This window comes from Mesorhizobium sp. M1399 (genome assembly GCF_040317735.1).
Taxonomy (GTDB): Bacteria; Pseudomonadota; Alphaproteobacteria; order Rhizobiales; family Rhizobiaceae; genus Mesorhizobium.
This window is the reverse complement of sequence record NZ_JAMYKZ010000003.1, coordinates 281,565-339,235: the sequence shown is the minus strand read 5'-3', so window position 1 is coordinate 339,235 and position 57,671 is coordinate 281,565. Positions and strand designations below refer to the sequence as shown.

The window sequence follows — 57,671 nt, the reverse complement described above, 5'->3', positions numbered from 1 at the left end:
GCTCGACCGCCGTCCGGCGCAACTGTCCGGCGGCCAGCGCCAGCGCGTCGCCATCGGCCGCGCGCTGGTGAAGAATGTCGACGTGTTCCTGTTCGACGAGCCGTTGTCCAACCTCGACGCCAAGCTGCGCACCGAGATGCGTCTGGAGATCAAGAAGCTCCACCACGACCTCAAGAAGACGGTCGTCTACGTTACCCATGACCAGGTCGAAGCGATGACTATGGCGACGCGGATCGCTGTAATGGACGGCGGCGTCATCCAGCAGATCGGCACGCCGGACGAGATCTACGAGCGGCCGGCCAACCTCTTCGTCGCTCGTTTTGTCGGCTCGCAGCCGATGAACGTCTTCGAGACGACGATCGATCTCACCGGCAACCGCGTCGTCGCGACCCACCGGTCGACCGGCGTCGAGATGGACCTGTCCGACTATTCCTTCATCAGGCAGCCGGCCACGGGCATGAAGGTGCTGGTCGGCTTGCGGCCGGAGCATTTCTCGATCGGCAGGCCGAATGGCGGCAAACCGGCCGCCATCTTCGACCTGCCGCTGCGCTACAGCGAAAAGACCGGTAGCGACGGTACCGCCTTCTTGGCGGCCGCCGACGAGCTGCTGGCTGTGCATGTAGACCATTCGCAGATCGGCGCGCTGCGGGACGGCGCCAGCGTCAGAGCGATCTTTCCGGCCGACCGGTTCAATCTTTTCGACGCCGAAACTCGGAGTCGGATTTAACATCAATAGGGAGGAAACGATGTCCAGAAGACTGACGTCCAAGAGACTGCTGGGCGCATTTGGACTGGCGCTGGCGATCGGCGCCGCGCCGTTCGCCAGCGCCGCCGCCACCGAGCTCAAACTGTTCCATACATGGTCGAATGAGAGCGAGATCGGCGCGCTCAACGCGATCGTCAAGGCGTTCGAAGCGAAAGGTAATAAGATTACCGAGATGGCCGTGCCGCACGAGCAGGCCGGCTCCAGCCCGCTGGTCAGCCTGATCGTCGCCGGCACACCACCCAATTTGTTCATCAACTCCGAGCCTGGCCTTTATCGCGATCTGACCAAACGCGGACTGGGCGAGCCGCTCGACGCCTATTTCGACAAGATCGGGGCGACGCCGAATTTTCCCGAAACGGTTTTGAAGTCAATCAAGGTCGACGGCGAGATCCGCAAAATCCCGACCGGCGTCCATATCGACGGGATGATCTACTACAACAAGAAGGTCGCCGCCGAGGCCGGCGTCGACCCGACCAAATGGGCCTCGCTCGACGATATGTTCGCCGACATGAAAAAGGTCCAGCAGGCCGGCTTCACCTTCATCGGAGTGGGCGGCAACACGTTTCAGGCCGGCTATCTCTTTCATGCCCTGGTCGCTGCCGTCGCCGGCCCGGACATATACAACCGCTTCTATGGTGAAACGCCTGACAAGACTGTGTTCGACGAGAAAGGCCTGCGCGACGCGATCGACATGTTCCGCAAGATCACCAGCCAGGCCGACGCGGGCTGGGTGAACCGGCAATGGAACGAGACGACCAGCACGGTCATTTCGGGCAAGACGCTCATGCAGATCCATGGCGACTGGATGAAGGGTCAGTGGAAGGCCAACAAGAAGGTGCTCGGCGAGGATTTCGGCTGCATCAACATTCCCGGCACCAAGGCGCTATCGGTGACGGTGGATGCGTTCGGCATCCTCGGCGGCCAGCCCGATGACGTGCTCAAGGCAGAGCTCGACTTCGCCGGTACCGTCGTCGACCCCAAGATCAACGCCGAGTTCGCTTCCATCAAGGGATCGAGCCCGGTGCGCCTGGACGTTCCGACCGACAAGCTCGACGCCTGCAACCAGCTCGTCCTCGACTCGCTGAAAAAGCCCGGCTTCAGCGTCCAGAATCCTTTCAACATATCCGACACCGACTGGCTGAACTCGGTGTGGAATACGATGTACACATTCCAGGGCGACCCCGACATGACGGTCGACGACGTCATCGGGGATTTCCGCAGCGAATACGCGGCGGTCTTCCCGTAATATTGGTTGAGTCCGCGCCGCCCACCTGCCTCGCGAGTTCGTCGAAGGACGATACCCTCTCCCGTGAACGGGGAGAGGTTGATCGATCATTTGGCCAACTCAACGCGCCGCCACTAACCCACGGGAAAACATTTTGCGCAACAGACGGCGGGGGCAACTCCTGCATCCATTGACAGTCGTCATGCTCGGCTGGAGAATGAAGAAGGTCAACGGCGATAGCCATGCGGGAAGGCAATGGTCCAACCGCCAGATACCGGACACCGTCCTGGCAGCGTCGTCGCGGTCATCGTCATTTGTTTGATCATCGTCGCTTTGTTCTTCATAGGCTTCAGATACTCAAGGCCAGGCCAAGGTACCCTCGTTATTCCTGGCGGTACGCTGCAGCAACCGTGAATCCGACCCCTTGGCGCTGATGCGGAGCCGTTCTCGGGCTACCAAAAGTGCCCCGGCGGGACTGGGGACGACAGCAAGAACCGTCCGGCGCTTCGCGGCCGGTCTTTTGCATCCCGCCGCGGCCTTCCTTTCCCACCTAAACAACCAAGCCTGGCCGGTGTGAGGTCGACATACTGGGAGACGACGAGCCCCATCCACCAGGCACTAGACGGCCCTGATCAGCCGGAGCAGAGAAAGCGCCTCGAAAAAGGTCCCCTTGCGAAAGGCGAGATAGGTCGGCTCTTCGACACCGTGGAACCGGCGCTTGAAGGCCGCCTGCCCCTGCAGGTTGAAGCGGGTGCGATTGACCCACGGCGATTCATAGGCGCGCTGGAAAGCGCACCGCCAGAAATCGCTTTCGACAAACCCGCTGGGTCCGATTTCGACCAGCGGCGACAGGCCGAGGGTAACGACGGAAACACCTTCGTTGCGAAAGCGGTCGACCGCAAATTTGGTCAGGCCGATCTCGGCATGCGCCGAGGCATCGATGTGCTTGCGCTTGAACGAGGTGGTGTAGCCGATGACCTTGCCGTCACTGAACAGCGGATCGAAATCCAGCAAGGCCACGAGCTCTCCATCCGGACCGTGCAGGACGAAGCGGCGCATGTCGATGCCAAGGTGATCGGCAAAGGGCCTGTTGAGAAACCTCATCTCCCAGCGCTTGACGATGCGGTCTGCCCGCCAGTTCTGGGAGAGCCTGGCAATCTCGTCGAGGAAGACGGTCCCGTTGTCCTCCGCAAAGGAAAACCCCTTCCTCAAGAGCCAACGTTCGGAATAGCGCACTGTCTCATTGCGCCTTCCGGAAAAGTCGTGGCCGGGCAGGACAAGCCTGGTGTCGACGCCAAGGCGGTTGACCTGATAGCCAAGCCCGGCAAGCACGCGCGCCGTCTGTTCGCCGATCTGCACGAACCACGGGCTGCCTGCAACCTCGACGAAACGTTTGATATAGTCGCGCCGATCGGCCGGGGCAGCCATTGGATCACCGAGCGCGAAATGATGTCGCGTTTTGCTGCCGTAAGCGATGTAGCCCTGGGCATCGCCGAAGTAATGAAGCCCCTTCTGCACGGCGGCCGAATAGGCAAGGGAAAAATCACCATGGCGACGGACCAGCGCCAGGCGCTCGACATGGTTCAGCTGCAGCCGCGGTATTTTAGGCCCGCGGTTTTCCAAAAAACGATCGAGGCGTCTTCGCAATGACGGCATGGTCGACTTTCGCGTGCCGGCTAGGCCGATGAAAGAGCTGACGGACCCCAGACCGATCATATTGCCGCGAGCTGATCCTTACCTGGTGCGGCATCTTATCCGGCCGGAACCGCCAGATTTAGGCACAATCCGCCCCCGGTCCCGCCCCAAGGCGGCACCACGCATTGTTGTCGACGCCCAGCGTCTGACGGCTGGTTGCTGCGCTCTTCGCGACACGAAATCGATTCCACTTCGGAAGCGCTCACCTGCCAAACACGATGGCGCTTATCGAACTGCGCTCTGAGAAGATTGTGCTTGATCTGAAGCCAGGAATTCGTCGCGTTCTGCTATCCACAAATCGGCATAGTCGACATTCTGCCACTCGGCAAACCACGGGCCGCCGCTCGTATAGTGGACCGCCTTAGGTGTGCCGACAGCAGGCTTTTCGTTCCAGCCTTCGAGCCAATTCCACTCTACCGGCAATGAGCCCAGATCTTCGTCGGCAACCCACTGCATTCGGTGAAGATAGGCGCCACTTTCCTGGTTCACGACCTCTGGCGTGAGCGATTTGACCGAGGGATGCGCGCAATTGAACAGCATCAACGACGACCAGTTTTTCCGAGGATAGGATGTCTGGACCACGCCATCCATCTTGGTCGTGGCCTTCGGCGTATAGTCATGCTGGACGCAATAGACCGCCTTGTCCGAGTCCGTATATTTCAGCAGGCCTGCGACGTCACCGAGCCACAGGAAATCGCAATCGCAAAACAGGGCCCAACCCGTGTAGCCGGCGAGAAAGGGCGTCAGAAAGCGCGTGTAGGTGAACTCCGTTGAGGCGAGCGGGTCTTTTTCCCGCCAGTACAGCCCGCGGCTACGCATCTCGTCCTGCTTGATCGGAATGACGGAGACAGGCGCCGACGCATGTTTGAGCAGCGAGTGGCGCGCGACGTCGTACGCGATCGGCTCACGGCTGTCCCATCCGATAAATACCCTAAACGCATCAGTCATATTCACTACCCTGGCTTTCGATTTTAACGGTCGTACACTAACTAGTTGGCGATGGCTCGGCAACAATGGCGGTCGCGCAAGCCGGTTTCTCACAGATTTGTCCTGGCCTCGGTCTTGCTGGTTCGGGTGGAATTGGCCTCGCTCCCCAATGCCACACGCGCCCATTTCTGATAGGTGTAGCTGGCGGAATAAGCGGCAACCATCGCCCCAGTGGAACCGTCCAGAAATCCCAGCCGGAAAACATAGCTGCGCATATAAGCCCAGACAGAGCGCAAAACCGCCTTGCCTATCGAGCTTTTTTTGCCCTCGGCAAGCAGCCGCGCGGCGGACGCTTCGGCGTACCGGCCAATCTTGTCGTGGGCATCCGCCAGGTCGGCGATGGAGTCGTGCTCGATCGGCTGGGACAATCGCCCGACCTTCCCGTTCACCACTACTTTCTCGTGCACGGTATCGTCGCTGAAGCGCCCGGAGCGGCGACGAAATAGCCTGAGCACCAGATCGGGTGACCAGCCGCCATGGCGGACAATATGCCCGCAAAAGCGCGATCTTCTCGGTATTTCGAAGCCGTCATAGCCTTTTGGGTCGGCGATTGCGGCTCTGATTTCCGCACCGAGCGGCGCCTCCACCCACTCATCGGCATCCAGCGAAAGGATCCAATCCCCCGTTGCCGCGGCAAGCGCACGGTTTTTTTGCGCGCCGAAACCGGGCCAATCAAGGGTCATCAAAACCTTGACTCCGAGATCACCGGCAATGTCCCTGGTTCTGTCGCTGCTGTCATTGTCTAGAACGACGATTTCGTCGGCAAAATCCACCGAACGAAGGCAGCGCGCGATGGACGCCTCCTCATTGCGGGTGATGATAACGACCGAGAGCACCGGCACGGTCAGAAGGTTCCGGCATCAAAGCTGCCGCTGTCATTCGAATGTATCTGCAGCATCGGCTCCCGGCCTGTTAGCGCACTGAGGGTACTAACCTAATCCAACAAAGTCGAAAATCATTTCAGATCAAGGCTTTCATACAGCGCCATCATTCGCTTTATCATGACGTTGAAATCATAATGCTCGGCCGCCGCTCTCACCCGGGTCGCGGTCTCACATCGTGACGACAACTGCAGCGCGTGCGCGAGCCCTGCAGCGAGGTCGCTTTCGCTGGCCGCGTCGCAAACAAGCGTCGGCTCGAACCGCTCGACAAGCTCGCGCGCTCCGCAGCCGGTGCTTACCACAGCGGGCAAGCCGCTGGCCATGGCCTCGATCACCACTGTGCCGAAAGGATCATAGATGGAAGGCAGCACGGCAATATCGGCCGCGCCGTACCACGGCAACATGTCCTTTTGCGGCCCCAGCATCTTGAGCCTTGCGCCGAGACCCAGCCTGTCACCAGTCTGCCTGAAGGCGTTGGCGCGCGAATCGTGGCCGACGACCCACAATTCCGGCTCGCCATCGAGCCTGGCGACAGCCCTCATCAGTGCAAGAAGCCCCTTTCGCGCAAAGCCCGAGCCGACAAACAGGACGACCGACCTGTTATCGTCGACGTCGAGCCGCGCGCGGACCGCGGTCCGATGCTGTTGGCGCAGTTGCGGATTGAAGCGGTGGAGGTCCACGCCGTTGGGGATATGGTGCACATTTTCCGCCGGATAATCGTAGTGACGGACAATGTCGTCTGCGACCATTTTCGAAATCGCAATGACAGCTTTGAGCCGTGGGCTGGCATAGGTTGCGCGCTCGAGGCGCAGCGTCTGGCGGTGAAAAGGGCTCAGCGCCATTGCCGCCCTGCCAAGCCGCGTCTGGAAACGCCGCCGCTCGGCAAGATAGGCGGCATGAACGCCCTCCCCGGCCCGGAAGACATCGCAGCACGGGAGGCGATCGTTGCTCTGCACCAGCGCCCGTGGCATCTCGGCGATCTTGCGGCAGGCGGCTTGAGCAAAGGACGTCGCCCGCAGCGAACGCGGAAAGCGGCGGCCGGCGCAATGGATGAACTCTATCCCTTCATTACGCGGCCAGTCGCCGGAGAGCACGGCCACCGGCCGCTGACGCGCCGCAAACGCGGCCATGATGTTTTCCAGCATGATCTCGCCTCCACCGAAAGGCGCATAACGCTGGCGCACGAACAGGATCGGCACTGTCGGTTCGGCTTGGACCTGCCGATCATGCTGAGACAGAGCCATTTGACCTCGCTACGCCGTGAAGATTTGCACATGATCGACTGGAGTGTCGTTTTCCTGAGGTAGACTGTGCGCCGCCGAGCAGAAGCCGCGCATTGCCGTCAGTAGCCGAAAGCCTCAAAATCCTCGGCATAGAGGCTAGAGACGATCCCGCGCGATCTCTTATCATAGTAATCGTCGGCCTTGCTCGTCGCATCCGTTCGGCTTTGGCTGCGGTGGATGGTGTTGCTGATTTGCCTGCCGCCACTGATCCGATCCCACACCTTTTGGAAGTCCTCGGCGAAATTTTCGACACGACCGATAAAATCAAACTCGGACGTGGGCATGACAAGCGACGATGTCTGCGGAGCCCAATGGAGGTCCGCATACAGCCAGCCATCTTCCAGGAGATCACAAAATTCACAGAAAGTCGGGATATTGCCGCGCTTACCGATGTTTTTCTTTCCCGTCGCGACCTTATCCAAATAGGCCGACAGCACGCGGCTGTAGGGATTCCGCACAAACGTGAACGCGAACACGTTCGAAATCGAATCAACCTGATCGACGGTCAATTGCGACGGACGCAACAGGGTGTCGCTCTGCAGCAATTGTTTCTTCGCGCCGGCGAGCTGGAAGTTTTCGCGAAATTTGAGCTGGGCCAAGTTTATTGTGACCGTAGAGTTGGCCGACTTCGCAATGCGATTGTAGAAAAATCCGTGATCGGGATCAAACAATCCTTGCCGATCGGCGGTCAGTATCGTCAATTTGCCGCCATACGGGTATCGCTTGTAAAACGGAGAAGCCGGTATGGTCCTTTTGGCGACCGTTCGGCCAACCTTTGTTTTGATTTTCCGAAATCGTTTCAGCACATTCGAGCTCGATCCGTGAGTGGTTTCGTCCCCCGTTTACCGTGCCCACCGCGGCGTATAGCGTAAGTCTGTCGACGCTGCCAAGTTAGAGATTGAATGTAAAAAATTTGGCGGAACATTTGCGTTGTCTAACGCCTTCCCACCCCCGGAAAAACATCGCAGCACAAAAGGCGATCATTGTCCTGCACCAGGGCCGGAAGCGTTGGTCGTGCTGTGACAAGCCCGTGCGACGCGCGATGCCTCTATCCACCTCAATTGAGCTTTCGAACTTGGCGGGAGTTTCTTCGCAGTCTATTAAGCGCCGTAAGCCAGCCTTGGATAGGGCAATGCGGTAAAGACAGTCTGCCTGCTTACAGGCCTATGCCACGACAGGTAGACTGATTTCAAGGCGAGGGTTTTTGCCGATGACGACCAGCCATGTTTCGCCCGATAATGTCGTGCCGGGCAAACGCCAGCTCGGCGCATTCCGTCGCCTCGAGCGCTCGTTGCGGCCACGGCTGCAAAACCTTCGCGACGTAGTCAGGGAGCCGTTTCTTGCCTGGGCGCATCCGGAAGCCCTCGCCTTCTACCGCAGGGCCGTGGCAACCGCATACCTGCCGGACGACCTGATCGACGTGGTCCCGCAACTCAAGATCCTGTACCTGGCAACGCCGAAGGCGGCCAGCAGCCGCATTCGAAGCAACCTTGCAGCCATGATCGGCAACGACACCGTGTCGGGGTGGCGCAGCGACCAGAACTGGAAGGTCCACAACCGAAAGGCGTCACGGTTGCAGGCGCCTCGCCATGGCATCGTGCAGTTCCACCGCATGGCGACAAGTGCTGAAGCCTTGCGATTTACCTTCGTTCGCAATCCCTATATCAGGCTGTTGTCGTGCTGGGCCGACCAATATCGCGACCGTCCCCTTGTGCCTGGCTATGGCAGGGTCGAGGTCTATCTGGCTCATCGCGAACGGGCCGATCCGGCGCTGCCTGTGGGCGCTGACAAGAGCCTGTCCTTTGCAGATTTCGTCGCCTTTGCCTGCACGACGTCCACATGGCGCATCGACAAGCACTGGCAGAGGCAAAGCGACATTGTCGAAGTTCCAGGAGTTACGTTCGACCTCATCGGCAAGACCGAGACTTTCGCAAAGGATTTCGAACGGGTTCTCGATCATGTCGGTGCAGGCGACGATATGCGGCGCGCGGCGATGCCGCCCCTGCACACCTCCTCGCGTCGCAGGCTTGCCGACTACTTCACGCCAGAACTGGCGGATTCCATCTATCGCGCGTATGAGCGCGACTTCGATCAGTTTGGCTATCCGCGCGCGCTTCCGGAGTGAAAATATCGGGCGTATCGCTCAAAGATACCCGAAAGCCTGCATCAGGGGTTTCCCACGGCCCTCGGTAAGTTCCGTCAATTCCTGCTGACCAAGATCGGTCTTCCACCGTCCGCGTCCATCATAGATCGGCTGATTGACCTGCTGGTTGCGGAGCGCAGTATGCTGCTTCTCAACTTCGACTTCGGCCGGCTTGAACCATTGCTGCGGCTTCCTGTGATAGTCGAGCAGGTCCGGGCTGAAGGGCAGGTTGAGAAAGCCGCAGATGCGCTCAACGATCTTGGCCGGATCCTCGACCAGATCCTCGTAGCGATAGATCAGTACATCAGGCTGTCCTTGTTCGGCGAGAACGAGCGCATTGTCGCCGATCCAGCGGTCGAGCGCCTCTGTTGGATCGCCAAGACGCTTGGCCAATGACGCCACGACGTCGCGCCCGTCCCGCACCGGCATCACGAAACGCGCCCCGGGCACGAGGCGGCGAATACGGCCGACGCGACGGATATGCCGCGGCGTTTTTTCAAGCAGCAAGGTCTTTCCGGCACCGCGCGCCGCGCGCTTCAGCTTCCAATAGCGAAACATCGCCAGCGGCGTCCATTTGAAGAAGACATTGGTTTCCTGGAACGGCAGGTAGACGTCGGGATGGGCTGCGAGGATCGTCGCGATCAAGGTCGTGCCGCTATGACCGCAGCCGCATATGAATCCGGTCCGCATCACCATGTCGGCAGTGCTCCTATGGCCCGACCCCGCTCCGTCACGGCGAAAAAGAAATGCTGGCAGCCTTGAGGGTGGCTATGCGGAGGCATTCGAAAACTTGGCGCCTTTCAGGAAACCGGACAATACCGCCTCCTGATAGCTTTCCTCGGATTGCGAAGCCACGGCCGTTCGCTTCCAGCTTTGCGGAAGACCAAATCCCTGCTTCTTACGTTTGAGCGTGCTTGCCGGCAAAACATTGCGATATGCGTATTTGAGCCCACCCTTAAGCTGGCCATCCTTGTAAAGAAACGACTCCGGCAGGCTGAACGCATATTCGATCATTGTTCGCGACAGGAACGGGATACGCGCTTCGAGCGAAACCGACATGCTCAACCGATCGACCTTGGTCAGGATATTGTTGGGCAGACTGGTATGAAAATCGAGATATTGCAGGCTGCGCAACGGTCCGAGTTCCGGCTTCCACCACGCCCTGAGATGGGCGAGTTCGTCATAGTCGGCAGCGATGGCAAGGCGTTCGCGATAGACGTCGCGCTGCCACCTCGTTCTGCCGGAGCCAATGGTGATGGAGAGCTCGACCGGGTCACGCGTGGTGATCAGGCGCAAATTGCGGTCCTTCAGGCGCCACCCGCTCTGTGAACCGAACGGGAGGAAACGTTGCTTCCTGCGAATGCCGCTAAACCGCTTGTATGAGCGATAGCCGCCGAAAAGCTCGTCCCCGCCATCGCCCGTCAGCACGACGGTCCTGTCGCGGCTGGCAAATTCGCAGACACGAAACGCCGGGACGGCGGCCTTGTCGGAAAGTGGCTCGTCATACCATTCCCGCGTGCGGTCGAAGACGTCATCGAGCTCTGTCGGCTGCAGGATCCGGATCGCGTGTTCGGCGCCGAACAGCGCCGCGACCTTGGCCGCCTGCGCGCTCTCGTCAAATCTTGGATCTTCGAAGCCGATCGAAAACGCCTTTGCCGTGGGGTTCACCGCAACGGCATGCGACAGGACAACCGCCGAGTCTATGCCGCCACTCAGAAAATAGCCGACCGGCACATCGCTCACCATGTGAGCGGCGACGCTCGCCTGCATGCGGCCCCGCAGCCCGTCGGCCAGGCGGTCGTCATTGTCCGAGCGGAGTTCGGTAGGCATGGTCCAGTAACGCCCGACATCGACGCGGCCGGTTTCCAGATCGAATGTCAGCCGACTTGCGGCCGGAAGTTTGAAGATATTGCGGTAAAGGCTTTTGGGCGCTGGAATATAGCGGCATGCGAGATAGTCCAGGACAGCCGTCTCGTCGATCGGTGGCAGATCGTCGCCGAGCCAGGCCTGCAGCGCTTTCAGTTCCGACGCCCAGGCAAATCGGCGTCCCGAATGGAAGTAGAAGAACGGCTTCATGCCCGGCCGGTCGCGGATCGCATGCAGCTTGCGGCGTTCCCCATCATGGATCACGGCCGCATACATGCCGTCCAGCTTCTCGCAGAGCTCTTCCAGCCCCCACACCCGATAGCCATGCAGCACAACTTCGGAATCGGACTGCGAGGTGAATACGCAGCCTTTGGCAATCAGATCGGCGCGGAGCTCGCGATAGTTGTAGATCTCACCATTGACCGTGATCGCGAACTTCCCGTCGGCGCTGACCATGGGCTGATTGCCTGCCGCCGAGAGGTCGATAATGCTGAGGCGCCGAAACCCGTGATAGAGATCGCTGGTGACACGTGCGCCGCCATAATTCGGGCCGCGGTGCACAAGCGTGTCGCGGGCCTGGTCGGCACGGTGGATATCGTCGGGCGAAAAGCCCTCGGCACGATAGACGCCGAACAATCCGCACATCATTGGCTCCGCAGGAAGATCTTCGGTTCGAAAGCTTTTTGCCGGCTCCGCCAGCCGGGCCAGACCAGTATAGGAAACTGCCTGGATGCTCAACCGCCCTGCTGATTTGTACGGTCAGGCTCGAGCGGCCTCGAGCAGGCGCCTCATGTTCTTCTCCGCCTCGTCCATCACCTCGGCCCAGGGCCGTAGGCGGCCGTGATCTGGGGATCGGCCCGGGCCGAGCGCGCGGGCCGATAGAACTCGCATGATGGATCGCTGTGGCCAGCCAGACCTGCTTCTCGGCCTTCTCGAACCGGAGAGCAGAACCTAGATGGCAAAAAAGGCATCGGCATATGAGGCAAAATCGTAGCTATCGGCGTCGTGCCGCTATGTCCGCATCCGCAGACAAACCGATGCATCGGATCAATTCACACCTGCCCCTGTCGCCGAGATAAGATATGCCATGCCGCAGGAAGGCCTCATCGAGCCGCTTCCAGTAATCGAGCCGCGCAAGTACATTGTCGCAGAAGGCTACATCATCTACGCTGAGGTAGTCCAAATAACCACCGACCTTACCTTTTCGAACCTTGAAACTTTCCGGGTCGTCAGGATTGCGTGGTCGCAATTTTCCGCCATAGCGCGCACCCAGTTCTCCTGAGATTTCAGATTGCTGCATTCGTTTGAACGACCTACTGACGACCACATCAGCAAGGTTGGACTCGTCGAAGGACTTTCCCACAAAGTTTCCGACACTGCGCAAAGCGTCGTTTGTATCCCGCTGCATATCTTCATAGCGCAGAAGCGCAATTTTTCGCATGTAACTTGCGGCTGCGAACCACTGCAGATTGAAAAGGGCAATCTTCTCGACGCCGTGTTTGGGGCTCCTTACACATTCGCCTATCGGACCTGCTCCCAGCTGATGGCGTTTGCAAACCTGAAAATATCCAGACACCACAGTGTCGCGGGGGTCTCGCGTCAGAAATAGGATCCGCTGCCGTTTGTAGCGTGATTTGTCGGTGCTGATCTGTGCAATGTCACGCAGCTCCTTGTGGTCGGAACCATCATGCGTGTAAGCCGCATTGACGCCCAGATCGTCAAGCATTACGCGCAGCCACGTCCGCCCGGACTTGGGAAACGAGACGACAAGGAGTGGCGGCCTTTTTGCAAAGAAGTTGGACAACAATCTCAACTTAGGCCTCCGATTGCGAGCACTTTGATTGCGCAAATCAGCGGTTGTAAATATCGATCAAAGCATTGGCGATCCGTTGCGAAGCTGGCATCTTTGGATCAATCGACAGATTGGCATTGAGGAAGTCCCGGCTTTGCTCAAAATAGGTCGGTCTTGACCTGACCGCAGCAAGGATATCGTCGACGAGTTGATGCTCCGACCATGTTGGTTTGAAAGCGCCCATAGGACTGTCGAACTCGACCATCGGCGAAACCAGCGGAAAGAGCACCACCGGAATGCCGCAGGCGATCGCTTCGTAAACCGTGGTGCTTGGGCGAGTTACTAGCGCCAGGGCGTCCGGGAGCAGTTGTGCGAAGTCTACGGGCGATTTGTTCGGCATGTCGACTTTTGCGAACATCGTGGGATGGACACTAACGACATGGGCAAGGCCGAGTTTCGCACATGCGGCTGCCACCGCTTCGATCGATTGGCGGTCTGCGAGGTCTTCGATATCCCCCTTGAAGTTCACCAGCACGAAAAGCCCTTCATCGTGCCTGGCGCCCGCGTTTTCGACGGCACGCTCAATTACCGGGGAGCCGACAATGTAGGTCGGTTGTCGTCGTTGCTGCAGCGCTGCCGGTCCCATCGACAGGATGTAGTCAGCTCTCACAAATCGATGCGGCTGCAGCAGTCTCGCACCTCCGATGAGGCCGACCACACGGACCATTCCGAAGTTGATAGAATCTATGAACCGCCTAAAAAATTGCGGTGCATAGTCATTTCCAGTCACCAGCATGTCGCAGGGTCTGATCGTCCGCTTGAGCTCAGCAAAGCTGATATGCGACATTCCCCGGGCGTTTAGTTCAGGGCGTGCGACGCCGCCGCGTTTCAATCCGTCAATATGCGCGAATACGCATTGAATGCCGCCGTCGACCAGAAGTTGAGCCGCATCAGCCAGCAGACGAACATTGTTGCGATTGTGTGGGACGAAGTAGACCGTCCTCGTCTCTGCCCTGCCGCGAGCGTAGATACGCCCCCGCCTGAACAGGTTTCCTGGATGCACAAGCCTGTACACCGCGAAGAGCCGCTGCACAAAGTCTTCGCTGACAAGAGAAGCCGACTTGTTCCCCGACCTACCCAAAGATATGCATCGCCCTCCAAGTCTTGAACCAGCCGCCAGCCGGCAGTTTACAGCGTTCTCGCCGTAAAAAAAGGCCCTTGACCACTTGGCTGCTGTGGCCTTCCTAGTGCGTTCGCGATGCCAGGCGTGGCGGAGTCAACTAGAGGCGATGAGTGAGCACATGTGGTGTCGCGCCTCGTCCATCACCTCGGCCCAGGGCCGTTCGCGCTTTGAGACCAGCACGGCCGAAGGATAGTAGGGCGTGCGGTCGCCCTCCACTGGCCACGAACGTTTGAAGCCGTCACCAAGGATGAAGACCGACGGGACGCCGAGGGCGCCCGCCAGGTGGGCCCCGGTGTTGCTGATGGTTACGACGGCGTCCATCGCTGCAACCTGCGCGGCGAACATGTCCATGTCGACAAGCTGATCCACGGTAGGGTCGTGCAACACACGTGTCGGGTCGCCATCGGTCAAGATTTTCAGGTCTGACTCGGTCCGGCCATATTGCAGCGAAACGAACCGAAGGTCCTGTCGGCCAAGCAGGGGACGCCACGCCGCCAGCGGCGGCAGGTCCTTGCCGGGATTGGAGCTGCCCCATGCGACGCCGACCAGCGGCCGGCCGTCCTCGCTGTAGCGGGCGCGAAGTTCAGCGACCCGCGCCGGATCCGGTTTAAGCGGGACGAAATGCTCCCGGATCGTCGCCTCATTGGTTTCGAACACAGCAGTCAGATGCTGGACGCCGGCAAAGGCCTGCGCCTCGGCGTAGGCGGCCTTGTTCCCAGGACCGACAGCCCGCACATCGGCAATGGGAAATGTCCGCTGAAACAACGGCACCAACCGATGCTCGACGAGCACGATCAATCGTGCGGCGCGGGCGAGCGCGCGGCCGACGGAACTCGCATGATGGATCGCGGTGGCCAGCCCCTGCTTCTCGGTCTCCATCAGGTCGACGAGCAGTACCTGGTCCGAGACATCCTGGCCGAGCCACTCACGCTCGACACGGCCTTCAACGATATGGCGCCGGGCGATCTTGAGTTCGGCCGCCGGGCCGTAAGCGCCCATCCGCATCAGCGCCTTGCCGAGCTCGTCGAGCAGATGTACCTCGCCCCTCGACTTCGCGATCGATGCTAGCGCCAGGGCTTTCGGCAGCGCGGCCGACCAATCGCGCGCCTCGATGCTTCGCCGATAATCCGCCATCTGATCGGCAATATCGCCGTCACGCCAGCGAAGGAAAAGCTGCCGCCGATGACTGCGGAACCAAACCTTGTATTTGTAGCCGGCAAGCGCGATAGCGCGGCGCAACCGGAGAAGAAATCGGCTATCGGCCATCAGCAACTCCACTGATGATTTGCCTGATCCGTCCACCTGCTTCCTGCATTGCGGACGCCCATGCCTGGCCGCCTTTTCTGACCAGTCGAACGCTTGGATATGTGGCCACGGTCTCGCCGAAGGCGGGCCACGACAGCCGAAACCCGTCGTCGAGCATGACGACCGTTGGGACGCCAAGCGCCCCCGCCAGATTGGCGCCGGTATTGCTGATCGTCACCACGGCATCGAGCGCAGCGATTTGCGCGGCAAAGCGGTCCATATCCGACAACTGGTCGACGGAAGCGTCATGGATGATGCGTCCCGGCGCCCAGTGCTCGAACTCGGAGAGCGCCGGCCCGACATCGCCATATTGCAGGCTGACGAAACGTCCCGGCAGGCTGCCGAGCAACGCCCGCCAATCGTCCAGGGCCGGCAAGTCCTTGGCCTTGTTCAGGCTTCCCCAGGCAAAGCCGATCAGAGGACCGGGGCCGCGATCGAGGTAGGTGCTGCGCAACTCGGCGACCAATCGGCGGTCCGGCTCCAACGGGACGAAGGGCGCGCGTGCTGCCGGTTCATCCGGCCAGAAGTGCTTCGCCAGTGTCTCGAAGCAGGCGAAGACATCGGCGTCCACCGCCGCCACCTCCCCCTGTTCCTCCAGCCTGAGATCGAGCGCAGGATATGTTCGGCGATAGAGTGGCACCAGTCGCTGCTCGACCGAGACGATGCATCGCTCGGCAGCCGCGATCACCGGGCCAAGCAACGACGCGAACTGAAGGAAAATCGCAAGATCGCCTTCGCGGCGCTCGACGGCAAGCCTGCGACCCGCAAGATCACTGCCATCCCATTCGGGCCTGCCTGGCATTTGCTTGCTCGACGCAATCAACTGCCAGGCACGGTTCCCGCCGCCGAGACGTCTGAGGCCACGCCCGGCTTTCTTGACAAGCCCGCGATCGCCAAGCTGCTCACCCAGCAGGCCGAGTGCCAGCGCATGGTCCCGGGCCGCCTTCCAGTCGCTTCGCTCGACGCTCTCCGCCATCAGCCTCATATGCCGTTCGACGCTTTCGTCGGCATGACGCCAGGGCCGTTTAAGAAGTTTCTTTGCTCGATCAAAAAGTGTCTGTAGCCGCTTGCCCGCGCCTGCTTGCGGGCGCAGGTCCGCAGCTTTTGCTTTTTGAAGGACGGATCGTCTGTTCGGCACGGCGATCCTCAACAGGCAGCGTCGGAATGCGTCGTCAAGATCGACGAGAGTCTTTGACCAACCTCGTCGAGCACCACCGACCACGCGCGCCCTTCCTTACGAATGACGACGCCCTTCGGATACCAAGGCGTTCGATCGCCGATGACTGGCCACGCCGTCTGAAAATTGTCGTCGATCAGGAAAATAGTCGGAATACCAAGTGCTCCGGATAGATGAGCCGCCGTGTTGCTGATCGTCACGACGGCATCGAGCGCTGCGACCTGTGCAGCGAACCGGTCCATATCGACCATCTGGTCAACGCTGTCGTCATAGATAAGACGCGCGTCATTGCCATTGCGCAGGCGCCGCAGCGCCGGCTTGATCTGTCCGTACTGAAGCGAAACGAATGTCGCTTGTGTCTGGGCGATGAACCGTGCCCATTCGGGGAAGTCAGGCACGTCCTTGGTGTGGGATTTGCTACCCCAGGAGAGGCCGACCAGCGGCAGATCCGTGATCGAGCGATAATGCTTGCGGAATGTCTCGACGAGCCCAGGATCTGCTCGCAGCGGCACGAAGTCGGCGGCAAGTTTCTCGGCATCGCGTCCGAACACCCAGGCGAGATCTTCGAAGGTCGCACGTTTGTCGCCGATCACATCCTGCTGCGCCGGGACCACGGTCGCCTTCGGGAACGTTCGCTGCAGAATTGATATGAGCCGCGGCTCTGCCCGAATTGTTGCACTTTGCGCATAGGCAGCGGCGGCGCCGGCCAGTCGCGCGTGGCGGATAACCCGGCCAAGGCTGCGCGGGTCATCCTCCACAAGATCGATCAGCAGTGTATCCGAACCGAGGTTCTCCCCGGTCCACTCGTTGGCATTTTTCCCCTTCCGCAGCCGGCGAGCGGTAAGCCGAAGCTGGGCCGCCCGGGCGAAGTTGCCCAGCCGTTCGAAGGCCTGTCCTGCCTTCTGCATCAGCTCGGGGTTGCGGGACCGGTCAGCCATGATGGCCATTTCATTGATACTTGCTTCAAGGCCTGTCCAGTCCCTGCGCGCGATCAGCGCGTCGGCCTTGGCCTGCAGCTCAAGAACGGAATGAGGCTTGGAGCCGGCAAACAATGTCCGCGCGGCCTTTGTGTATCGGCGCAATCGCAGGCCTATCCCAGCAATCACATACCTGACATAGGAACCGTGATAAAAACTGGTCATCGCCGTCAGCGCAAAACGCTTTGCCGCAGCTGCTTGCTGCCCTCGACGATCGGGCCGGACGCCTCCAGGTGAAAGATCGAGCGATAAATTTCGCTGCGCCTGGCAAGCTCGTCATGAGTCCCGGCGTCCGCCAGAATACCAGCGTCAAACACCAGGATGCGATCGGCTGCCTTGATGGTTGAAAGCCTGTGCGCAATGCAGATCACCGTGCGCTCGAATGCATCGTCGAAAGCAGCCTCCATGACCGCCCGTTCGTTTTCGCCGTCAAGCGCGGACGTTGCTTCATCATAGACGATTACCGGAGCATTCTTGAGCAGCGCGCGCGCGATGGCGACGCGTTGTTTCTGCCCGCCCGACAGGTTGGTGCCACTCGGCCCGACAAGAGTGTCGAGCCCGTTTTCAAGGCTGGAGGAAAAGCTGGTGACCCGGGCGAGGTCCGCCGCGGACTCGATTTCCTGATCGGTGGCGCCCGGGCGTCCGTCGCGGATGTTGTCGCGGATCGAGCCTTCGAACAGGAAGACATCCTGTGACACCAGTGCGATATTGTCGCGAACGTCGGCGAGGCCGATCTTGGAAATGTCCTTTCCGTCGATGAGGATCCGGCCCTTGTCCGGCTCAATGAGGCGCAGGATCAGATTGACGATGGTGGTCTTGCCGGCGCCGGAGCGGCCGACGATCGCCAGCTTCTCACGGGGCCGTACCTCGAAGGAAACGCCGTGCAGCGCCGGGCTGTTGCCTTCGTAGGAGAAGGCCACATCTTCAAAACGGATACCGCCCTCGACATCGGTGAGGCGCTCGCCGGCGGTTGCGAGTTGTCGCTGCTCGGGCGTATCGATCAAATCATACATCTGCTCAACCGCCACCATCTGCTTCTGGATATCGACATTGACGCGGGCCAGCCGCTTGGCGGGCTCATAGGCAAGCAGAAAGGCGGTTATGAAGGCCATGAACTCGCCCGGGGTCTTGCCGTTGCCGAGGGTCTGCCAACTGGCATAAATGACGAACAGCCCGATGATCACGCCGCCGCCGGTCTCCATCAACGGACTCATCAACGCTGACGTCCGGTTTATCTGGATGCCGCGCCTTTCCATCTTGCCGACGGCCTTTGCGAAGCTGGCGACCGCCTTGTCTTCGAGCTGAAAGGACTTGATGGTCCGGATACCTTCGACGGCTTCCGTGCCGATCGACTGGACCAGTGCAGCCAACTCCGTCTCGCCCCTTGCCAGCGCCTTGAGCTTCCTGGTTATGGCGCCCACCGACAGGAACAGCAGCGGCAGAACCGCCACGGATATCAGCGACATCATCGGATCCTGCTTGACCATGACGCTTGCCAGGCCAATCAGCGTCAGCACATCGGAGACGGTGCTGCTCGTGAGCGTCAGAATAACGGATGACCCGGCGCGCGCGTTGAACATGATCTTGGAGACGAATTTCGCCGGATGCTGATTGGCGAAACGACCGATGTCGAAACGCACCATTCGAGAAAACTGGCGGTTTTGCAGGTCCGAGACGATAGCCCGGCGAATCTTTCCCGTCGTGATGGTCTGGCAATAGGCGGCTATGCCCTTAACCAGGAAAATGCCGATGATTACGGCGCTGATACCCCATGCGGCGGCAGCGTTGCGTTCCACATAGATGCTATTGACCATGGTGCTCATGATCCAAGCCGACGCGGCGGTCGTCGCCGCAACGGCGATCGAACACAGCAAACCGGCGAGATACAGCGTTTTGTGCGGCGGCAGGTTCTCGATGATCAGACGCTTAACCAGCGGGTATGCCAGCACCGCCGAAATTCGTCTCTTTGCGCTCATTCCATTTCCCGATGCGATGTGCGTTGGTACCGGAGGGCCTCTGCTCTCTGCCGACCCGCACGATTTCGGGACGCCGCTTGAGCATCCGCGATAGTTCATATCCTATTCCATGTCTGTGGCTTCGTTCGGAGCCGCAGTCAATGCCGAACCCGACTCATTGAATGGCGACCGTCAAGGCTGCCGCACGGGCTCAATCGGCTCGGTGATACGCCGCGTCCTTGACAAGCTTTGTTCCTTCGGCTCAATCGTTTGCCAATAGCTTGGGTGCATTCTCGTGGTGGGCGAAAATAGTGTCTGACATTCACAACGTGCCCTCCAAGAGGGCTGCGACCAATGGTTGGTTTTCCGACTTGGTGTGTGCATCGACGTTCTTTGGGGTGGTATTTCCCGTCGGATTTGCACGCCGGTTGGTCAGAGTGATCTGCCGACGGCTCCAAAGAACGCATTCCAATGATACATTTTGGATTGAACGAAGAACCAAGAACGATTTGAACTCGATGACCAATCAGTTTTGAAGACAATATTATGACCAATATATTGGGCATATCGGCTTTCTACCACGACAGCGCGGCCTCCCTCGTCGTCGACGGCGCCATCATTTCGGCGGCCCAGGAGGAGCGGTTCACCCGTCGAAAAGCCGACGAACGCTTCCCCTCAAACGCCATTCGCTCCGTTTTGCAGACCGGCGGTGTCTTGCTGAAGGATGTGGACTACGTCGTATTCTATGAAAAGCCGCTGCTAAAATTTTCGCGTCTGCTTGAAACCTATCTCGACGCCGCTCCTAGCGGATTCGATTCATTCCGAAAGGCGATGCCCGCTTGGCTGACGGGAAAATTATTTCAGAAGAGGATCATTTTCGACGAACTCCGCAGAATCGACCGCGGCTTCAAGGATCCATCCCGGATCCTTTTTTCCGAACACCACGTGAGCCACGCGGCCAGCGCGTTTTTCCCGTCGCCCTTTAATGAAGCTGTGGTTTTAACTCTCGACGGCGTTGGCGAGAAAGCAACCACGACAGTTGCGATCGGCAGGGGCGCAACTCTTGATGTCGTGCGGGAATTGCGGTTTCCGCATTCGCTCGGGCTTCTATACGCGGCGTTCTGTTATTATCTCGGCTTCAAGATAAACAGTGGCGAATACAAGGTGATGGGGCTGGCCCCCTATGGTGTGCCTCGGTTCAAATCGCTGATCCTGGAAAAGCTGGTCGACCTGAAGGAGGACGGAACCTTCCGTCTCGACCAAAGCTATTTCGCGTATGCCACTGGACTGAAAATGACGAACGCACGGTTCGCCAGCCTCTTCGGGCAGCCGGTAAGGCGCCCTGATACCGATCTGTTAACTGATTTTCATATGGACGTTGCCGCGTCCATCCAGGCCGTCGCCGATGAGATCGTTCTTCGGCTGACTCGCAGCTTGGCACGAGATTTTGCAATTCCCAATCTGTGCATGGCCGGCGGTGTGGCGCTTAACTGCGTGGCGAACGGCAAAGTGCTCAGAGATGGTGCCTTCAAGAGAATCTGGGTTCAGCCCGCAGCCGGCGATGCCGGAGGCTCGCTTGGGGCCGCACTCGCCGCCTGGCATCTTAAACTCGGCGGTGAGCGGGTTATAGCCAAGCAAGATTCCATGAAAGGGAGTTATCTCGGTCCGGAATTCGGTCAGAGCGAGATCGAAGCGCAACTCAGCCGAGCCAAAGCCGTTTTCGAAGTCATGCCAACCGACCAACTGATCGATGCCACGGCTGCGGCGCTGGCCGACGGCAAGGCGGTGGGGTGGTTCCAGGGCAGGATGGAATTCGGACCACGGGCGCTTGGCAACAGATCCATCCTTGCAGATCCGCGGTCGGACCATATGCAGAAGACGCTCAATCTCAAGGTCAAGTTTCGCGAGAGTTTTCGTCCGTTCGCCCCCTCAGTCCTGTCGGCACATGTGTCGGACTGGTTCGATCTGGAGGGTGAATCGCCTTATATGCTCCTCGTTGCTCCGGTTAAGCAGAGCCGTCACCGCGCGATGACTGCATCCGAGGCCGCTATGTTCGGAATAGACAAGCTGAACGTCCGTCGGTCCGAGATTCCTGCCGTCACGCATGTCGACTATTCGGCCAGGATTCAGACGGTGCACGTCGAGACCAACCCGCTATACCACGCGTTGATCACCCGGTTTGAAGCGCTTACCGGCTGTCCTGTCTTGGTGAACACCAGTTTCAATGTGCGCAGCGAGCCGATCGTATGTTCCCCGACGGATGCTTTTCGCTGCTTCATGGGAACGGATCTGGACGTGCTGGTGGCTGGTAACTGCGTTCTCCATAAGCCGAAGCAGGATTCCGCCCTCGCAATGGACTACCGCGGTGAGTTTGAGCCCGATTGAGCACGCGCACGAAAGGCGTTGCTACATGGTGTCGAGATGAACGTGGTTAAAAAGCAACTTTGGAGAGCGCGGCGCACTTTGCGCAAAGGCCTCATTATGCTTCTAGGCGATAGGGCGCTGCTCCAGATCGGTTTCCCAGGCTTGATTGCCAAATGGGCTGGTTGCCCGACACCTTTGGTTCGGCCAAACCCCTATACCCTATATGAGCTGAATCCTGTGTGGCACTCGGGCAACGGCAGATCGAGACACAATAGCCTGGGCTTCCGGGGCCCGGAAACCGCCATGCCGAAGCCGGAGCAATGTCTAAGAGTTGTCTGTATGGGAGAATCGTCTACTTATTGTACCGGAATAGAAGACGATAGCCGTACTTATCCGCACCGGCTGGGCGAATACCTGAGGGATCTGAAACCGGGAGTCGAAATTGACATCGTCAACGCAGGAGTTGGCGGATATACCTCGGTCGAGAACGTTTTGAGACTTCTTTTCCACGTAGCACCATTGTCACCTAATCTTATCGTATACTACTATACCCACAATGATGTTCATCCTCGGCGACTGGAAGGACTGTCTCGAGACTACAACCAGTATTCCTGCTCCTGGTTCGAGCCACCGTCAGGTGGCGGGCTTTCGGGTTGGTTCAAAAGACGGCAAAATCTGGCGACCGCGTATGTCGGGAACATTGTTCGACGTCGAGGCGATGGACGTCGAAATTCGAAGCACATTGCGCACAATCCACCAGACGCGTTTCGTGCGAACTTTAGTGCACTGGTCGTCCTCGCAAAGGCAGCCGGAGCCTCGGTTCTCTTCGTAAACCCCAATTATCGGCAGGAAGACCCAAACGATCCCGCTGCAAACGCGGTTTGGGAACACAGACGCATTGTGGAAGACATAGCCAAGCGAACCGGCGCCTCGGTCGTTGATCTCCATGGATCGTTGCCTTACCTTTGCCAACGCAGCGAGACTTTGGATAGAAATTATTACGACGAGGTGCATTTCACCGAGAAGGGAGCGGATTCCGCTGCCAGGATTGTTGCCAACGCGATTATGGAACAGGGTCTTCTGAACTTTTCCAAAGAGAAACCTCTAATATACTGACGTATACGAGAGAAAAACTATGAATGTTTTCCATGAATAGTATATTTTTTTGGACATCCGCTGCTTTGCTGGTTGTAGCCGCAATAGCATTGGTGCGGATGGTCATAAAAAAACGAGGAAAAGCTGACGAGGAAGCTGAGCCGGAGGACAATTACCCTCTCTGGTAGGCCCTAATCCCTCGGTCTGCCTTGGGTTACGCCAGACGTGCGCGAGAGAGATCCCCCGGTCCCAAGGGCGCGGCTCATGTTGCGTTGCCGATCCACCAAAGGCGATTTCTGCACAACTGTCGGGGTCAGCGGACAGCCCGACAGACGCCTCAATGAAGCGTGAAGCGGGACCAGACTGCGCCGCGACAACATGCGCCAAAAGAACCGCATCTGAGGTCTGACGTCGTTCGAATAGTCAATCTTGAATCCTTCTGATTGCAGCTAGCCGCGAAGCGGACTACATGTCCGGCATTGCGGTTGGGGCCAGCTGTGACCACTATGGAGCGACTGTGCCATTTCTGGAGCGAGTTAAACGAAGGTACCTTCGGATACGCAATCGACTCGGATACGCCAAACCCGTCCGTCTGACGGCGTCGGATAAATTGAACGCGAAGTATGGCGACTTTGTAAGCTCTGGCGCCATTACTATACGCAAAAACCCCGTATTAACTTCTGACGATATATTCTTCACGATGGGGAGTTGCTTTGCGCAGGAAATTCGACGCGCGTTGACAAACAGACGCATCGCATGCGTCCCGTCCTACGGAAATATCAGCTTCGACCCCGCGGAGGCCATTGTAGATGAGCTGCCTCGGCAGGAACATATGAACTTCTACAACACTTTCACTGTTCGCCTCCAGCTCGAGCAAATGCTTGGCGTGTGGGATCAGGCAGACGACGACTGGTGGCAGGTCAAGAAACGCGTCCCTTGGGGCTCGGCCAGCTTTCAGGACCCGTATCGGCGCGGTATTTTCGCCAAATCTCCGGAAGTTCTCAAAGAGGTGATCGGGAGCGTAAACCGGGAGATGCGAGCTGGCTTCGATGCCGCCACGGCATTCATATTCACCTTTGGAATGACCGAGGTCTTCATCAACAAGGCCAGTGGCAAAGCAGCAGCGCAGAAGCCGCTCTATCTCGGCGGCGGCGGAATGCAGGAAACAACGCTTCACGTCAGCAGCTTTCAGGAAAACTACGCCAACGTGATGGCTGCCGTGGACATGGTCCGTGAACGCAAACCCGATGCGCCGATAATTCTCACGGTCTCACCGGTTGCATTGGCGCGCACATTTCAGGACGCGGATGTCGTCACCGCGAGCACTGAAGGCAAATCCGTTCTTCGCGCCGTGCTTGGTCAAGTCTGCCGGGAACGGGACAATGTCCATTATCTTCCCTCGTTCGAGCTTGTCACCTATGGAGGCCTCGCTCGTAGCTACAGAGAGGACTTGCGGCACGTAAAGAACTCAGTCGTCGACGAGATCGTTGAGCAGTTCTTCAATGCCTATTTTGGTCCGTCGCAGGTGCCATCAAGCGAGAATTGATACCCATGCCCTGCCGATCTCTATCGCGGCATTCGGTGACGTCCTCGCTTCATCCGATGGAGAGCCGCCGCAACCATTCAGGACTAGCCTGCCTTTATGACAATCGCCTGCCCCGTTGGAAGTTCGATAATGCCTTCCGGGCGGTTTTCGAAGAATTGGTCAAAGGCCTTTCGGGCTCCAGGACAGAGCGCGGAGCCGTAGTCATCGCATATGATGATGCCATGTGCGCACACCCGATCGTAGAAGAAGGCAAGCGCGTCACGCGTCGGCTCGTATAGATCGACGTCAATATGGACCAGGGCGAAACGCCGGTCGGCTACGCTGGGAAAAGTTTCCGGTATCCATCCCACATGAAAAGTTGTGTTGCCGAAGTCCGAAATATTCTCTCTGGCTACCCTCTCGTCAGTGCTGAGATCGCCGGACTTCCACGGCGTTTGGCCGTTTCGCTTGCGATCCTCTGCGGTCGGTTCCGAGAGGCCGGCGAACGAGTCGAAAAGGTGATAGTGCCGTGGCCGAAGATCGCTCATCAGCATGAATATCGTCGACCGGCCTTGCCTTACGCCGCATTCGGCCACATCGCCGTCGATCCGCTCGATCGATCGTAGGCAGCTTTGCAGGACAAAAGCTCGCGGATCTGGAATCCCGCGGATGTTTTTGACCCGCTGCAGTGCCTTGCGGAAAAATGGCTGGTCCTTCCAGACCATATGGCTGGAATAGACATAGAAGCCGTATCTGTCCGCCTTCTTCTGAGCGATCTTATACCAAGCCACGCCTCGGCGTTTGTTTGAAAAAACAGCAAGTGCCGCGTCTCTCAATTTCACCTGTATCCTCCAGCATTCGGTATGTGTTCTGATGACGGCAGAGAGAAACTCTGCCGTCATCAGACGCGAAATGACGTCGAGTTCCGACTGAAGGACATGGCCTTATCCCGCAACGAAGCGCTTCCGGTGCACGTAATAAGCCAAGATCGGGAATGGAACTCCCATGCACTGCGACTCAAGATCACGGTCACATACCAGGCCGGTCCGGAAATTGGTCGATTGCCAGCGGAAGTTAGCACACTGCCCGGCTTAATCTGCGCGCCGCAACGATGGCGCGGCACCTCCTCATCACATATTTGCGCACAGCAGGGCAATGCCCGCAGCAGATGTGCGTCGAAAGTGTCAGGCGCCCTCGTCGCGCCTGGAGCGTCAGAGAGCCCAACTCGGCGACCAGGGAGATCAGGCCGTCGCGATCGCGGATCAGTCTCGCCGCGCTCGCCTTGGTCAGTCCCCTGCCCTCGAGATCCTGGAACGCTACGGTAGCCCTGGGCCGACAAACGGGAGCATAAATAGTTCCCCTGTCGGCAAGGCAAGCCATGTTTGTTCTTGCTTTGTGCCGGCAGCTATGCTACTAATTTGCTTATGGTGCTGATTTGCGCCAACGACCGCCTTGCCGCGACATGCGGTTTTTCAGCCAGGCTCGACAAAGCTCGCCCGCATCGCGGGCCTTTGGCCAATCACGGTCGAGTGCCAGCCTTTTCGGCAGCTTCCGAGAAGGGAAATCGGAATAGCAGCTTCCGGTTCTCGTCGCAGATTTCGAAGGAAAGACCTGTCAGGACCGGGCTGCCGCTGAGCAGGCCCTCGGCCAGGATTTCCTTGGCCGAAGCCATGGCGTTATCCTGAGCCGCGGACAAACCGTCCAACTCCTGACCCTCGAAATCTTCCGTCAAGCGGCCGTCATTGTTTCGGAAGTGAAAAAAATATCTCGGCATGCCGGTTCCGGTTGGTCGGTTTATCTAATTTTAGCCTTCATGCGTCAGGTCGATCGAACAGCACCCCCAGCCCATGTTCGAACGCACATGCCGCAATCATGTCGTCCAAGGCTTTTCCGGAGACCGGGCAATTCGGCATGACAGCCCTGATGGCGATCTCAGCCGCTGCGGTAGAAACCTCATCGTGGCGCCTCTTCCTGGTCTCGATATATTGCTCGATCAGAATTTTCAGGCGCCGCGCTGCAATCTCGTCAACGACCATGGTTCTCCCTCGATTCGGCACAATGTCCGTCTTCCGGGGTCCGTCTTGCGGGTGAACGGTCCGCCGCCATTGGGTAGCAGCGGACCACTCGGCTGGGTGAGCCAACGGCCCGAGGCGGGGGTGTCTCGGACCGCCACCACAATAGCTTCGAGAGGCCACACGTTCCACAGGACGCTGCCGTTGGTAATTTTCGTACACTGAACATTGCCGCGGGCAGTCCGGGACTGTGGGATTTTTTGGCTAAGCCGCCGTCGCCGGATGCCGGATCAGCTCCGGCTTTGATAGCTGTAGATGCCGGCGCCGATCGCGACCGCTCCTACGGTTATCAGGATCGATGGCAGCCCCATCGACGTGGCGATGATCCCCCAGACGATGGCGACGGCAATTGCGCCGGCCGTTCCCAACACCAGTCTAAGCCGTTTCGACATTATCTGTTTCCCCCGAAAAGCGCATCTTTGGTCTTTTTCTGATCGAAATACCGCAATGCGGCACCATTGTCTGCGCTTTGTCCAACGTTTTTACGCCGCCCCTGAGCCCGACCGCTGAGGCGTAAGCGATCCTTATGCGGCCTTGTTGCAAACACCCGCTCGACAATGAGGAAGCTTGGGCGAAAGCCCGAGAAGCGAGGCGTCAGAAAGCGAGGTATCTATGCAAAATTTTCGGAATTTACTCCGGTTCACAATCATGGGCATGGCGGCCACGACAACCGCAATAGTCATCACAGGCCTTACCCCCGAGACAACCGAAGCGACTTTGATTTGCCATAGGGTGGTCTGCCAGAAGGCGAGCAATGAACGCAGTGCTTTCGGCACCAAATATCAGCGCAAGTGCACCTGCGAAAATGTAAGCGAGGGCGCTAACAACCATCCCTCCCCGCGCAACGTCAACAAGGGGCCCATCGGCGGTTCGAGCGGCACCAGCAGTTCAGGCGGCAGTAGTGGTTCGAGCGGCACCAGCAGCTCAAGCGGCAGCAGCGGCTCGAGCGGCAGCAGTGGTTCGAGTGGCAGCAGCGGCTCAAGCGGCAGCAGCGGCTCGAGCGGCACCAGTGGTTCAAGCGGCAGCAGCGGCTCAAGCGGCAGCAGTGGTTCGAGTGGTAGCAGCAGTTCGAGCGGCAGCAGTGGTTCGAGTGGCAGCAGCGGCTCGAGCGGCACCAGTGGTTCAAGCGGCAGCAGCGGATCCAGCGGCAGCAGTGGTTCGAGTGGCAGCAGTGGTTCAAGCGGCGGCAATGACGGAACAAGCAGCGGCGGATCCAACGGCAGCGGTGGAGTGTAGCAGCTGCTCAAGTGGCTCCAGCGGCGGCGGGTGGGCACACCACGTGACCCGTGCCGGCCGCCCACGACGATCAAACCCTCACGACAACGGGAGTAGTAGCTTGACGCTCCAACCGAAATCCGCGACCGCGCCCCTCACCGGCCTTGCAGGACTGCTTGGTCTTGCGCTGGCCGTCGGGGTGCTCGTCGACAGAAGCTGGCCTGTGCATTTGCAGGCCATGACTGTCATTGCAGCTACCGCGGCAGCGATGATCGCGGTCGACACGGCCTATTTCCAGACGTTTCGAAGGCGTTCAACGGGATTGCAGGCAAAGCCGATGCGAGCGCTTGAAGTCGAGCGCGTCATGCGCAAACTCATCGGCTTCATCGTCACGCTCACGACGATTGCCGCAGTCTACTGGATATTGCCGGAATACCGGCGTGAGTTTTACGCCCCCTACTGGGCAGCTCTCTACGACACCTTGCCGGCGCTGCTCGTCACCGCGCCGTTTTATGTTGCTTATGTCGATCGCCGGCAAACCGATCCGGAAGATTCATATGCCGAAATCGGTGCATTCGTCCTCGGCGGCGCAGTGCCGCAAAGGACTGAGCAGATACGCCAGCATGTGCGGGGCTGGATCGTCAAAGGCTTCTTCCTGCCGCTGATGTTCGTCTATCTGTGCTCCGCGCTAGGTTCGATCCTGGCCGGACTGGAACAACCGTATCAATTCGACATCATGCGCTGGCACGCTTTTGCAATCGATCTCCTGTTCATGGTGGACGTCCTTGTCGCGGTCGTCGGCTACATTTTCACGCTGCGCGTCCTCGACAACCATATCCGCACCGTCGAGCCCACTGTGTTCGGCTGGCTGGTTTGTCTTGCCTGTTATGAACCCATGAATGCCGCCACCCGTGCCTACCTGAATTACGAAACGGGCGCCAACTGGACGGCGGTGATGCCCACACCGGCGCTCCAGGTTTTCTGGGGATCGGCGATCGTCTTCTGCGTCTTGATTTTTGTCTGGTCCACCGTGAGCTTTGGCCTGAGATTTTCCAATCTCACCAACCGCGGAATCATCACCTGCGGACCGTATCGCTGGATCAAGCACCCCGCCTATGTTTCGAAAAACCTCTCCTGGTGGCTGGTCTCGGTCCCTTTCCTCACCGCTACGGGACCCGCTGAAGCGCTGCGGCACTCCGCCATCCTGCTCGGGCTCAACGCCGTCTATGCACTTCGCGCCATCACCGAGGAACGCCATCTGTCACGCGACCCCGATTACGCCGCCTATTGCGATTACATCGCCGAGAACGGTGCTGTAGCCCAGTTCAAACGACTGTTCGCGAAAGCGAGTCGGTCGCCGATCGGGCGTTCCGGCTGAATGATATCTTGTTTTGAGGGTTAGCGGCAGCTGGCGCTATCGTCGCAGCGCATCCGCGCGATGCCGATCCTCGCCGCTCACCGGCAACGGCCGATCGCCCTCGAGCAGGCGGGTGATCCGGGCGAAGCCGGCAAAAGCCTTTCTCGCTTCCTCGGCCGACATCCGGCCGGCCACGGCCGCAGCACAGCAATTCACCGCACATTGGTAAACCGGCCCGCGCCGCCCGGCCGGCCATTTTCGCAGGAATGCCATCGCTTCGGCAACGCTGTCGATCTCCTCCACAGGCTGTCCCTGTCCGCGCAAAATCCGCACGGGCGAAAAGAATTGCAAGCGGTCCATCATTTCCTCCCCGTCGACCGGATGCGTGCGATCGAACCCCACTAAACTCGCGAACTGGCCCTTTGGTTCCCGGCAAAAGAGGCTTGCCATGAAAAATGTTGGCTGGACGGCAAGCTCCGGCAGTCCCAATTGCGCGACATCTTGCCGTTGTACGGGAACGTTAGCGCGACTGATGCATTTCGATCCCACAAGCAGTCTTTTTGAGGGAAATGCCAAAACATGAGAATAGCCCATGTGGCGCCGCTCCATGAATCCGTGCCACCCCGGTTCTATGGAGGGACGGAGCGCATCGTCTCCTATCTGACCGAAGGATTGGTCGAGCTTGGCCATGACGTGACCCTGTTCGCCAGCGGCGATACCAAAACGTCGGCGAAATTGGTGGCGTGTCGCGAGCGTGCGCTGCGTCTCGATCCGCGCCCCCACAAATCCGAAACCGCGGCACATCTCTCTATGCTTGCCGAGGTGAGGAACCGTGCGCAGCAGTTCGACGTCATCCACTTCCATCTCAGCCACTTCCTGCATTTTCCTTTCTTCGAACACATGCCCGACCGGACGGTGACAACACCGCATGGCAGGCTCGACTATGTCGATCTGGCGCCGGCCTACGAACGTTTTCCGCGCTTTCCGATGATCTCGATTTCCCGCAGCCAGAGAGCCGGGCTCGCCAAGGCCAATTGGCTGGCGACCATCCATCACGGGCTGCCGATCGATATCTACGAGCCGACTTTCGAGACGGATGCGGACGAGCCGTATCTGGCGTTCCTGGGCCGGCTGTCGCGCGACAAGCGCCCCGATCGTGCCATCGAGATCGCCTTGCGCTCCGGGCTGAAACTGAAGCTTGCCGCAAAGATCGGCGATGACGACCGCGCGTTTTTCCACGACACTGTCGAGCCGCTGATCGACGGCGACCGTGTCGACTATATCGGTGAGATCGAAGAGGACGGAAAGGCGGAATTCCTCGGCAAGGCGGCCGGCCTGCTGTTTCCGATCGATTGGCCGGAGCCGTTCGGCCTTGCCGCGATAGAGGCGATGGCCTGCGGCACGCCGGTAATCGCCTGGAATTGCGGTGCCCTGCCGGAGATCATCGACCACGGCGTGACCGGTTTCCTTGTCGATACAGTCGACGCTGCGGTCGCCTCGATACCGGAATTGCTACGCCTCGACAGGCGTCAGGTGAGAGCCGTATTCGAGAACCGTTTTTCTGCCACGAGAATGGCCCACGACTATGTGGCAGCCTATGCGCACCTGATCGGTGCTCCCGGTGAAGCGAGAGCGTCCTGATCGGCGTCATTGTGGAAGTTGAGAACGAAACGACAGAGTTTGTGACGAATGAATCAACTCGACGAGCGTAAGCTTGATCCCGCCGTAGCCCTTGCCTCTCTCGACGAGGTCGCGCCTCGGGAGCCGCACCGGCTGTTCGCCCTCAAGCAAGGCGACTGCTTCGCGGTGGCCGACGCCTATGGCGACATCCGCGGCGCCGGCGACGGCTTTTTCCGAGACGACACGCGTGTGCTTTCGGAATTTCGGTTGACGGTCGGTGGCCGGCAAATGTCGCTGCTCGGCGCATCGCTCAGCCAGGACAATGTGCTTTTCACCTCGAACCTGACCAATCTGCCGATTCAGAGTGTCGGTGGCCGGGATATTCCGCAGGGCGCGATCCACATAGAACGCGTCAGGCTGCTTTGGCAGGACCGGCTGTTCGAGCGCATCACCCTTTCCAACTACAGCCAGGAATCGTCGGCCATTCGGGTTTCCTTGCATTTCGCAGCAGATTTCCGTGACATGTTCGAGGTGCGCGGCTCGACCCGGCCCAAGCGCGGGATAGCCCATGCCGCCGAGACCAGTCCGACGTCCGTGGTGCTTCGATATGACGGGCTGGACCAGCTTGTGCGCCTGTCGGCGATCTCGTTCTCGCAAGCCCCGGACAATTTGACCACCAACCGTGCGGATTTCCTGATTGCGGTGACTAAGCGCAGCAGCGAGGTCCTCTATATCGAAGTCGGCCCGGAAGTGGCGGAGACACCCGACCGCGACCGTTTTCGGGCTGCCGCCGCCCGCGCTCGCTTCGGCATGCGCGCCAAACGCCGCCACGGCGCGACGGTGCACAGCTCTGGCCGCGTCTTCAACGACTGGATCGAGCGCGCGCGCGCGGACGTGGCGTTGCTGACCACCGAGCTTGCAACCGGACCTTACCCCTATGCCGGCATACCCTGGTTCTCGACGGCGTTTGGCCGCGACGGGGTGATCTCCGCACTGCAGATGCTGTGGTTGAATCCCGGGCTGGCGCGCGGCGTGCTCGCCTTTCTCGCCCAGCATCAGGCAACCGAAACGTCGCCGTTCAGCGATTCGCAGCCGGGCAAGATCATGCACGAGACCCGCAAGGGCGAGATGGCGGCACTGCGGGAGCTCCCGTTTGGCCGCTATTACGGCGGTGTCGACACCACGCCGCTCTACATTCATCTCGCTTGTGCCTATGCGGATCGTACCGGCGACATGGCGTTCATCGACAGCCTGTGGCCATCGCTCTGTGCTGCGGCCGAATGGACCGAAGAGATAAGCCGCGCGACCGGGTTCGTTACCTATCAGCGCGGCGCCGAGTCCGGCCTCGCCAACCAGGGCTGGAAAGACAGCTTCGATTCGGTCTTCCATGCCGATGGCCGCATGCCCAAGGGGCCGATCGCCCTGGTGGAGGTGCAAGGCTATGTCTTTGCCGCGTTCCGTGGGCTGGCAGCGCTCGCCCGCCGCCGTGGCGAGGACGACAAGGCCGATCATTGGGACGAACGCGCCGAAACCACGCGCACCGCGGTCGAACGCCATTTCTGGATGGACGATCTCAATTTCTACGCCATGGCGATCGACGGTGCCGGCGAGGTCTGCAAGGTACGGACGTCGAATGCCGGCCATCTCCTCTATGTCGGGCTGCCCGAGCCGGAACGGGCGCAGTTGGTCGCCGATCAGCTGCTCTCGGCGTCGTTCCACTCGGGTTGGGGCGTCAGGACGCTGGCCGACGATGCGATATTCTTCAATCCCATGTCTTACCACAACGGTTCGATCTGGCCGCACGACACTGCCATGTGCGGTGCCGGCCTGGCACGTTATGGCGTACGCGACAGCGTGGTGCGGCTGATGAGCGGCACGTTCGAGTCGGCTGTCCATTTCAACATGCGGCTGCCGGAACTGTTCTGCGGTTTTACCAGGTCGCCGGGCGAAGCGCCGATCGCCTATCCCGTCGCGTGCCTGCCGCAGGCCTGGTCGGCGGGATCGGCCTTCATGTTGATGCAGGCCTGCCTTGGCCTGGAAATCGATGGCTGGGACGGTGAAATCCGGGTCACCCGCCCGAGGCTGCCGATCGGCATCGACACGCTGACACTGCGGCATCTGGGTGTCGGCTCGGCGGTGGTCGACCTCACATTCCAGCGTGTCGGCGATCGGGTCGTCGCCTTTCTCGCCGATCGGTATGAGGGGATGGTACCGCTCATCGTGCGCACCTGACGCCGCCTCGCAGCGGCGCATCGAAAACGACGCGCGGCACCGCAATCGTCCGGAACCGATAGCCTCTTTGTGCGTTGCAAAAATGGGCGGCGTGGGAACTGTTGTTGTCGCACGGCAGCGAACCAGAAAAACCAATAAAAACGGCTATCGGCGGCCGGAGGCGAGATCACATTCCATGTCAGATTATACTGTAGACCTGCTCTGGGTTTTGCTGATTGCAAGTTTTGGCTTTTCCGCTTTTGCCATTCTCCTATCGATATCCCGCCAGCGCCGCGGCCGCGCAACGGCGGCCGCATACACGCCGAGCGAGGATGTCGCATCGGAAGCGGCACGCAAGGTGCTGCGCGAGTTCGAAAAGAACGGCCAGTCGGCCGACGCGGCGCTGGTCACATGGTCGCCCGACACATTGCGTAAGATCCTGGCCGACGACCTGCCGGACGCACAGGTCATCGTCGTGTCCAACCGCGAACCTTACATCCACAACATCAAGGATGACGGGGTCCAACTTCTGGTGCCGGCCAGCGGGCTGGTTTCGGCACTCGAGCCCATCACTCGCGCCTGTGCCGGAACCTGGATCGCCTATGGCGGCGGAACGGCAGACCGTCTCACGGTCGACAAGGACGACCGGGTGCAAGTGCCGCCAGGCAATCCGTCCTACACGCTGCGCAGGGTCTGGCTGACGGAGGAGGAATATCAGGGCTATTATCTGGGCTTCGCCAATGAGGGCCTATGGCCGCTTTGCCATATCGCCTTCACCCGCCCGATCTTTCGCGCCTCGGACTGGGACGCCTACGAGGCCGTCAACCGCAAGTTCGCCGATACGGTGGTTGCCGAAGCACGCAACGAGCGGCCGATCGTGCTGGTGCAGGACTACCACTTCGCGCTGCTGCCGCGCATGATCCGCCAGCGCCTGCCGGACGCCATCATCATCACCTTCTGGCACATCCCGTGGCCCAATTCGGAAGTGTTCAGCATCTGTCCGTGGCGTGAGCGGATCCTGGAGGGATTGCTCGGCAGTTCGATCATCGGCTTTCATACCCAGTTCCATGCCAACAACTTCACCGAAAGTGTCGACCGCTTTCTGGAGAGCCGCATAGAACGGGCCGACGCGGCGATCTCCTATGGCGGACAGACCACGTTGGTCCACGCCTATCCCATTTCCATAGAATGGCCGGCCCAATTGCTGGCAAGTTTGCCGTCTGTCGAGGAGTGCCGCGCCCGTGTCCGCGATAGATTCGGCCTGTCTGCGGAGACCAAACTATGCGTTGGCGTCGAGCGCCTCGACTACACGAAAGGCATTCTCGATCGCTTCCATGCCTTGGACGAATTGTTCACCAGATATCCCGAATGGATAGGCAAGGTGGTTTTCCTGCAGATCGCGGCGCCGAGCCGGGGGACATTGCCGGCCTACCAGCAACTCCATGACGAATGCCGCCGCTGTGCCGAGGAGCTCAACCGGCGCTATGGCAGCGAGACATACAGCCCTATCCTGATGGTCGCCGAACATCATCGGCAGGAGCAGGTCTACGAGGTCTATCGCGCCGCCGACATCTGCATGGTCACCAGCCTGCATGACGGCATGAACCTTGTCGCCAAGGAATTCGTCGCGGCGCGCGACGACGAACAGGGCGTGCTTTTGCTCAGCACCTTCGCCGGCGCCTCGCGCGAATTGCTGGAGGCACTGATCGTCAACCCCTACGACGCAGCCATGATGAGCGAGGCGCTGTTGCAGGCGCTGACGATGACGCCGGAAGAGCAGCGCGAGCGTTTGCGGCCGATGCGCGAGATGGTCCGCGACAATAATGTCTACCGCTGGGCCGGCAGCATGTTGCTGGATGCCGCGCGCCTGCGCAAACGCGGCGATCTCGACAGGGTGACCGGAACTGGCGAGCGCCCGCCGTCGAACACCAACAACGTCATCTCGATGTTCGAGCGGGCACGGAAGGCAGCGTCGTGAAAAGCTTTGAACAACCGCCGGCGCCGGACCTGCCGGAAGGGCAATGGGCGCTCTTCCTCGACATCGACGGAACCCTGCTGGAACACGCTGCCCATCCCGACGCGGTGTCGGTCGGCGAGGAATTGCGCAATCTGCTTGGGCACATCGAGCAGCGGCTGGATGGTGCGGTCGCCTTCATCACCGGCCGCTCGATCCCCGCTGTGGACAAGCTGTTCCACCCGCTGAAGCTGAGGATCGCCGGCCTCTATGGGCTGGAGCACCGGCTGACGCCGACGGGTCCGATCGATGCCGCCGACGCGCCTGCCGACATCGCCGCCCTTGCCGACGAGATCGAGGCCGAACTGGGCAGCGGCAAGGTCTATGTCGAGCGCAAGGGTCCGGTCCTTGCCGTCCATACAAGAGCAGCGCCGCAACTGCTTGCGCCGGCAATCCAGTTGATCGAACAGGCATTGGCCCGGCTTCCGAAGGGTTATCGGGCGCTTCCCGGAAACGCCGGCGTCGAGCTCATGCCTCTGGAAGCCGTCAAAGGTGCTGCCATCCGGCGTTTCATGGACATTCCGCCCTTTGTCGGCCGGCGGCCGATATTCCTCGGAGACGACACATCGGACGAACACGGTTTCGAGGCCATCAACGAAATTGGCGGCATCTCGATCCGCGTGAAGCCGAACGGACCGACGGCCGCAACCTATGTCCTCGATGGCGTGACCGGCGCAATAGCCTGGCTCGGGGCCAATTTCGAAGTCTCGCCGGTCTCCGGTGCTCGACCGGCCGACAACAAGGCAGAGACCGAATCAAGGGCGAAGCTCAATATCGCAGCCACGGCAGCGTCCGGTCGATAAGCGCGTTTCTCATTGAATATCTTTAAGCCCAAAGCCGGCAGATCGTCTGCTTGCCGGTTCCCCTGCGTCAGGCTTAACCTGCGTGCCACGCGTGGAGGCGCGTGCGGTAACAAGGGGAGGACATCTCTATGACCATACAAGGCGCATCACCGGACCTGTACAATGAGGATCTCGCTCCGGCGAAGGTTCGAAACTGGGGACCGTTCTCGATCTTCAACGTCTGGACGTCGGACGTCCACAGCCTGTGGGGCTACTATCTCGCTGCCAGCCTGTTCCTGTTCTGCGGCGGCTTCGTCAACTTCATCATCGCCATCGGTATCGGTTCGCTGATCATCTATGCGTTGATGAACATGGTCGGCTATGCCGGCGTGAAGACCGGGGTGCCCTACCCGGTCCTGGCGCGCGCCTCCTTCGGCATCTGGGGCGCCAACATACCGGCGCTGGTGCGTGCCATCGTCGCCTGCTTCTGGTACGGCGCGCAGACGGCGGCGGCCTCCGGCGCGATCGTAGCCCTGCTGATCCGCTCGCAATGGTTCGCCGACTTCAACCAGAGCACACATTTCCTCGGCCACTCCGGGCTCGAGGTGATCTGCTTCGCCGTCATCTGGGCGCTGCAGCTCCTGATCATCCAGAGGGGCATGGAAACGGTGCGCCGCTTCCAGGATTGGGCCGGACCGGCGGTGTGGGTGATGATGCTGATCCTGGCGATCTATCTTTGCATCAAGGCAGGCACCTTCGCCTTCACCAGCGACATCCCGATGGATGTGCTGCTGGAAAAGACCAAGGACGCGGGCGTGCCGGGCACGCCGGGCTCCTGGACCTCGCTGTTTGCTGTAGCGGCGATCTGGGTGACCTATTTCTCAGCGCTCTACCTCAACTTCTGCGATTTCGCCCGTTATGCGCCGGACAAGGCATCGCTGCGCAAGGGCAACATCTGGGGCCTGCCGGTCAATCTCATCCTGTTCTCGCTGGTCGCCGGCGTCACCACGATCGCCGCCTTCGACGTCTATGGCGAGGTGCTGCTGCATCCTGACCAGATCTCGGCGAAATTCGACAGCTGGTTCCTGGCGGCGCTCGCGGCCCTGACCTTTGCCGTAGCGACGCTTGGCATCAATGTGGTGGCAAACTTCGTGTCGCCGGCCTTCGACTTCTCCAACGTCTTTCCACGTCAGATCGACTTCAAGAAGGGCGGCTACATCGCGGCGCTGATCGCGCTGGTGCTCTATCCCTTCGCGCCCTGGGAAGGCAGTGCCGCCTCCTTCGTCAACATCATTGGCGCGACGATGGGGCCGATCTTCGGCGTGATGATGGTCGACTACTACCTGATCCGGAAGGGCGAGGTCGATGTCGAGGCGCTCTACAGGGAGAATGGCGAATTCCGCTTCCAGGGCGGCTGGCATGTCAATGCCTTCATCGCCGCCGGTATTGGCGCGGTCTTCTCGTCGATCCTGCCCAACTTCACCAGCCTGCTGCCGTCCTGGTGGGGCGTCTATGGCTGGTTTTTCGGCGTGGCAATTGCCGGCGTCATCTATTACGTGCTGCGTACGATGGCACTCGGCGCCTGGGCCAAGATGGCCAAGGCCTAAACGGATTCGGGGCGGCGCAAGCCGCCCCGTTCATTCTGCGACCATCTCGGCCAGGCGGCGCACGGTGTTCCAGTTGCGCGACGTGCCGATGCCGAGGCGTTTGTGGCTCACCGCCGCAAGCAGCCGCGAACTCGGCGTCTCGCGCGAAAAGACGATCCAGATGTCGCCGCCGACCGCCTGCAGCTTTTCATTCCTGCCGATATAGGCCTGCAGCGCAGAGACCGCATCGGGGGAAACAGGCGCCCGCATCACGCGCACCGCCACCTGGTCCGCGGCTTTAGCCGATTCGGCTGGGAACGGATTGCCGGCCGCCAGCCTCAGCCAGCCGTCGGCGCGGCGCACGATGATGTCGACATGGCGGCCAAAAGTCTTTGCGAACGCCGCCTCCAGCCGCTGCTCCAACGCCGCGAGTTCTGTCTCCTGCGCCTCGAAGACCAGATTGCCGGTCGCCACCAGTGTGCGCGGGTTGTTCAGGCCCAGGCCTTCGGCCATCGCCTTGAGATCGGACATGACGACCCGCCGCCCCTCGCCCAGGATGATGCTGTAGAGCAGCGCGACGTAAGTTCGCATCGGCGGCTAATCTAGACCAGCCGCGACTGCTCTACCGCCGCCTCGATGAAGCTGGCAAACAGCGGGTGCGGATCGAGCGGCCGGCTTTTCAACTCGGGATGATACTGCACGCCGATGAACCAGGGATGGTCGGGATATTCGACCGTTTCCGGCAGCACGCCATCCGGCGACATGCCGGCAAACACCAGGCCGCAATCCTCGAGCCGCTCCTTGTAGTCGACATTGACCTCATAGCGGTGGCGATGGCGTTCGGAAATCTGCGTATCGCCATAGATCTCGGCGATCTTCGATCCCTTGGCGAGGTCGGCCTGGTAGGCACCGAGCCGCATGGTGCCGCCGAGGTCGCCGGTTTCCCTGCGCTTTTCCAGCATGTTGCCCTTCAGCCATTCGGTCATCAAGCCGACGACCGGCTCCTCGGTTGGACCGAACTCGGTCGATGATGCGTGCTCGACGCCGGCCAGCGAACGAGCCGCCTCGATGCAGGCCATCTGCATGCCGAAGCAGATGCCGAAATATGGCACCTTGCGCTCGCGCGCGAACTTCGCCGCCAGGATCTTGCCCTCCGAGCCGCGCTCGCCAAAACCGCCGGGGACGAGAATGCCATGGACCTTTTCCAGCCACGGCGCCGGGTCTTCCTTCTCGAATATCTCGCTTTCGATCCAGTCGAGCTTGACCTTGACCCGGTTGGCGAGGCCGCCATGCGACAGCGCCTCGATCAGCGATTTGTAGGCATCCTTGAGGCCGGTATATTTGCCGACGACGGCGATAGTCACCTCGCCTTCCGGATTGTGGATGCGGTTGGACACCGCTTGCCATCGTTCCATGCGCGGCTTCGGCGCCGGATCGATGCCGAAGGCGGCCAGCACTTCCGAATCCAGCCCTTCATTGTGATAGGCCATCGGCACGTCGTAGATATGCGGCACGTCGAGCGCCTGGATGACGGCGCTTTCTCGCACGTTGCAGAACAGCGACAGTTTTCTGCGCTCTTCCTTGGGGATCGGCCGGTCGGCGCGGACCAGCAGGATATCAGGCGCAATGCCGATGCCGCGCAACTCCTTGACCGAATGCTGTGTCGGCTTGGTCTTCAGTTCGCCCGCCGTCGGAATGTAAGGCATCAAAGTCAGGTGGACGTAGACGGCGTTGTTGCGCGGCAGGTCGTTACCGAGCTGGCGGATCGCCTCCAGGAACGGCATCGCCTCGATGTCGCCGACGGTGCCACCGATCTCGCACAGCACGAAATCGTAGTCGTCATTGCCGTTGAGGACGAAGTTCTTGATCTCGTCGGTGACGTGCGGAATGACCTGCACGGTGGCGCCAAGATAGTCGCCGCGCCGCTCGCGCTCGATGATGTTCTTGTAGATGCGGCCGGTGGTGATGTTGTCCTGCTGGTTGGCCGAGCGGCCTGTGAAGCGCTCATAATGGCCAAGATCGAGATCGGTCTCGGCGCCGTCGTCGGTCACGAAGACTTCGCCGTGCTGGTAGGGCGACATCGTGCCGGGATCGACATTGAGATAGGGATCGAGCTTTTTGATGCGTGCGCGATAGCCCCGCGCCTGCAAGAGAGCCCCAAGGGCCGCTGCAGCAATGCCTTTTCCAAGTGAGGAAACCACGCCGCCTGTGATGAATACATATCGCGCCATGGGAGTCATCGCTTAACGCGGCCGAATTGATTCCGCCAGAGAAAAAACCGCCGCGAAGGCTTTTTCCCAAGAAGGCGCTCTGGTCATTGGCGTATCAAAACAAAAGGGCCGGCGAGGCCGGCCCTTTTGGCACGATCTGTCGAGGCGTCAGATGATGACGACCTTGGTGCCTACTTTCACCCGGCGATAGAGATCCATGACGTGCTCGTTGATCATGCGGAAGCAGCCATTGGAGGCGCTGGTTCCGATCGACTGCGGTGCAATGGTACCGTGGATGCGCAGATGGGTATCCTTCTTGCCATCGTAGAGATAGATGGCGCGCGCACCGAGCGGATTGTCGCCGCCGCCGGGCATACCGTCCTTGTACTGCCCATAATGCTTGGGTTCGCGCTTTTGCATATCCAGCGTCGGAATCCAGCGCGGCCATTCCTGCTTGTCGCCGACGGCAACCGTCCCCTTGAACTGCAGGCCTTCGCGGCCGACCGCAATGGCATAACGGCGGGCGGTTGACGATGATTCGACGAGGTAGAGACGGCGGGCGCTGGTATCGATGACGATGGTGCCGGGGTTGTAGCCGGTGAATTCGACCTCCTGCGGCACGAATTCCGGCTTGACCTTGAACTGGCGCTTGGCCTGCTTCCTTTCGAGCGCGGCGTCGAGCGCGCGCGTCTCAGGAAGCAGCGACATCGATGAAGACGATGTGCCGCCGAACAGTCCCGCGAACAGCCCGACGCTCTGCGGCTTCTGCCCGACCGGTTCGCTGCGCAATTCGCCATTGTTGCCGGTCAGCGCAACGTTCATGGCCTCGGCCGGGATCGGCTCGGCCGACTGGATCGGCGCGATGGGTGCGATCGGTTCGATGATGTTGACGGTCTTCTTCTTGGCCGGCTTGGCATTAGCCACCTTGACCGCCGCGACCGGCTGGCTCTCCTTGGCAAGGAATGCCTGCCGTTCCGCATCGGCCTTGGCTTTCGCCGCCTCGCGCATCGCCAGCTTCCTGGCTTCGAGTGCCTTGGCGCGAGCGGCTTCCTTGTCGGCTGCGATCTTGGCTTCGATCTTGCGGATCTGCGCAAGGTCGTCCGGCGTCGGATCTTTCTTCTTCTTGAGAAGCTTCAATTGCGCCGCATCGCTTTTGGCAGCGACGTTGACGACGTCAGTTGTTGTCGCGGCTTTATGAGCCGAATTTGCCGTCGGCATAGCCGCATAAGCGGGCGCACCTAGGCTGAGCACGGCACAAAGGCCGGCAAAAATGAAGCTGCGAAGCTGCATGGGGAAGATCCGATCGTTCAATGCTTGTTGCCCACGGCGTCGCCCGGCGCCCCCCAAGGACGCCGAAAATGCCGCGTGCAATGTATAATCGATTAGCCGGAAGCGCCTCAAGCGTAGGGCGCGGTCGAATCTTCGTGATCGTGCGGCATTTGCCGCGACTGTGTTCAAACGACAACAGATCGCGGCATCAGATGCCCGATTACTGGTTGGGGACTTGCGGCGTGGCCGGCGCGGTGGCGCCGTTTGTCGCTGGCGGCGTCGCCGGAGCTGTTGCCGGAGGCGTCGTTGCCGCGCCATTGCCGGACGGCGGGGTCGGCGCCGTGTTGCCTGAAGGCGGCGTCGTGGTGCCGGGCAATTGGTTGAGTACGCCCTTGCCTGCCCCGTCCGAGGTCGCCGGGACGCGATCGAGAATGTCGATCGGCTTCTCGCCATAGCGCGCGACGATCGACAGTGTCAGCGAAGTGACGAAGAAAGCCGCGGCCAGGATCGCTGTCGCCCGCGTCAGCGCATTGGCGGCGCCACGCGCGGTCATGAAGCCCGATCCGCCGCCGATGCCGAGACCGCCGCCTTCGGAGCGCTGCAGCAGCACCACGCCGACAAGCGCGAGCACGACCATGAGGTGGACGACGATCAGTACGGTTTCCATAATTTATCCTGGCAAGGCCTTGTGCGGCCGCTGATTTGGAGGCGGCTCAATACAATGCTTTGACGGCATTTCCAAGCCCGTGGCCGGAATATGGGAAGCAATGCGTCCTTTGCAACGATTCCGGCGCCGGCCGTCCGCTCAAATCCAGCAAGCAGTCCCGGTATCAAGCGATGTTTCGATAGGCTTCCGCGATGCCGAGGAAGTCCGCTGCCTTCAGGCTGGCGCCGCCGACCAGCGCGCCGTCGACATTCCTGACGCCGAGCAACTCGACGGCGTTGGACGGCTTGACCGAGCCGCCGTAGAGAATGCGCATCTTGGCCGCCGTATTGCCAAGCTTCCGCGCCAGTTCTTCACGGATATGCGCATGCGCCTCGGCGACGTCGGCGGCGGTCGGGGTCAAGCCGGTGCCGATCGCCCATACCGGCTCATAGGCAATGACGCTGTTGGACGCCGTGGCGTTTGGCGGTACCGAGCCCGCAACCTGGCGCGACAGCACGTCAAGCGTGGCTCCTGCTTCGCGTTCGGCTCTTGTCTCACCAATGCAGATGATAGCCACCAGCCCGGCGCGCCATGCGGCGGAGGCCTTGGCCTGCACTATGGCATCGTTCTCCTTGCGATCAGCACGGCATTCGGAATGGCCGACGATGACATGGCTGGCGCCTGCATCCTTCAGCATCTCCGCCGAAATACAGCCGGTATAGGCGCCGCTTTCCTCGGTGTGGCAATCCTCACCACCGGCCCGGACCGGCGTGCGCGACAGAATCTCGGCGGCGTGCGCAAGCAAGGTCGCCGGCACGCAGACCACGGCTTCGGTCTCGGCGTCGAGCCCGCTCATGAAGCCGTTGCCGATCATCCTGAGCTCGTTGAGCGAGGCGCTGGTCCCGTTCATTTTCCAGTTGCCGGCGACGAGCGGGCGGATTCCAGGCGTCATGGGATTTGTTTCTCCGGGCAATTTCCAGCTGGCTCTCACTATCAAAATCAGGCCACAAAGCAATCGACAGTGAGCAGGAAGGGCGCTATTGCGCTTGTTTCAGACTCGGCGCATGCGAAATGCGCAAAAATCGGAAGTACTCATGCTTGGTATGTTGAGAAGCGCGGCGGGGACCTGGGTCGCGAAACTGCTGCTGTCATTGTTGGTGTTGAGCTTCGCCGTCTGGGGCATCTCGGGGCGGCTGATGGGCGGTCTTGCCGGCCATGACGCCGTGATTACGGCCGGAGGCACCAAGGTCTCGATCAACGAATACCGCCTCGCCTACGATCGCCAGCTCAGCGTAATGTCGCAGCAATTCGGCCAGCGCATCAGCCGTGAGCAGGCGACGGCGCTCGGCATCGACAACCAGGTGCTGGCGCAACTCGTCTCGGGCGCCGTCCTCGACGAGCAGGCCCGCAAGCTCGGCCTCGGCCTGTCCAAGGACCGGCTGGCCGAACTGACCCGCGAAGACCCGGCGTTCAAAGGGCCTGGCGGAACCTTCGACAGGCGAACCTTCGAGTACCTGCTCCGGCAGATCGGCATGCGGCCGGAGGACTATCTGAAAAACCGCGCCCAGGTGGCGGTCCGCCAGCAGATCGTCGAGGCGGTTTCGGATGGCCTCAAAGCCCCGGATACATTCTTCAAGGCGGTCGCGCTCTATCGCGGCGAAGATCGCACAATCGACTACCTGACCTTGCCGAAATCGCTGGTCGAACCGATAGAAGCGCCGTCCGACAGCGTGCTTTCGGCCTATTTCGGGGAGAACAAGAAAACCTACGCCGCGCCCGAATACCGTAAGTTCTCCTATGTCAGGCTCGAACCGGAAGACATCATGGATTTGAGCGCAGTGACCGATCAACAGGTCAGCGACGACTACAACAAGAACAAGGCGCGCTACACCACGCCCGAGATGCGCACCATCGAGCAGCTTGTGTTCAAGACGCCTGATGCTGCCAAGGCGGCGCTCGATTCGCTCAGGACCGGCGCGACCTTCGACAAGATCGTCGCCGCCGAAGGCAAGACGCCGGCCGACACCCTGCTCGGCACGCTGGCCAAGGACAAGATCGCTGACAAGGCGGTTGCCGATGCTGCCTTCAAGCTCAACGCCAATGAAGTCAGCCCGGTCGTACAGGGCGCCTTTGGCCCCGTTCTGCTGCGCGTCACCGAGGTCAAGCCCGAAGTGGTGAAGCCGCTGGCCGAAGTGTCCGAGCAGATCCGCAAGGATCTGGCACTGGGCGAGGCAAGCCGCATCTTGCTGGACGTGCACGACAATTACGAGGATACGCGCGCCTCCGGCAGTTCGCTCGCTGAGGCAGCTGCCAAATTGAAGCTGAAGGTCGTTACCATCGACGCCATCGACCGCACCGGCCGAAGGCCGGATGAAAGGATCGTCAAAGACCTGCCGGAATCGCCGGCGCTCATCAAGGCGGTGTTCGAATCCGAACCCGGAACAGACAATGAAGGCCTCACCACCGCCGATAACGGCTTCGTCTTCTACGACGTAAGCGCGATCACGCCGGCCCGCGACCGCACGCTGGACGAAGTCCGCCAGAAGGTCGTGGCCGACTGGACCGCGGCGGAGACCACCAAACGGCTTACCGCAAAGGCACAAGAGCTCGAGAAGCGTCTCAAGGCCGGCGCCACGCTCGAGGTGATCGCCGGTGAGCTCAAGCTCGAAAAGCAGACCAAGCGCGGTGTCAAGCGCGATGCTGACGACGTCGATTTCGGCAAGGAAGGGGCCGCCGCGATGTTCGGCGTCGGCGAAGGCGGCACCGGGCTAATCCCCTCGCCCACGGGCGACGGACAGATCCTGTTCAAGGTTGCCGAGGTATTCGAGCCCGCCGGGGCCGACGCCAACTCAGTACCCCAGGACGCGCAGAAATCCTTCACCTCCGGTATGTCCGACGACCTGCTCGACCAGTTGGTGGCGCAGTTGCAGACGCAATATGACGTCCGCATCGATCAGACGGCCGTAACCCAAGCCCTGGCCAGATGAGCGCGCTGAAGATCCACATCGCCAAGGTCGCCGCCGGTAGCGCTCTTTCCTTCGAGGAGGCGCGCGAGGCCTTCGACATCATCATGTCCGGTGACGCCACCCCCGGCCAGATCGGCGGCTTCCTGATGGCATTGCGGGTGCGCGGTGAGACCGTCAGCGAGATCGCCGGCGCCGTCGCCACCATGCGCGCCAAGATGCTGCGCGTCGAAGCCCCCGAGGGCGCCATCGACATTGTCGGCACCGGCGGCGACAATTCGCACAGCGTCAACATTTCGACCGCATCCGCCTTCGTCATCGCTGGCAGCGGCGTGCCCGTCGCCAAGCACGGCAATCGCGGACTGTCCTCGCTGACCGGCGCCGCCGATGTTCTGATCGCGTTGGGCGTCAAGATCGACATCCCTCCGGAGACGATCGGCCGCTGCATCCACGAGGCCGGAGTTGGCTTCATGTTCGCGCCGGCGCACCACCCGGCGATGAAGCATGTCGGCCCGACCCGGGTCGAGCTCGGCACCCGCACCATCTTCAACCTGCTGGGTCCGCTTTCCAATCCGGCCAGTGTCAGACGGCAGATGGTCGGCGTGTTCCTGCCCGAATGGATCATGCCGGTGGCAGAAACGTTGAAGGAGCTTGGTGCCGACCATGCCTGGGTCGTCCATGGCGACGGTTATGACGAGATCACCACCACCGGCGAGACGCAGGTCGCCGAATTGGCCGGCGGCGAGATCCGCAGCTTTGTGCTGACCCCGGAAGCGGTCGGGCTGAAGCGTCACACCAAGGACGAGTTGCGCGGCGGCGACGCCGCCCACAATGCCCAGGCACTGCGCGACATGCTGGGCGGCGCCGCCGGCGCCTTTCGCGACACGGTGCTGATGAATGCCGGCGCCGGGCTGGTGGTGGCCGGCAAGGCGACGACACTTGCCGACGGCATGGTGACGGCGGCGCAGGCCATCGACAGCGGCCGCGCGCTGAAAGTGCTCGACAGGCTGGTCGAGATTTCGAACGGTTAGAACTATGTCCGACATCCTGCGCAAGATCGAGGCTTACAAGCGCGACGAGATCGCGGCGGCCAAGGCGCAAGTGCCGTTTGCCGAGATCAAGGCACGGGCAACGGACGCCGAAGCGCCGCGCGGCTTTCTTTCCGCCCTTGAAGCAAAGCGCCAATCCGGCAGGTTCGCGCTGATTGCCGAAATCAAGAAGGCTAGCCCATCCAAAGGCCTGATCCGCGCCGATTTCGATCCGCCGGCGCTGGCCAGGGCCTATGCGGAAGGCGGTGCCGCCTGTCTTTCGGTGCTGACCGACGCACCCTCTTTCCAGGGGGCGCCCGCGTTCCTCAGCGATGCGCGCGCTGCCGTCGAGTTGCCTGCCTTGCGCAAGGATTTCCTGTTCGATCCCTATCAGGTCTACGAGGCCAGGGCATGGGGCGCCGATGCCATACTGATCATCATGGCCAGCGTCGACGACGCGTTGGCAAGAGAACTCGAAGCGACAGCTTTCGGGCTCGGCATGGACGCGCTGGTCGAAGTGCATGACGAGGCTGAGATGGAACGCGCGCTGCAGCTGTCGTCGCGGCTGATCGGTATCAACAACCGCAATCTCCGGACCTTCGAAACCAGCCTCGAGACCTCGGAACGGCTGGTCGCGATGGTGCCCGCCGACCGCCTTCTGGTCAGCGAGAGCGGTATCTTTTCGCATGACGATTGCCGCCGGCTGGAGCGGAGCGGCATCGCCACTTTTCTGGTCGGTGAGAGCCTGATGCGTCAACAGGACGTGGCCGCTGCAACGCGCCTGCTTTTGACGGGCAAGGCGCCGGCAGAGGCGATCTGAGGATGGCGGCCGCCCTCACCCATCTTGGCGCGCGCGGCGAAGCCAACATGGTCGATGTCGGCGACAAGGCTGAGACGGTGCGCACGGCAGTCGCGGAGGGCTTCGTGTCGATGCGGCCCGAGACCCTGGACATGATCCTCGCCGGCGATGCCAAGAAGGGCGACGTGCTCGGTACCGCGCGTATCGCCGGCATCATGGCGGCCAAGAAGACGCATGAACTGATCCCGCTCTGCCATCCACTGCTGCTGACCAGGATATCTGTCGATATCGAGCCGGACGCAGCTTTGCCCGGCCTGAAGGTCACAGCATTGACCCGCGTCACGGGCAAAACCGGCGTTGAGATGGAGGCCCTGAGCGCCGTCTCGGTCGCTTGCCTGACCATCTACGACATGGCCAAGGCGGTCGACCGCGCCATGGTCATCTCCGGTATCAGGCTGGTTGAAAAGACCGGCGGCAAATCCGGCGACTACAAGATCACCGAAGATGGGGTCACCGAGGCAGGCCGCTGATGGCGCTGGTCCCAGTTGCTGAGGCGCTCGAGCGCCTGTTGGACGGCGCAGCTGCACTGCAGGGCGAACGCGTCGCGCTGCTGGATGCCGCCGACCGCGTGCTGGCGGAGCCGGTTGTGGCGCTCCGCACCCAGCCGCCGTTCAACGCCTCCGCCATGGACGGCTATGCCGTGCGGGCGGCTGATATCGCGTCCTTACCAGCAAAGCTTTCGGTGGTCGGCATGGCGCCGGCCGGAAGCGGCTTTGCCGGGACGGTGCAGCAGGGGCAGGCCGTCCGTATCTTCACCGGCGCGCCGCTTCCCGAAGGCGCCGACACCATCGTCATCCAGGAGAACGTCCGCGATCTCGGCCGCGGTGTCGTCGAAGTGACGGAGCCGACGGTGCAGGGGCGAAACATCCGCCGCCTCGGGCTCGATTTCGCCAAAGGCAACGTCCTGCTGCACAAAGGCCGCCTGCTCGACCCGGCGGCCTTGTCGCTGGCGGCATCGGCCAACCACCCCGAGGTCGGCGTGGTCAAAAGGCCGTTGGTCGCCATCATCGCCACCGGCGACGAATTGCTGCCGCCGGGCAGCGAGCTTGGCCCCGACCAGATCATCTCCTCCAACGCCTATGGTGTCGCCGCCGCCGCACAGTCGGTCCGTGCGCGAGTGCTCGACCTTGGCATCGCGCCGGACCGCAGGGAGGCGATCGCTGCGCTGGTGGAAAAGGCCGTGAAGGCTGGCGCGAACGTCATCGTCACGCTGGGCGGTGCCTCGGTCGGTGACCACGATTTCGTCCATGACGTGCTGACCGGGCAAGGCATGACTCTCGATTTCTGGAAGATCGCCATGCGGCCGGGCAAGCCGCTGATGTTCGGGCGGCTGGGCGACATTCGCTGCATCGGCTTGCCCGGCAATCCGGTGGCGAGCCTGGTCTGCACCCAGCTCTTCCTGAAGCCGCTGCTGGCGCGGCTCGGCGGCCGCGCCTTTCAGCAGGATATGCGTGAGGCACGGCTCGGCGCTGCCATGCCGGCCAACGATCTCAGGCAGGATTATGTGCGGGCTGTTGTCAGCGCTGACGCCGGCACGCTCGTGGCGACGCCGTTCAGCATCCAGGATTCCTCGATGCTGAAAATGCTGGCCGATGCCAACGGGCTGATCGTCCGTGCGCCGTTCACGCCCGCCGCGGCGGCGGGCGCCGCTTGCGACGTGCTGATGCTACGCTGAACCTGCCTCACTCCGAGATCAAGGTCCGGGTCAGCGGATGGTCTGGATCGGCCAAACCGTCGATGATGTTGAAATGATGCCGGTCAGGCTCGACCACCGAACTGGTCGCGGCACCCAGGCCGATCCAGATGTTGGCCAGCAACGCGCTCTGGCGCAGGAATTCGGCGCGCTCGCCGCCGCCGGCCCAGCAGGTCAGGCGGGCCTTGTCCATCGGGCGCAGCAGCACCGGGCTTTCGGCCTGCGCCTCGGCCTCATCGATCGCCAGCGTCTCGTTCATGCCGGTGCGCATGATCGGGCGCAAATCGTGCACACCCGAGATCGATACGACATGGCGAATGCGCCGGACAATTTCGGGCGCCAGCGGCGTCGTCGTCGTAACCATCCGGCTAACAAGATGGCCACCGGCCGAGTGTCCGGTCAGCATCAGCGGCCCTGCGACCATCCCCGCCGCCTTGCCGATCGCCGCGCCGACTTCCTTGACGATGCCGCCAATGCGCATCTGCGGACAGAGCGTGTAGGACGGCATCGCCACGGCATAGCCGCGATCAACAGCGCCAGCGGCAAGATGCGACCAGAAACTCTTGTCGAATGCCATCCAGTAGCCGCCATGGACGAACACCACGAGCCCCTTGGGCTTGGTGGCCGGCAGGAAAAGATCGAGCCGGTTGCGTGGGCCATGGCCATAGGCCATGTCGAGCCGCGCCCGGCCCTCGGTCGAAAGCACGTCGCGAAAAACCCGCGCGGGCTCGACCCAGGCCGCCGGCCAGCGATCGCTGCCGGCTATGTTGGCGCCGTTGGCATAGGCGTTGTCCCAATCGGCAATGTGACGTTCGAACACCCTGCGCCCTCCCCTGGCAATATGGCCTTGCAACGAGCGTGAGCATCGCGCGGCGCGTCGTCGCCAGCCTCACGATTCCAGCTCTCGCATCAATCTCAAGTGACAGCCGCCTTGATGGCGAAGCGCGCATCCTTCCACGCACCGGTGCGCAGGATGTCCTCAAGCACTTCGACGGCCTGCCAGACATCGGCATAGCCGACATAGAGCGGGGTGAAGCCGAAGCGCATGGTCGATGGCGCGCGAAAATCGCCGATCACGCCACGTTCGATCAGCGCGCGCATGATCTGGTAGCCATGCTCGTGCATGAATGAAATCTGGCTGCCGCGTTTTTCCCCGTCGCGCGTGCTTTCGAGCGTTAGCCCGTAAGTGCCGCACTTTGCCTCGACGAGCTCGATGAACAGATCAGCCAGCGCGATGCTCTTCTTGCGCACCGCCGTCATGTCGACATCGTTCCAGATGTCGAGCGCGCCCTTCAGCGTGCGCATCGACAGGACCGGCTGGGTGCCGCACAGAAACCGGCGGATGCCGGTGCCGGCCGCATAGCCTGGCTCGAAGGCGAAGGGCCGTGCATGGCCCCACCAGCCGGTGAGCGGCTGCTGGATGTCGGCAAGATGCCGCTCAGCCGCATAGATGAAGGCAGGCGCGCCCGGTCCGCCATTCAGATATTTGTAGGTGCAGCCAACGGCAAAATCGGCGTTTGCCGTGTCGAGCTCGACTGGCATCGCACCGGCGGTGTGGCAGAGATCCCAGACGATCATCGCCCCGGCTTCCTGGGCCCTGCGCGTCAGCGCCGGCATGTCGCGCAGTTCGCCCGACTTGTAGTTGACGTGGTTGACCAGCACCACGGCGGTGCGTTCGTCGATCAGCTCTTCGATGCTCGGCGCGTCGACCCCCGAGAGGCGCAGCAGCGTATCTTTTCGCGTCGAAACCACACCCTCAGCCATGTAGAGGTCTGTCGGAAAACTGTCGCCCTCGGCGACGATGACCTGCCGCTCCGGCCGCATGGCCATGGCGGCGTGCAGCAGCTTGTAGATGTTGACCGATGTCGTGTCGCAGACCACCGTCTGGCCGGCCGCGGCACCGATCAGGCGCCCGAGCTGGTCGCCAAGTTCGAGCGGCATGTTGAACCAGCCGGCCGTGTTCCAGGCGCGGATGAGATCATGCGCCCATTCTTCGGTCACTGCCTTGCTCAATTCATCGAAAGCGGCACGCGAAGCGGCCCCTAGCGAATTGCCGTCGAGATAGATCACTCCTTGCGGCAGCACAAAGCGGTCGCGCATCGCGCGCAGCGGATCTGCAGCATCCATCGCCCTTATTGCCACGAGATCGGGAATTCCTGTCATGATTTGTCTGCTCCCCAAGATTCACCGCAACGCCGGACACGCATCGACGGCATCCATCGGTCACGAGCGGTTCTCCATTACCTGGTATCGCGCAGCAAGGCTCCACCGGCGACAAGTTGCCTGACCATGCGGTGGAAACCAGGAGCCAAGCCAACCCAAGGTTGGCGTTTTGAGTTCGTTTCGTTCACGGTGCATTGACCAAACCGCACAGTCGATACGGCTTCAATTCCGTGCCCCTTTGCCGGCTGACGGCCGATACCAGTGCCGCCTTCTGGAAACCCAGAGGGCGCAAACGAAAGCAGAATCAAGGCGATGAGGCCCGCGGCGGTGAAAATGCAGCGTCCCGGTTTGGCGAGTGGTATCGTTACCCGAGCCCTAACACATTCATTAAACTTTAAACAGTTGCGGAACACAACTGGAACAGATAGTGTTTGTTCTGGGTTTGTTTTTCTGATTCTGTTGGGGGTCGCTATGCTGACACGCAAACAACACGAACTGCTTATGTTCATCCACGAAAGGCTGAAGGAAAGCGGTATCCCGCCCTCCTTCGACGAGATGAAGGAAGCGCTCGACCTGGCTTCCAAATCGGGAATCCACCGGCTGATTACGGCGCTGGAGGAGCGCGGCTTCATTCGCCGTTTGCCCAACAGGGCCCGTGCGCTGGAGGTGCTGCGCCTGCCCGATTCGATCGCCCCCGGCCTCAATGCGGCACGCAAGTTCTCGCCGAGTGTCATCCAGGGCAGTCTTGGGCAAGGTCCTCGGCAAGGCAAGCCGACATCGTCGCGCGTCCCTGCAGCCGGCAATGACGACGATGTCGTCGCCGCCGTGTCTATCCCGGTGATGGGCCGCATCGCCGCTGGTGTGCCGATCGATGCCATCCAGCACCAGACGCATTCGATCTCGGTGCCGCCGGACATGATCATGGGCGGCGAGCATTATGCGCTCGAGGTCAAAGGCGATTCGATGATCGAGGCTGGCATTTTCGACGGCGACACGGTGATCATCCGCAATGCCGATACGGCGAGCCCCGGTGAGATCGTGGTGGCACTGGTCGACGAGGAAGAAGCGACGCTGAAGCGGTTCCGCCGCAAGGGCGCCTCGATCGCCCTGGAAGCCGCCAATCCGGCCTACGAGACGCGCATCTTCGGACCAGACAGGGTCAAGGTGCAGGGCAAGCTCGTTGGGCTGATCCGCCGCTACTGAGCTGCGCCCTTGGCGCCGGCTTTTGGCTTGTCGGCTCTGCGGTATGGCGGCATGCCCCGCGCCGCGCGTGAAAATTTCCGCTGCACGTGCCAGGGCCGGTATGATTTTTCGACGGCGAAGCGGATTTCGGCGCGTGTTGCCGCTTGTGGATCGAAATAGACGGCCGCACTTCCCGCGCGCGCCAGTTGCCGTTTGGTGACGACGAGGACCAGCCGGTCGTAGTAGCAGGGATTATGGGCGGTGGCGTCGTCGATGACGATCAAGCTGGCAAAGGCGCAGGCTGGCCGTGCAGTATCGCGGTCATTGGCTAGCGCGATGATCGCGCCGGATGGATGCCTGGCAAGGCAGAGACCGTCCGTGCAAATGAACGGCATGCCCGGCGGTAAGTCGGCCGGATCGGCAATGTCGAATTGCGGATCGTTCTTTCCAGGTGTTTCCGGCGCGACGATAGCCTCTGATGTGAGCGCGCGTTTCCAGTTGTCGATGGTGAACTCATTCGGGCGTGCCCGGTTGACCGCGAGTTCACCGCTGCCGATCGGCAGCGCGACGAGCCGTGCGTCCTCCGAGATCAATACATCGGGTACGCGCGTCTGCGTTGTCGTTAGCAAGCCGGCGAGCGCAAAAGGAAGGGCCACGAGCCGCAACCAGGTCGTCGCCATGCTGGCAATGACGAGGGCGATCGTCACCAAAAGGACAGATCTCAGCGAAATCAGCCCGACCGCATCGATCGGCGAGCGCTCGGAGATCCACCCGGACAGGGCGATCATCGCCGTCAGCCCCTTGCCCATCACGTAGAGGAAAGGCCCATCCGCGCCGAACGGCATCGCCAGCGCACTGAGGACGGCGAAGGGCATGACGACCAGTGAGACGATAGGCATGATGGCCAGATTGGCGAACAGGCTGAGCGGCGCCACGCGCTGGAAATGCCATATGGCGAAAAGCGCCGTGGCGCTCCCTGCAATGATCGAGGTCATCGCCAGGCCGCCCATGCCCAGCAGTACCTTTCTAGTGGCAAAGCGTAGCGGCGACCGCCGGGGCGGCGGCGTGGTGGCCCCGCCGGCGCGGTAATCGGACCAGCCTGCATAGGCGCCGACAAGGGCCGCCGTCGCGGCGAAGGACATCTGGAAGCTCGGACCGACCACCTCGTGCGGCGACACCAGAATGACCGCGATGGCCGAGATCGCCAGGTTGCGCATGGTGAGCGCGGCCCGGTCGAACAGCACGGCGATAAGCATCACCGCCAACATGATGAAGCTGCGTTCGGCCGCCACCACAATGCCGGAAAAGACGAGGTAGGCCGCAATCGAAAAAAGCGCGGCGGCCGCCGCGTATTTCTTGACCGGCCGTCGCGATGAGAAATCGGGAAACAGCGCAAAGGCGCCGCGCAGCAGCGCCATAATGGTGCCGGCGACCAACGCCATATGCAGCCCCGAGATGGAGATGATGTGGTAGATGCCGGTACGCCGCATCGCTTCGTTGATCTCCTCGGGAATGCCGGCGCGCACGCCGACGATCAGCGCAGCAGCAATCTCGCCCTCGGCGCCGCCGATGCGGCTGCGGATATGGTCGGCGATGGATTCGCGCGCGTCTTCGATCGCGGAAGAAAGCCGCGCGGCAAACGGCATGCTGCCCGACGACACGACTTTCGGATTGCCGAGAAAAAAGCCGCTGCCGCCGATACCGGCAAAATAGCTGTCGAAGGAGAAATCATAGCTGTCGGGCCGCACCGGCCCGGTCGGCGGCAGCAGCCGCACATAGCCGGCGATCTCGGAACCGGCGGTCAGCTCAGCCGGTATTTTCATCGCCGAAACGCGGACCCGTTCCGGCATGTAGCGCAGTGTCGGCCTGGCGGTTGAGATCACATCGATCGTCAGCCTGATGCGGCCGCTCGCCATGGGCTCGAACGATACGACGCGACCCGTGAGGCGCGTCGAGATTTCGGAACCGAGCATATGCGTTCCGACACGCCAGGTCTCGACCTTGGCGGCAAGCACGCCAAGCGCGCAGAGCAACGCCGCCATGAAGCACAGGCGGGTTCTGGGCCACGACCGCGAGGCGACGGCACAGAGGGCTGCCAAGGCGACGATTGCGATCGGCTGTGGAAAGGCCGGCTCCACCGCCAGCGCAAAATATACGATCACCCCGCATGCGAGGAACACCGGCACCAGCAGGAAGGCGACCCCACGGTCGAGCTCCAGGCCGACCGCCGAGGTTACGCCGTTGCGGATACGGGACGGTGACGGGAGGCGGAAACGCCGGCGTAGGCGCACGATGGGCTCGGCCGCGGGCACGAGAACCGTTGCTGGGTCGCTCGCCGGCAGCGACGGGGCATCAAAGCGTGGAACCGGCAGCAATGCCGGTGCCGGCAGGACAGGCACGGGCGCGGCAAACAGCAAGCGTTCGCTGACGCCGCTGCCAACGTCCTCGCCCTCGCCCGCACCACGGCCTCGCACAGCCATCGGGTCTGCCCCTTGCGCCCTCGACCTCCTATGCTACATGAACGCGCAACGCGCGAAAGTCCGCAAACCCACTTCCTTCGCCTGCCTGAGAGTTCCATGCCCGACAAGGTCGTCACCCGTTTTGCCCCCTCGCCCACCGGCTATCTGCATATTGGCGGGGCGCGCACGGCGCTGTTCAACTGGCTGTATGCCAAGCACACAGCCGGCACGATGCTGCTGCGCATCGAGGACACCGACCGCGAGCGTTCCACCGATGCGGCAACCGCGGCCATCCTCGACGGGCTTTCCTGGCTTGGCCTGACATGGGACGGTGAGCCGGTGTCGCAGTTCGAGCGTGCGCCGCGCCATCGCGAGGTGGCCGAGGAACTCGTTCGCATGGGCAAGGCCTATTATTGTTACGCGACGCCTGCCGAGTTGGAGGCAATGCGCGAGAGCGCACGAGCCAAGGGGCTGCCTCCCCGCTATGACGGCCGCTGGCGCGACCGCGACCCCTCCGAGGCGCCGGCCGGCGCCAAGGGGGCGATCCGCATCAAGGCGCCGACAGACGGCGAGACGGTTGTGCATGACCGCGTCCAGGGCGACGTGCGCTTTCCCAACAAGGATCTCGACGATTTCATTATTCTGCGCTCGGACGGCAACCCGACCTACATGCATGCCGTCGTCGTCGACGATCACGACATGGGCGTCACCCACATCATCCGCGGCGACGACCATTTGACCAACGCCGCCCGCCAGACGGTGATCTACCATGCCATGGGGTGGGAGGTGCCGTCGATGTCGCATATCCCGCTGATCCACGGTGCCGACGGCGCCAAGCTGTCGAAACGGCACGGTGCGCTCGGCGTCGAGGCCTATCGCGCCATGGGCTACCTGCCGGAGGCGCTGCTCAATTATCTGGCGAGGCTTGGCTGGAGCCACGGCGACGATGAGATCATGTCGATCGCCAACATGATCGCATGGTTCGACATTGGCGACGTCAACAAGGGCGCCGCCCGTTTCGACTTCGCCAAGCTCGAGGCGCTGAACGGCGTGCACATGCGCCGCATGAACGACGCGGCGCTGCTCGACATCTTCATCGCCACTCTGCCCTATCTCGACGGCGGTCCGGCGATCGCAGCTAGCCTCGACGACAGACGCAAGGCGCAATTGCTTGCCGCTTTGCCAGGCCTGAAGGAGCGCGCCAAGACGCTGGTCGAACTTGTTGAAGGGGCTGCATTCCTGTTCGTCGAGCGGCCGATGCCGGTCGACGAGAAGGCGGCGGCGCTGCTCAGCGGTGAGGCGCGCGCGATCCTGCGGGGCGCTCATGCGGCACTGGCCACGATTTCGGACTGGTCTGCCGCCTCGGCGGAAGCCGCGATCCGCGACTATGCGCAGGCCGGCGGCCACAAACTCGGCGCCGTGGCCCAACCTCTGCGCGCCGCGCTCACCGGCAAAAGCACCTCGCCCGGCGTCTTCGATGTGCTGGCCGTGCTTGGCCGCGAGGAAGGCCTGGCGCGGATTGCCGATCAAATCGATTAGGAAACTGGCCCAAGAAGATTGGCATTGAAAGGTGTGTTTCGCAGTGCAACATTGGGTCTTGGCCTAATCTGGCGCGCAGATTCAATTGCGGGCGCAAATGTGCGTATTCCGATGCTTTTGACGTGTTGGGTTCAATGTTTTGCCGTTGCCGGCCTGAGGAAACAAAAAGGAGTTTGCTATGACCGAACCTGCGACAAAGATGGAATTTGGCGGCAAAACCCAGGCGTCGACGGCAAAACTGGAACTCGACGGCAAAACCCATGAATTCAAGATACGAAGTGGTTCGGTAGGACCTGATGTCATCGACATCGGTTCGCTCTACAGCACCACCGGCGTATTTACCTACGATCCCGGTTTTACGTCGACGGCGAGCTGCGAATCGGAAATCACCTTCATCGATGGCGATGCCGGTATTCTCTTGCACCGCGGCTACCCGATCGACCAGCTGGCCGAGCACGGCGACTTCCTCGAAGTCTGCTATCTCTTGCTCTACGGAGAACTACCGACCAAGGCGCAGAAGGACGATTTCGACTACCGGGTGACGCGCCACACCATGGTGCATGAGCAGATGTCGCGCTTCTTCACCGGCTTCCGCCGCGATGCGCATCCGATGGCGGTGATGTGCGGCGTGGTCGGCGCGCTGTCGGCCTTCTATCACGATTCCACCGATATCTCGGACCCTTATCAACGCATGGTCGCCTCGATGCGGCTGATCGCCAAGATGCCAACGATCGCGGCGATGGCGTATAAATACCACATCGGCCAGCCGTTCATTTATCCGAAGAACGAACTGAATTTCGCAGCCAACTTCCTGCATATGTGCTTCGCCGTGCCTTGCGAGGAATACAAGATCAATCCGGTGCTGGCGCGCGCGATGGAGCGCATCTTCATCCTGCACGCCGACCACGAGCAGAACGCCTCGACCTCGACCGTCCGCCTCGCCGGCTCGTCGGGCGCCAATCCCTTTGCCTGTATCGCTGCCGGCATCGCCTGCCTGTGGGGTCCTGCACATGGCGGAGCCAACGAGGCAGCCCTGAACATGTTGGGCGAGATCGGCCATGTCGATCACATCCCGGAATTCATTGCGCGCGCCAAGGATAAGAACGATCCGTTCCGATTGATGGGCTTTGGCCACCGCGTTTATAAGAACTACGATCCGCGCGCCAAGATCATGCAGAAGACCGCGCACGAAGTCCTGGGCGAGCTCGGCATCAAGGACGATCCGCTGCTCGACATCGCCATGGAGCTGGAAAAGATCGCGCTGACCGATTCCTATTTCATCGAGAAGAAGCTCTACCCCAACGTCGATTTCTATTCCGGCATCACGCTGAAGGCGCTGGGCTTCCCCACTACCATGTTCACCGTGCTGTTCGCGGTTGCCCGCACCGTCGGCTGGATCGCGCAGTGGAAGGAGATGATCGAGGACCCGCACCAGAAGATCGGCCGTCCGCGCCAGCTTTATACCGGTGCGCCGGAACGGGATTACGTGCCGATCGCGAAGCGGTGAAGGTAGCGAGTAGCGAGTAGCGAGTAGTAGCTGAAGCAGCTTGGCTGTTACGGCCAGCACCATTTCCTATTCGCTACTCACTACTCGCTCACTTCCTCACCATGCCCATCACCACCCCCGCCGCCATCTCGCCTGACGGCTTGTCGGTTGCCATACGCCCGGCGATTTCGGCAAAACCGTCCTTCTGCCAGGCGCGGTAGGCGGTATCGGAGAATAGCGCCTCCAGCTGGCGCGCCAGATAATGCGGACGCACATATTGGTTGTAGTGTTCCGGCACGACCGGCCGGTCGGCGATGAGATTGGGCAAGGCTGCGCTCCAAACTTTGATCAGTCCCTGCGCCATGCGCATGACCGGATCGAGCCGGTAGCAGGAGATCATCGGCACGCCCGCCAGTGCCAGTTCCAGCGATACCGTCCCCGACGCGATCAGCGCCGTATCGGCCTTGCCGAAGGTCTGCCATTTGCGTTCGGCATCAAGGATGATCTCCGGCTTCTCGTTCCAGCTCGCGACCGAGGTCCTGACCAGGTCGGCGACGTGCGGCACCGTCGGCAACAGCAAGCGCAAGCGGTGCCCGCGCGCCCGCAGGATCGATACCGTTTCGCCGAACGGCCCGACCAGGCGCCGCACCTCGCCGCGACGCGAACCGGGCAATACAAGCAACGTTTTCACACGGTCGGCGGAGAGGTCACGCGGCTGCGCCTGCGCCCTGGCGGCACTGACTATGCCCGGATCGTGTGCAAGGCGATGCCCGACATAGGTGCCGGGCGGCCCGCCCAGGCGAGCGAGTTCCTTCACCTCGAACGGCAGGATACAAAGAATGTGATCGACATATGGCTTCATTGCCGCCGCCCTGCCCGGCCGCCAAGCCCATACGCTCGGGCAGACATAGTGGACGATCGGGATCGTCGGATCGGCGGCGCGCACCTTCTTGGCGACGCGCAGCGAGAAATCCGGACTGTCGATGGTGATAAGGCAGTCGGGCTTTTCATCGACAATCGCGTTTGCCGTCTGGCCGATCCGCCGCATCAGGCGCGGCAGGTCGCGCAGGATAGCGCTAAGCCCCATCAGCGCGATCT

Annotated in this window: 48 protein-coding genes (2 of these 48 cut by a window edge); 20 read left to right on the top strand and 28 right to left on the bottom strand. The window is 61.1% G+C overall.

Annotated elements, in window-relative coordinates; translation table 11 throughout:
* Positions 1-727, top strand: partial view of an ABC transporter ATP-binding protein gene (locus tag NKH05_RS06470; RefSeq protein WP_352482627.1) — the 3' portion only. Its footprint begins 377 nt before the window's first position; only the last 727 of its 1,104 coding nucleotides appear in the window; its start codon lies beyond the left edge, outside the window; it ends in the stop codon at positions 725-727.
* 19 nt (positions 728-746) lie between these two features.
* Positions 747-2,012, top strand: coding sequence for an ABC transporter substrate-binding protein (locus NKH05_RS06465; RefSeq protein WP_023717677.1), 1,266 nt, complete (start codon positions 747-749; stop codon positions 2,010-2,012).
* 597 nt (positions 2,013-2,609) lie between these two features.
* Here NKH05_RS06465 and NKH05_RS06460 read toward each other — a convergent pair.
* From NKH05_RS06460 to NKH05_RS06440, 5 genes are all read right to left on the bottom strand, one after another.
* Positions 2,610-3,647, bottom strand: coding sequence for a phosphatidylglycerol lysyltransferase domain-containing protein (locus tag NKH05_RS06460; RefSeq protein ID WP_023717678.1), 1,038 nt, complete (start codon positions 3,645-3,647; stop codon positions 2,610-2,612).
* A 264-nt stretch (positions 3,648-3,911) separates the two neighbouring features.
* Positions 3,912-4,634, bottom strand: coding sequence for a glycosyltransferase (locus NKH05_RS06455; protein WP_352494621.1), 723 nt, complete (start codon positions 4,632-4,634; stop codon positions 3,912-3,914).
* A gap of 89 nt (positions 4,635-4,723) precedes the next feature.
* Positions 4,724-5,515: a glycosyltransferase family 2 protein gene (locus NKH05_RS06450; protein WP_353025157.1), complete on the bottom strand. Its 792-nt coding sequence runs from the start codon at positions 5,513-5,515 to the stop codon at positions 4,724-4,726.
* Between the two features lie 113 nt (positions 5,516-5,628).
* The gene (locus NKH05_RS06445) at positions 5,629-6,798 is read right to left on the bottom strand and encodes a glycosyltransferase family 4 protein (RefSeq protein WP_353025156.1); all 1,170 of its coding nucleotides are present in this window, start codon (positions 6,796-6,798) and stop codon (positions 5,629-5,631) included.
* A gap of 98 nt (positions 6,799-6,896) precedes the next feature.
* Entirely contained in the window at positions 6,897-7,538 is a 642-nt protein-coding gene (locus tag NKH05_RS06440; RefSeq protein WP_352844045.1) for a sulfotransferase family protein, read from the bottom strand.
* Positions 7,539-8,047: 509 nt separating this feature from the next.
* Between NKH05_RS06440 and NKH05_RS06435 the strand changes: the two genes are divergently transcribed.
* Positions 8,048-8,962: a sulfotransferase family 2 domain-containing protein gene (locus NKH05_RS06435; RefSeq protein ID WP_353025155.1), complete on the top strand. Its 915-nt coding sequence runs from the start codon at positions 8,048-8,050 to the stop codon at positions 8,960-8,962.
* Positions 8,963-8,980: 18 nt separating this feature from the next.
* Here the strand turns inward: NKH05_RS06435 and NKH05_RS06430 are convergent, their stop codons facing one another.
* The 8 genes from NKH05_RS06430 to NKH05_RS06395 all read right to left on the bottom strand — a co-directional run bounded on the left by NKH05_RS06430 (position 8,981) and on the right by NKH05_RS06395 (position 19,256).
* Complete coding sequence (locus NKH05_RS06430; RefSeq protein ID WP_353025153.1) at positions 8,981-9,676, bottom strand: sulfotransferase family protein; 696 nt, start codon at positions 9,674-9,676, stop codon at positions 8,981-8,983.
* 72 nt (positions 9,677-9,748) lie between these two features.
* A complete protein-coding gene (gene asnB / locus NKH05_RS06425) occupies positions 9,749-11,491 on the bottom strand; it encodes an asparagine synthase (glutamine-hydrolyzing) (protein ID WP_353025151.1) in 1,743 nt (580 codons plus the stop codon).
* A 349-nt stretch (positions 11,492-11,840) separates the two neighbouring features.
* Complete coding sequence (locus NKH05_RS06420; RefSeq protein WP_353025191.1) at positions 11,841-12,650, bottom strand: sulfotransferase domain-containing protein; 810 nt, start codon at positions 12,648-12,650, stop codon at positions 11,841-11,843.
* A gap of 46 nt (positions 12,651-12,696) precedes the next feature.
* A complete protein-coding gene (locus NKH05_RS06415; RefSeq protein ID WP_156948027.1) occupies positions 12,697-13,713 on the bottom strand; it encodes a glycosyltransferase family 28 protein in 1,017 nt (338 codons plus the stop codon).
* A 201-nt stretch (positions 13,714-13,914) separates the two neighbouring features.
* Entirely contained in the window at positions 13,915-15,087 is a 1,173-nt protein-coding gene (locus NKH05_RS06410; protein ID WP_353025150.1) for a glycosyltransferase family 9 protein, read from the bottom strand.
* Positions 15,077-16,111: a glycosyltransferase family 9 protein gene (locus tag NKH05_RS06405; protein WP_353025148.1), complete on the bottom strand. Its 1,035-nt coding sequence runs from the start codon at positions 16,109-16,111 to the stop codon at positions 15,077-15,079. The genes NKH05_RS06410 and NKH05_RS06405 overlap by 11 nt, the downstream gene beginning before the upstream one ends.
* Positions 16,112-16,272: 161 nt before the next feature.
* A complete protein-coding gene (locus tag NKH05_RS06400) occupies positions 16,273-17,385 on the bottom strand; it encodes a glycosyltransferase family 9 protein (protein WP_353025146.1) in 1,113 nt (370 codons plus the stop codon).
* A 65-nt stretch (positions 17,386-17,450) separates the two neighbouring features.
* Positions 17,451-19,256 carry an ABC transporter ATP-binding protein gene (locus NKH05_RS06395; RefSeq protein WP_051409617.1) on the bottom strand — a complete coding sequence of 602 codons (1,806 nt, stop codon included), beginning with the start codon at positions 19,254-19,256 and terminating at the stop codon, positions 17,451-17,453.
* A gap of 525 nt (positions 19,257-19,781) precedes the next feature.
* Between NKH05_RS06395 and NKH05_RS06390 the strand changes: the two genes are divergently transcribed.
* The 3 genes from NKH05_RS06390 to NKH05_RS06380 all read left to right on the top strand — a co-directional run bounded on the left by NKH05_RS06390 (position 19,782) and on the right by NKH05_RS06380 (position 24,240).
* Positions 19,782-21,620, top strand: a complete 1,839-nt coding sequence (locus NKH05_RS06390; protein WP_352908374.1) for a carbamoyltransferase family protein — start codon at positions 19,782-19,784, stop codon at positions 21,618-21,620.
* 282 nt (positions 21,621-21,902) lie between these two features.
* On the top strand, positions 21,903-22,715 hold the full coding sequence (locus NKH05_RS06385) for an SGNH/GDSL hydrolase family protein (protein ID WP_352587179.1): 813 nt from the start codon (positions 21,903-21,905) through the stop codon (positions 22,713-22,715).
* A gap of 589 nt (positions 22,716-23,304) precedes the next feature.
* Entirely contained in the window at positions 23,305-24,240 is a 936-nt protein-coding gene (locus NKH05_RS06380; protein WP_353025144.1) for a GSCFA domain-containing protein, read from the top strand.
* Positions 24,241-24,323: 83 nt separating this feature from the next.
* On the opposite strand, the gene NKH05_RS06375 is transcribed toward NKH05_RS06380, so the two are convergent.
* From NKH05_RS06375 to NKH05_RS06355, 5 genes are all read right to left on the bottom strand, one after another.
* Positions 24,324-25,061: a TylF/MycF/NovP-related O-methyltransferase gene (locus tag NKH05_RS06375; RefSeq protein ID WP_352790180.1), complete on the bottom strand. Its 738-nt coding sequence runs from the start codon at positions 25,059-25,061 to the stop codon at positions 24,324-24,326.
* Between the two features lie 677 nt (positions 25,062-25,738).
* The gene (locus NKH05_RS33090; protein ID WP_023717696.1) at positions 25,739-25,993 is read right to left on the bottom strand and encodes a DUF6894 family protein; all 255 of its coding nucleotides are present in this window, start codon (positions 25,991-25,993) and stop codon (positions 25,739-25,741) included.
* A gap of 37 nt (positions 25,994-26,030) precedes the next feature.
* On the bottom strand, positions 26,031-26,255 hold the full coding sequence (locus NKH05_RS06365; RefSeq protein ID WP_023717697.1) for a hypothetical protein: 225 nt from the start codon (positions 26,253-26,255) through the stop codon (positions 26,031-26,033).
* Positions 26,256-26,521: 266 nt separating this feature from the next.
* Positions 26,522-26,683, bottom strand: a complete 162-nt coding sequence (locus tag NKH05_RS06360) for a hypothetical protein (RefSeq protein WP_023717698.1) — start codon at positions 26,681-26,683, stop codon at positions 26,522-26,524.
* A 390-nt stretch (positions 26,684-27,073) separates the two neighbouring features.
* The gene (locus tag NKH05_RS06355; RefSeq protein WP_353025143.1) at positions 27,074-27,538 is read right to left on the bottom strand and encodes a hypothetical protein; all 465 of its coding nucleotides are present in this window, start codon (positions 27,536-27,538) and stop codon (positions 27,074-27,076) included.
* A gap of 32 nt (positions 27,539-27,570) precedes the next feature.
* On the opposite strand from NKH05_RS06355, the gene NKH05_RS06350 reads away from it, so the two are divergent.
* Positions 27,571-28,884: a methyltransferase family protein gene (locus tag NKH05_RS06350; protein WP_352716624.1), complete on the top strand. Its 1,314-nt coding sequence runs from the start codon at positions 27,571-27,573 to the stop codon at positions 28,882-28,884.
* Between the two features lie 36 nt (positions 28,885-28,920).
* Here NKH05_RS06350 and NKH05_RS33085 read toward each other — a convergent pair whose 3' ends face one another.
* Positions 28,921-29,457: a DUF982 domain-containing protein gene (locus tag NKH05_RS33085; RefSeq protein WP_502897796.1), complete on the bottom strand. Its 537-nt coding sequence runs from the start codon at positions 29,455-29,457 to the stop codon at positions 28,921-28,923.
* Between NKH05_RS33085 and NKH05_RS06340 the strand changes: the two genes are divergently transcribed.
* The 5 genes from NKH05_RS06340 (at position 29,443) to NKH05_RS06320 (ending at position 37,097) form a co-directional block, all read left to right on the top strand.
* Positions 29,443-30,504 carry a glycosyltransferase family 4 protein gene (locus tag NKH05_RS06340; RefSeq protein WP_352855916.1) on the top strand — a complete coding sequence of 354 codons (1,062 nt, stop codon included), beginning with the start codon at positions 29,443-29,445 and terminating at the stop codon, positions 30,502-30,504. The genes NKH05_RS33085 and NKH05_RS06340 overlap by 15 nt on opposite strands.
* Positions 30,505-30,552: 48 nt before the next feature.
* Complete coding sequence (locus tag NKH05_RS06335) at positions 30,553-32,715, top strand: amylo-alpha-1,6-glucosidase (RefSeq protein WP_352494610.1); 2,163 nt, start codon at positions 30,553-30,555, stop codon at positions 32,713-32,715.
* A 175-nt stretch (positions 32,716-32,890) separates the two neighbouring features.
* The gene (locus NKH05_RS06330) at positions 32,891-34,672 is read left to right on the top strand and encodes an alpha,alpha-trehalose-phosphate synthase (UDP-forming) (RefSeq protein WP_352482652.1); all 1,782 of its coding nucleotides are present in this window, start codon (positions 32,891-32,893) and stop codon (positions 34,670-34,672) included.
* Positions 34,669-35,511, top strand: a complete 843-nt coding sequence (otsB, locus tag NKH05_RS06325; protein WP_353025142.1) for a trehalose-phosphatase — start codon at positions 34,669-34,671, stop codon at positions 35,509-35,511. Before NKH05_RS06330 ends, otsB begins: the two co-directional genes overlap by 4 nt.
* Before the next feature lie 128 nt (positions 35,512-35,639).
* Positions 35,640-37,097 (top strand): NCS1 family nucleobase:cation symporter-1, encoded by a 1,458-nt coding sequence (locus NKH05_RS06320; RefSeq protein ID WP_352494608.1) that lies wholly within the window; start codon positions 35,640-35,642, stop codon positions 37,095-37,097.
* 30 nt (positions 37,098-37,127) lie between these two features.
* Here NKH05_RS06320 and NKH05_RS06315 read toward each other — a convergent pair whose 3' ends face one another.
* The 5 genes from NKH05_RS06315 to tpiA form a co-directional block, all read right to left on the bottom strand.
* Entirely contained in the window at positions 37,128-37,667 is a 540-nt protein-coding gene (locus NKH05_RS06315) for a DUF1697 domain-containing protein (protein WP_023717705.1), read from the bottom strand.
* An 11-nt stretch (positions 37,668-37,678) separates the two neighbouring features.
* Complete coding sequence (gene pyrG / locus NKH05_RS06310; RefSeq protein ID WP_352448839.1) at positions 37,679-39,307, bottom strand: CTP synthase; 1,629 nt, start codon at positions 39,305-39,307, stop codon at positions 37,679-37,681.
* A 147-nt stretch (positions 39,308-39,454) separates the two neighbouring features.
* On the bottom strand, positions 39,455-40,576 hold the full coding sequence (locus tag NKH05_RS06305) for a L,D-transpeptidase (RefSeq protein WP_352844067.1): 1,122 nt from the start codon (positions 40,574-40,576) through the stop codon (positions 39,455-39,457).
* Between the two features lie 199 nt (positions 40,577-40,775).
* A complete protein-coding gene (gene secG / locus NKH05_RS06300; RefSeq protein WP_352494606.1) occupies positions 40,776-41,222 on the bottom strand; it encodes a preprotein translocase subunit SecG in 447 nt (148 codons plus the stop codon).
* Positions 41,223-41,385: 163 nt separating this feature from the next.
* The gene (gene tpiA, locus NKH05_RS06295) at positions 41,386-42,153 is read right to left on the bottom strand and encodes a triose-phosphate isomerase (protein WP_023717708.1); all 768 of its coding nucleotides are present in this window, start codon (positions 42,151-42,153) and stop codon (positions 41,386-41,388) included.
* Between the two features lie 142 nt (positions 42,154-42,295).
* Here tpiA and NKH05_RS06290 point away from each other — a divergent pair, with 142 nt between their 5' ends.
* From NKH05_RS06290 to NKH05_RS06270, 5 genes are read left to right on the top strand one after another with little or no spacing between them, the layout of a single operon-like run.
* Positions 42,296-44,188: a SurA N-terminal domain-containing protein gene (locus NKH05_RS06290; protein WP_353025140.1), complete on the top strand. Its 1,893-nt coding sequence runs from the start codon at positions 42,296-42,298 to the stop codon at positions 44,186-44,188.
* A complete protein-coding gene (gene trpD, locus NKH05_RS06285) occupies positions 44,185-45,195 on the top strand; it encodes an anthranilate phosphoribosyltransferase (protein WP_352482657.1) in 1,011 nt (336 codons plus the stop codon). The genes NKH05_RS06290 and trpD overlap by 4 nt, the downstream gene beginning before the upstream one ends.
* Before the next feature lie 4 nt (positions 45,196-45,199).
* Positions 45,200-46,012 (top strand): indole-3-glycerol phosphate synthase TrpC, encoded by an 813-nt coding sequence (trpC, locus tag NKH05_RS06280; RefSeq protein WP_352482658.1) that lies wholly within the window; start codon positions 45,200-45,202, stop codon positions 46,010-46,012.
* Between the two features lie 2 nt (positions 46,013-46,014).
* Complete coding sequence (gene moaC / locus NKH05_RS06275; protein ID WP_023717712.1) at positions 46,015-46,521, top strand: cyclic pyranopterin monophosphate synthase MoaC; 507 nt, start codon at positions 46,015-46,017, stop codon at positions 46,519-46,521.
* Positions 46,521-47,726 (top strand): molybdopterin molybdotransferase MoeA, encoded by a 1,206-nt coding sequence (locus NKH05_RS06270; protein ID WP_352855912.1) that lies wholly within the window; start codon positions 46,521-46,523, stop codon positions 47,724-47,726. The genes moaC and NKH05_RS06270 overlap by 1 nt, the downstream gene beginning before the upstream one ends.
* A 7-nt stretch (positions 47,727-47,733) precedes the next feature.
* Here NKH05_RS06270 and NKH05_RS06265 read toward each other — a convergent pair whose 3' ends face one another.
* Both NKH05_RS06265 and kynU read right to left on the bottom strand, forming a co-directional pair.
* Positions 47,734-48,564: a hormone-sensitive lipase gene (locus NKH05_RS06265; protein WP_352790160.1), complete on the bottom strand. Its 831-nt coding sequence runs from the start codon at positions 48,562-48,564 to the stop codon at positions 47,734-47,736.
* Between the two features lie 95 nt (positions 48,565-48,659).
* The gene (kynU, locus tag NKH05_RS06260) at positions 48,660-49,907 is read right to left on the bottom strand and encodes a kynureninase (protein ID WP_023717715.1); all 1,248 of its coding nucleotides are present in this window, start codon (positions 49,905-49,907) and stop codon (positions 48,660-48,662) included.
* A 471-nt stretch (positions 49,908-50,378) separates the two neighbouring features.
* Here kynU and lexA point away from each other — a divergent pair, with 471 nt between their 5' ends.
* Positions 50,379-51,110 (top strand): transcriptional repressor LexA, encoded by a 732-nt coding sequence (gene lexA, locus NKH05_RS06255; protein ID WP_084642503.1) that lies wholly within the window; start codon positions 50,379-50,381, stop codon positions 51,108-51,110.
* On the opposite strand, the gene NKH05_RS06250 is transcribed toward lexA, so the two are convergent.
* Positions 51,104-53,569, bottom strand: coding sequence for a ComEC/Rec2 family competence protein (locus NKH05_RS06250; protein ID WP_352482667.1), 2,466 nt, complete (start codon positions 53,567-53,569; stop codon positions 51,104-51,106). The two genes, lexA and NKH05_RS06250, sit on opposite strands and share 7 nt — an antisense overlap.
* Before the next feature lie 96 nt (positions 53,570-53,665).
* Between NKH05_RS06250 and gltX the strand changes: the two genes are divergently transcribed.
* Entirely contained in the window at positions 53,666-55,087 is a 1,422-nt protein-coding gene (gltX, locus tag NKH05_RS06245; RefSeq protein ID WP_023717717.1) for a glutamate--tRNA ligase, read from the top strand.
* Positions 55,088-55,265: 178 nt separating this feature from the next.
* Positions 55,266-56,594, top strand: coding sequence for a citrate synthase (gltA, locus tag NKH05_RS06240; RefSeq protein ID WP_023717718.1), 1,329 nt, complete (start codon positions 55,266-55,268; stop codon positions 56,592-56,594).
* Between the two features lie 88 nt (positions 56,595-56,682).
* Here the strand turns inward: gltA and lpxB are convergent, their stop codons facing one another.
* A protein-coding gene (gene lpxB / locus NKH05_RS06235; protein ID WP_352858266.1) for a lipid-A-disaccharide synthase crosses the window boundary here: on the bottom strand, positions 56,683-57,671 show its 3' portion. The gene runs 178 nt beyond the window's last position; only the last 989 of its 1,167 coding nucleotides appear in the window; the start codon falls outside the window, past its right edge; its stop codon occupies positions 56,683-56,685.

Excerpts from the sequence above, each read along its gene's own strand:
- NKH05_RS06435 (WP_353025155.1), top strand. The coding sequence starts at position 8,048 with ATGACGACCAGCCATGTTTCGCCCGATAATGTCGTGCCGGGCAAACGC.
- NKH05_RS33085 (WP_502897796.1), bottom strand. The coding sequence starts at position 29,457 with ATGGGCTATTCTCATGTTTTGGCATTTCCCTCAAAAAGACTGCTTGTG.
- NKH05_RS06340 (WP_352855916.1), top strand. The coding sequence starts at position 29,443 with ATGAGAATAGCCCATGTGGCGCCGCTCCATGAATCCGTGCCACCCCGG.
- NKH05_RS06290 (WP_353025140.1), top strand. The coding sequence starts at position 42,296 with ATGCTTGGTATGTTGAGAAGCGCGGCGGGGACCTGGGTCGCGAAACTG.
- secG (WP_352494606.1), bottom strand. The coding sequence starts at position 41,222 with ATGGAAACCGTACTGATCGTCGTCCACCTCATGGTCGTGCTCGCGCTT.
- NKH05_RS06270 (WP_352855912.1), top strand. The coding sequence starts at position 46,521 with ATGGCGCTGGTCCCAGTTGCTGAGGCGCTCGAGCGCCTGTTGGACGGC.
- NKH05_RS06460 (WP_023717678.1), bottom strand. The coding sequence starts at position 3,647 with ATGCCGTCATTGCGAAGACGCCTCGATCGTTTTTTGGAAAACCGCGGG.
- NKH05_RS06445 (WP_353025156.1), bottom strand. The coding sequence starts at position 6,798 with ATGGCTCTGTCTCAGCATGATCGGCAGGTCCAAGCCGAACCGACAGTG.
- NKH05_RS06430 (WP_353025153.1), bottom strand. The coding sequence starts at position 9,676 with ATGGTGATGCGGACCGGATTCATATGCGGCTGCGGTCATAGCGGCACG.
- NKH05_RS06305 (WP_352844067.1), bottom strand. The coding sequence starts at position 40,576 with ATGCAGCTTCGCAGCTTCATTTTTGCCGGCCTTTGTGCCGTGCTCAGC.
- NKH05_RS06360 (WP_023717698.1), bottom strand. The coding sequence starts at position 26,683 with ATGTCGAAACGGCTTAGACTGGTGTTGGGAACGGCCGGCGCAATTGCC.
- NKH05_RS33090 (WP_023717696.1), bottom strand. The coding sequence starts at position 25,993 with ATGCCGAGATATTTTTTTCACTTCCGAAACAATGACGGCCGCTTGACG.
- NKH05_RS06455 (WP_352494621.1), bottom strand. The coding sequence starts at position 4,634 with ATGACTGATGCGTTTAGGGTATTTATCGGATGGGACAGCCGTGAGCCG.
- NKH05_RS06405 (WP_353025148.1), bottom strand. The coding sequence starts at position 16,111 with ATGAGGCTGATGGCGGAGAGCGTCGAGCGAAGCGACTGGAAGGCGGCC.
- NKH05_RS06410 (WP_353025150.1), bottom strand. The coding sequence starts at position 15,087 with ATGGCCGATAGCCGATTTCTTCTCCGGTTGCGCCGCGCTATCGCGCTT.
- kynU (WP_023717715.1), bottom strand. The coding sequence starts at position 49,907 with ATGACAGGAATTCCCGATCTCGTGGCAATAAGGGCGATGGATGCTGCA.
- asnB (WP_353025151.1), bottom strand. The coding sequence starts at position 11,491 with ATGTGCGGATTGTTCGGCGTCTATCGTGCCGAGGGCTTTTCGCCCGAC.
- NKH05_RS06465 (WP_023717677.1), top strand. The coding sequence starts at position 747 with ATGTCCAGAAGACTGACGTCCAAGAGACTGCTGGGCGCATTTGGACTG.
- NKH05_RS06335 (WP_352494610.1), top strand. The coding sequence starts at position 30,553 with ATGAATCAACTCGACGAGCGTAAGCTTGATCCCGCCGTAGCCCTTGCC.
- NKH05_RS06385 (WP_352587179.1), top strand. The coding sequence starts at position 21,903 with ATGCCGAAGCCGGAGCAATGTCTAAGAGTTGTCTGTATGGGAGAATCG.
- NKH05_RS06320 (WP_352494608.1), top strand. The coding sequence starts at position 35,640 with ATGACCATACAAGGCGCATCACCGGACCTGTACAATGAGGATCTCGCT.
- trpC (WP_352482658.1), top strand. The coding sequence starts at position 45,200 with ATGTCCGACATCCTGCGCAAGATCGAGGCTTACAAGCGCGACGAGATC.
- NKH05_RS06315 (WP_023717705.1), bottom strand. The coding sequence starts at position 37,667 with ATGCGAACTTACGTCGCGCTGCTCTACAGCATCATCCTGGGCGAGGGG.
- gltX (WP_023717717.1), top strand. The coding sequence starts at position 53,666 with ATGCCCGACAAGGTCGTCACCCGTTTTGCCCCCTCGCCCACCGGCTAT.
- tpiA (WP_023717708.1), bottom strand. The coding sequence starts at position 42,153 with ATGACGCCTGGAATCCGCCCGCTCGTCGCCGGCAACTGGAAAATGAAC.
- gltA (WP_023717718.1), top strand. The coding sequence starts at position 55,266 with ATGACCGAACCTGCGACAAAGATGGAATTTGGCGGCAAAACCCAGGCG.
- moaC (WP_023717712.1), top strand. The coding sequence starts at position 46,015 with ATGGCGGCCGCCCTCACCCATCTTGGCGCGCGCGGCGAAGCCAACATG.
- NKH05_RS06395 (WP_051409617.1), bottom strand. The coding sequence starts at position 19,256 with ATGAGCGCAAAGAGACGAATTTCGGCGGTGCTGGCATACCCGCTGGTT.
- lexA (WP_084642503.1), top strand. The coding sequence starts at position 50,379 with ATGCTGACACGCAAACAACACGAACTGCTTATGTTCATCCACGAAAGG.
- NKH05_RS06250 (WP_352482667.1), bottom strand. The coding sequence starts at position 53,569 with ATGGCTGTGCGAGGCCGTGGTGCGGGCGAGGGCGAGGACGTTGGCAGC.
- pyrG (WP_352448839.1), bottom strand. The coding sequence starts at position 39,307 with ATGGCGCGATATGTATTCATCACAGGCGGCGTGGTTTCCTCACTTGGA.
- trpD (WP_352482657.1), top strand. The coding sequence starts at position 44,185 with ATGAGCGCGCTGAAGATCCACATCGCCAAGGTCGCCGCCGGTAGCGCT.
- NKH05_RS06330 (WP_352482652.1), top strand. The coding sequence starts at position 32,891 with ATGTCAGATTATACTGTAGACCTGCTCTGGGTTTTGCTGATTGCAAGT.
- NKH05_RS06390 (WP_352908374.1), top strand. The coding sequence starts at position 19,782 with ATGACCAATATATTGGGCATATCGGCTTTCTACCACGACAGCGCGGCC.
- NKH05_RS06365 (WP_023717697.1), bottom strand. The coding sequence starts at position 26,255 with ATGGTCGTTGACGAGATTGCAGCGCGGCGCCTGAAAATTCTGATCGAG.